Genomic DNA, 57,031 nt, shown 5'->3' on the forward strand with positions numbered 1-57,031 from the left:
ATGCTTGAACTTGACCCAGCTGCGGGATCGCTTTCCCGCAAGGTAGGTGCTGTCGCGTCGCTTGGCGACAACGCCCTCGAGGCGCAGCGCGAGGCTGCTGGAGATCGCCGCGACTTCATCTCCCTCGAAGGCCGGTGGCAATTGGATCGACCCTCGTGGAAACAGGTGTTGCTCGAGTGCGGTGCGCCGAGCATCGTAGGGCTGCTTCACGAGGGATCGGCCCGAGAGGGAGAGCAGGTCGAAGGCCATGAACTGAACGGGTACCGATCTGAGGACCGCGGCCACGTCGGCCGCCTTGGTCAGCCCCATCCGTCGCTGCAGTAGTCCGAAGTCGGGCCGGCCGGACGGCGAGATCGCGACGATCTCGCCGTCGACCACCGCGTCACCCTCCACCGCATCGGCAAGCGCAGCGAGCTCGGGATAGCTCGTGGTCAGATCGATGCCGTTGCGGCTGGTGATGGTGACGACGCCGTCACTGACGGAGGCGATGGCGCGGATGCCGTCCCATTTCATCTCGAAAGCCCACTCATCGTCTTCAGAAAGCTGTCCGGCTTTGCCCGGTGTCGCGAGCATCGGGCGAATCGTGTCGACTGCCCCGGGCGTGGCGCCGACCACTTTCCGGGAGCGAGCGGGCTTCGGGGCCGCGGACGTGGTGTCCGCCATCAGGTGGATGAGCCAGTCGTTTTCGGCCCGTCCGGCGCCGCCGGTATGGATCAGCGCGTAGCGGTGCGATCCGTGTTGCTCGCCGTGGAGGGTCGCGATCACCTCTTTGCCCTCCCGCCACTTCTCCAGCTCGACGGTTCCGCTGTCCCAGATCGTGACCTCGCCACCGCCATATTCTCCTGCGGGAATACGGCCTTCGAAGGTGCCGTATTCGAGCGGATGGTCCTCCGTCTGTACGGCGAGATGATTCTGCGCGGAGTCGGTGGGAACGCCCTTGGGGAGTGCCCAGCTCACGAGCACGCCGTCGTGCTCGAGCCGGAAGTCCCAGTGGAGCCGGCGGGCATGATGCTCCTGGATCACGAAGCTGTCGCCGGCAGTCGGTGCCGAATCTCCCGTGGGCACCGGCTCGGGGGTCTTTGCGGCATCTCGCTTGCGCCGGTACTCGGCCAAACGGTCCAGCCCTGCGGCGGAGGTCTCGAATCGCGACCGGTGCTCCGCAGTGGGCTCGAGCGACTCGAGGTGCCCCATGGCGAGAGCCGCGAGCGGATCGCCCATCGACTCGATCCGCGCCTCGACCTCCGAGTATTGGAGCTGCCGTAGGCCCTTCTCCTCCAGTTCGCTCCAGCTGCGCGGCGCGGCGACGGTGGGACTTTCCGCACCGCGAAGCGAGTAGGGGGTGATGGTGGTCTTCGCGCCGTTGTTCTGACTCCAGTCCACCAGCACCCGCCCAAGACGGGTGGACTTCTTCATGTCGCTGACGACAAGCTCGGGGTGGTCTGCCTCCAGGGCCCGGGCGAGTTCATGGGCCACCGCACTGACCGCGGAGGCATCCTGGGAACCATCGAGCGGGGCATAGAGATGGATGCCCTTGCTCCCGCTCGTGACAGGGATCGCGCGAAGCCCCATGCCGTCGAGAATCGCCTTCGCCAGCCGGGCGACTTCCGCGCATTCGGACAGCCCGACCCCCTCACCGGGATCGAGGTCGAGCACCAGGCGATCCGGGTTGAGCGGATGCCCGGTGCGACCGAAGCGCCACTGCGGCACGTGGATTTCGAGAGCGGCGATCTGACCGAGCCAGGTGAGCGTGGCGAGATCGTTCACGAGGGGATACTCGTTCGAGTGGCCGCTGTGCTCGATCGCGCGACGCTTCACCCAGCGGGGGGTCGCATCATCCAGGTTCTTCTGCAAGAACGCCGTCCCGGGATGGGCCTCAGTGCCGACCCCGTCGACCCACCGCTTTCTGGTGGCGGGGCGCTGAGCGGCATGAGCGATCAGCACGTCTGCTACTGCCGCGTAATACGACAGCACGTCGCCCTTGGTCGTCTGCGTGTGTGGGTAGAGCACCTTGTCGAGGTTGGTGAGGGTGATTCGATGGCCTCCGACCTCCACGACCGTCTTCTGCGGCACCGTGACCCTCTTCCTGCTGTTGCTGGGGTTCCATCGTGCATCCTGGCCACGCGGTCGGCCAGTGGTTGACATCGGAGGGGGCTTAACATCTCGAGTCCCGGCGGGGATCATGACGGTATGAGATCCATATGGAAGGGCGCGATCGCCTTCGGGCTGGTCAATGTGCCGGTGAAGGTCTACAGCGCAACCGAGGACCACGACGTTCACCTCCATCAGGTGCACGACAAGGACGGCGGGCGGATCAAGTACCAGCGCCGATGCGAGATCTGCGGAAAGATCGTGGACTTCGAACACATCGACAAGGCATTCGATGATGACGGCAAGACGGTGATCCTGACGGAGAAGGACCTGCAGGAGCTTCCGGAAGAGAAGAGCCGCGAGATCTCCGTGGTCGAGTTCGTGCCCTCCGAACAACTCGATCCGATCATGTTCGATCGCAGCTACTTCCTCGAGCCCGATGGCCCCTCGATCAAGGCATACGTGCTGCTGCGGCGAACGCTCGAGGCTACCGACCGCACGGCGATCGTGCATTTCGCCCTGCGCCAGAAGACGAGACTCGGAGCTCTTCGGGTGCGCGGCGACGTGCTCATGTTGCAATCACTGCTCTGGGACGACGAGGTGCGCGAAGCCAGTTTCCCGGCGCTCGAGAGCTCGGTGCGGGTGTCGTCGAAGGAGCTCGACATGTCCTCGGCCCTTGTCGATTCCTTCGCCACCGACTTCTCTCCGGAGAAGTTCACCGACGACTACCAGGAGCAGCTTCGGGATTTGATCGCCGCGAAGCTGGAGAAGGGCGATGCCATGAGCACCGAAGAGACCTTCGGGGAGACCGCCGAAGGTGAAGAGGGCGGTGAGGTGCTCGACCTGATGACCGCCCTCAAGCAGAGTGTGGCGAAGAATCGCAAGTCCTCCGCACGCTCGGAAGACAAGGAAGACGATCAAGACGAGCAAGGCAAGGCAGACAAGACGGTGGCTCGGAAGCCGCCGCGAAAGAAGAGCGCATAGGAGAAGGGGCGGCTCGACGTCGCGCCGCGCCGCCCCTTCTGTTTCACAGTGGATCCGATTCGGGCGATCGAAGCGGAGGCGGTGAACGCTCCGAAGCGAGCGGAGTCGGTGCCTCTTCGAAGCCTTTATCGTCGATCGCGGCCTCGGCAGAATGCGAACTCCCCGACCTGAGATGCCGCAGAAGGACATCCGTCTTCGCGGGGGGGGGGGGGGGGGGGGGAAATGCATCCTCGATGATCTGTTCGAACTCGATGTCGACCAGCTCCGGGTCCGCAAGCACGATGCGGAGAAATCGATCGTTCATCGGATCCGTGTGCGTCAGAACGATACTCGGCATGGTGTGTTCCCTGTGGTGTCCCTAGGCCGTGATCTGGCTCTCCACGCCGTTCGCTCCGGAGACGATCTGGATCTTGCGCGGCTTGGCCCTCTCGCTCACGGGCAGGATGACACTCAGCACACCGTTGTCATAGTGAGCGCTGATTTTCTCGGGATCGACGCCCTCGCCGAGGCTGAACTGGCGGAGGTACGATCCGGACGGTCGCTCGTGCGCCAACCATTTCGCACCCTCGGCTGAGCCGGCCGTGCGCTGTGCGCGGATGGCGAGGAGTTGCCCGTCGACATCCACATCGACGGAGCCCGGGTCGATTCCCGGCAGGTCCGCGCTCAGGATGTAACGGTCACCGTCTCGGTACAGATCGACGGGCATGAGCTTCGGGCCCGGTCGGCCACCGTGAAGCATTCCCGCGAGGTGATCCATATCGCTGAAAGGATCAAAAGACATTGCCATGATGAGGATTCCCCTTTCGTGAAGACGAGTCCGAGTGACCCGATAGAAATTTTTTAGCACCGAAGATCTCGGTGCTCAAGATCGCTCGGGCTCAGAATTTCCTGAGAAATCGGATGCACTCAGCCCGTGAGGTCGTCCGAGAGGGAAGCGCCAAGCAGGATCCCGTCGTGGAGGTAGGACGCGTATCCGCCCGGCACGCGGTTGGCCCGTCGCCCGGAGGTCTCGACGTCGATGTCGAGCGAGTTACACACCGCGGCGGAGATCGCGGTGAATCGCGCGACCAGGTTGACGTCTTCGTGCACCGCCTCCGGCCGGAATCCGCCCGAGCTGAGATAGCTGCTTCCGCGAAAGCCCAGATTTGCGCCGTGCACGTGACCCGCGGCGCTCCTTCGAGCGCGCAAGCGGGTCCACGCGGTGACGAGATCGTCGGACAGGTCGGTCAGCTCGGGGGAGACGGTGCCGACCACGACATCCGCTCCCGCGTCGGCGAGGCGCAACTGCTCGGCGAGCCACTGCGGGGGCACTGTGGAGTCGGCGTCGGTGTTCGCGACCCAGGTGCGCCGGGGATCCATACCCGAGCCCGTCAGCGCCGACGCAACGCCGACCGAACGCGCCACCCCCACCGACGCGGCATCGATCTCGATCACCTCGACGCCACCGAAGGATCTCACGAGCTCGGCGGTGTTGTCGCTGCAGCTGTCGAGCACGACCACGACGGAGACGCTCGGTGCCGGGGCTGGGGAATGGGCCCGAAGGTGATCGATCGCGCGCTGGACGGAGTGCAGGCACCGGGCGATCAGTGCCGATTCGTTGCGGGCCGGGATCACCACGGCGAGCGCCTCGATGGTCACGGTGCGAGCCCTTCGCGCTGGGCGACGGAGCCTGGGTCGGTGCCGTACACCTCCAGGATGAAGTCGCTCTCCTCGTGCCGGACTGTGCGGAAGAGGGCGGAGGTCGCCTGCATCACCTCGTGGACCTCGTCGCCGCGAAGTGGATAGTCCGCGACGGGATATCGCCAATGACACAGCACGATCACCCCTCCCGGGGCGAGGTGGGATGCGGCGGTGGAGAACAGCGCGACGAGGTCGCTTCGGGAAAGGTAGTAGCCCACTTCGCTCACGACGATGAGGTCGAACTGCCCCGGCGGGAAGTCGACGCTGACATCGAGCTCGGCGAAGGCGACCTGGGGGAAGTCACTGAGTCTCTCCCGCGCGAGTTCGAGCGCTCCGGACGCGATATCCACGGCGAGGAGGCTGTCGCAGCGTGGAGCGAGCTCCCGTGTGAGCATCCCGATCGAGCAACCGATCTCCAGACCGTGACGATAGCGGGGGGAGGGGAGCGAGGCGACGGTGACGGATCGCTTGCGCGTCTCGTACCATCGGCTCGCGAGACGCCAGGGGTCGGCGCGGCGGGCGTAGAGACCCTCGAAGTACGAGGCGTCGAGGGAGACTCTTCGACTGTCGATGTAGACCTCGGTGCGGTGACGGAAATGCTCCAGGAAGTCGGCCCGGAGCACTGGTGGCAGCCCGAAAGCGGGCTGGATCTGGGAATGGAATTCGGTGATCGCGTCGTTCTTGCGTCGGCGCACCTCCTCGGGAAGTTCGAGCCCGACCATCCGGTGCCAGGGGATCGTCGGGTCGCGGGGTGTGCCCCAGTGCCACATCCAGATCGGGTACTCCAGAAAGTCGAGTCCAGCGGCACCCGCGACCTCCACCGCGACCTCGCCGACGACCCGATGGTCCCGATGACCGTCGCCCCGCCAGGGCACCACCACCAGAGTTGCCGGCGGCATATCCGCCAGCTGAGCCCGAAGCAGCGATTCGAGTTCGTCGCGCCTCTCGCGGAGCCCTCCGTCGGGCAGGCCCAGTATCAGCGGTTGCGCGGCGGGATTGAGAATGTGCAGGGCGGATCTGAGTTCGCCGGCTCGTGCCTGCCGGAGGTCGACGGCGTGGTGCTCGGGCGCGCTGCTGTGGGAAGCCGATCCGTCTGTGGCGACGATCACCGTGACGGGGATACCGCGGTCCTCGGCGAGGGCGATGAGACCTCCCGCGCCGAGGGTCTCGTCGTCGGGGTGAGCGGCGACGATCACCAGGGCCGCGGCGCTGGAGAGATCGAGTGGGGCGAGCGATCGGAGGCGCGGGTCGTCGGCCCAGCTCTTCGCGGAGGTTCCCGTCTCCGCCGCATCGAAGGTCACCACGGAGCTTCCCCACCGGCGAGAATGGCGGATCCGAGTGAGGCCTGGTCGCGCTCGGCGTGATGCTGGCGGATGTAGAGCTGGAGGTCAGCCACCCGCTTGGCGTGGACCGGGTCGAGGGCGAGGGGAGCCGGTCCGAGAGCGTGCCCGGATCGCAGGATGATCTCTTCGCAGCATCGCGCGACCGTGGCGCGCACCCGCTTGGCCAGGATAGACGCGGCCTCGCGAGGCGGCACGGGTTCGGCATCCACGATCCTGGCGGCCTCGCACAACGAGAGGCGGGCGCTCTCGATCAGCTCATCCACGGCGCCCAGATGGACCAGTTGAAGCGCGCTCGCATCGGTGAGCGCCAGGGCCTCGAACAGGGAGCGGGCGATGCCGACCGCGCCCCCGAACCAGCAGGCCGCGACCCCGATGCCACCCCACGCGAAGCCGACCCGGCGCAGATACCATCCGGGTGGCCCGACCGGATCGGCCGGCACCCCCGTGAACCGCACCGGACCGCTCGGGATCTCCGTCAATCCGCGCGCATGCCAGACCCCGGCCTGCACCGTCACGCCCGCATCGCGGAGGTCGACGGCGAACAGGCGGCGAGTCCCGTCCGGACTCGACGCGGTCACGAGCGCCCGGTCGAGACGGTCGGCGAGGGAGCACCACGGCTTGGTGCCCCGCAGCATCCAACCCGACGCTGACAGGGTGGCCACGAGGGGATCCTGGCCACCCTCGGCCGCGAACACTCCCCAGGCCGCGGACGACTCGGCGGGGATCTCGACGCCGCCCGCTCTCGCCTCGCGGAGGATGGATTGCGCGTCGAGATGCGGTTCGATGGCCCGCGCTGCGCCGAGATCGGCACAGGCGAGGGTCGCCAACAGTTCCCAGGACTCTCGCGTGTCATCCATCCCGGGGGTGGACGTCGCTCGGAAGGATCGGGCGAACTCGAGGGCACCGACCACGGTCAGCGGCGCATCGAGGGGCAGGATGCGCCGGGTGCCATCCAGTTCGACCCACCGGGTGAGGGCGCGGTCGGTCACACTCACGGTTTCAGCACGACCTTGATGCAGCCGTCCTCTTTCTTCTGGAATGTCTCGTACATCTCCGGTGCGCGGTCGAGCGGCACGGTATGGGTGACGAGGTCGGCGACTCCGAGGGGATCCGCCGGATCCTCCACCAGAGGGATCAGGTCGTCGATCCAGCGCCGCACGTTGCACTGACCCATGCGCAGGGTGAGCCCCTTGTCGAACATCGACTTCATGGGCATGGGGTCGGCTTCGCCACCGTAGACGCCGCTGAGCGAGACGGTGCCGCCGCGGCGCACCAGGTCGAGGGCGGGGTGCAGGGCCGAGAGCCGATCGACTCCGACGGTGTTCATGGCGGCCCGCGCGATCGGCTTCGGGAGGATGCCGGTGGCGGCCTGTGCGAACGCCGTCAGTCCTGCCCCGTGAGCTTCCATCCCGACCGCATCGACCACGGAGTCGGGGCCGCGACCGAAGGTGCGCTCGCGCAGCTCCGCAAGCACGGTGTCGGTGAGGTCGAAGGTGGCGATGCCGTGTCGTTCCGCCATCGCGCGGCGTTCCGGAACCGGATCGATCGCCATCACGTCGTAACCGAGGTGCGTGCCGACCCGGCTGGCGAACTGGCCGACCGGGCCGAGCCCGAAGACGGCGAGGGTGCCGCCATCCGGCACATCCGCGAACTTCACCCCCTGCCAGGCGGTCGGCAGGATGTCGCTGAGGAACAGATACCGTTCGTCGGGAAGCTCGGTGCCCACCTTCACCGCGTTGTAATCGGCCAAAGGCACCCGAAGCAGTTCGGCCTGACCGCCGGGCACCTGGCCATAGAGCTTCGTGTAGCCGAACAGCGCTGCGCCGGAGCCCTGGTCCTTCACCTGGGTGGTCTCGCACTGCGACTGCAGGCCGCGTTGGCACATGAAGCACTGCCCGCAGGCGATATTGAACGTGACCACCACTCGATCGCCGACCTCGAGCGAGGTGACGGCACTTCCCACCTCCTCGACGATCCCCATCGACTCATGGCCCAGGATGTCTCCCTTGTCGAGGAAGGGGCCGAACAGTTCGTAGAGGTGAAGGTCCGATCCGCAGATCGCCGTCGAGGTGATGCGCACGATCGCATCTGTGGGCTGCTGGATTACGGGGTCGGGCACTTCCTCCACCGACACCGATCGCTTGCCCTGGTAGGTGAGTGCCTTCATGAGTAGTTCTCCCGGAGTCGACGGACTGTGACGTTCTGAAAAGTACGCGTCGATCTGCACACCAGTAGGGGGTTGACCTCGACGCCGTACCGGGGCGTACACCGCTCAGGGGCGCTGTCTATGGCTGGTGCGGGACGGGCGATGCCTTTACCGTGTGGAGGGAAGAAGGAGGTGATGGCATGACGACTCGCGCTGTGCTGTTCGATGTCGACGGCACCCTCGTTGACTCGAACTACCTGCATGTCCGGGCGTGGTCGCAAGCATTCGCGCAACTCGACCTGCCGATCGATTCGTGGCGGATCCACGCGGGAATCGGGATGGATTCGGCCCTGTTGCTGCGGACACTGCTGGCTGATCGGGAAGCGGAATGGGGCGACCGTGCCTCAGAACTCCACGGACGCTTCTATTCCGAGCTGAGTCCGGAGCTACGACCTCTCTCCGGTGCGCGTGAACTGATCGCGGAGGTGGCTCGTCGGGGGCACACCGCCGTGCTCGCGACCTCCGCGCCGGAACACGAGTTGGAGACCCTTCGCGAGGCCTTGCAGGTCGACGATTTCATCTCGGTGATGACGACGTCCGAAGACGTCGACGTTGCGAAGCCGGCGCCGGACATCGTGCAGATCGCTCTCGACCGTGCCGGAGTGAATGCGTGCGATGCGGTCTTCGTCGGCGACTCCCTCTGGGATGTCGAGGCCTCGGCGCGGGCAGGGGTCAAGTGTGTCGCCCTGCGATCGGGCGGAACGGGGGCGCTCGAGCTGTTCAACGCGGGGGCATTCTTCGTGTGGGATGACCCTGCCGAACTCCTCGCGCACTACAGCGAGACCTTCGAGTGGCGAGAGCACGAGGAGCGCGCGCGCAGCGAGCGGGCTGCGCAACGGGGCCAGAGCCCCGTTTAGGCCTCGAGCACGTAGGTCGTGAGGTCCCTCAGCGTCTGCGCCATGTGGCTGTCCATCGCCTGCCGAGACCGCTCGGGGTCATGCGAGGCGAGTGCCTCGACGATATGCCCGTGCTCGGCGATTGCGTTCACCTGGATCTGCGGCACCCGAGAGGTCTGGGTGCGGCGTGCTGCCAGAATTCGCGACAGCGGTTCGAACAGCACGGCGAGGAAGACATTTCCCGAGGCATGCAGGATCACGTCGTGAAAGGCCAGGTCGGCTTCGACGAAATTGCCGACATCCCGAGCCTCGTGAGCGGCGCGCATCGCGGCGAGATGTTCGCGCAGCGAGTCGAGCTCTTCATCGGAGATGCGCTCGGCCGCCAGTTCGGCGGCGCCGGTCTCGAGCATCCGCCTCAGCTCGATGAGTTGGATCGAGGCCGATGCATCGTTCTCGCCCGTTGACGTGGCACGCAGCACGGCCTCCATCGAGGTCCACCGGTTGAACGGGTTGACGAATGTGCCACGGCCGCGTTCGATACGGGCGACTCCCATGGCTTCGAGGGTCTTGACGGCCTCGCGCACGGTCATGCGGCTGACTTCGTGTCTCGCGACGAGGTCCTGTTCTCCCGGAAGGGTGGATCCCGGGGCGAACTCGCCGGACACGATGCGGGCGAGCAGGTCGTCGGAGATCATTGCAACCAGTGACTGACGAGCCAGCGTGTCCTCCAGAGGTCGATGTGAGAATACCTGAACGGAATTCTAGGGGGTTCATCGCACGCCGGCACGGGGAAATATAAGATGTCTGACGAGCTTCGAATCCTACTCGAAGTGTTCCGGAGTCGTCAGAACTCCCGATGCGAAAGTTGCCCACCATGTCGGAAACTCCTCCCGCCGCTTCGGCGGACACCATCGTCACCGTGCTCGGACTGGGGGCTATGGGGTTGCCGATGGCCGCCCGACTGTCATCCGAATTCACGGTCCGCGGATTCGACATCAACCAGGGACGCCGCGATCTCGCGGCGTCAGCGGGAGTCGAGCGGTTCGATTCGGCGCGGTCGGCCTGCAGCGGCAGCGGCATCGTGCTGTTGGCGGTGCGCAACGAGGAACAGCTCGTGGAGGTTCTCTTCGGCGTAGAGGGTGTCGCCGCCGCGATGGCTGCGGGTTCGGTGGTGATCCTCACGAGCACGGTCGGCACGGGTGCTATCCCCGTCACGGCGGAACGGCTCGCCGGGATGGGCATCGGGTTCGTTGATGCACCCCTCTCGGGTGGCCCGGTGCGGGCGCGGGAGGGCGACCTGCTGATCCTGGTGGGCGCCGAGCCTGCCGCGCTCGAAAGCGCGCGGCGGGTGCTCGAAGCACTGTCATCGACCCTCACGATCGTCGGCGACGCGCCCGGTGACGGCCAGGCGATGAAGACCGTGAACCAGCTCCTCTGCGGCGTGCACATCGCCGCAGCAGCCGAGGCCCTCGCGCTCGCCGACAGGCTCGGACTGGACCCGGACAAGGCTCTGCGCGCTCTCGAAGCGGGCGCGGCGGGATCGTTCATGCTCTCCAACCGCGGTCCGAGGATGCTCGAGGCCTACGACGACGGGGGCGCAGAGGTGCTGAGCCGCCTCGATATCTTCGTCAAAGACATGGGGATCGTCGGCAACGCGGTGCGCGCGGCCGGACTGCCCTCCCCGCTCGCGGCGGCGGCCGAGCAGCTGTACCTCATCGCCCAGGCACAGGGGCTCGGCACGGCGGACGATTCAGCGGTGATCCGTGTGCTCGCACCATCCCGCCTCACCGACTGAAGCGCGGCTGAACCCTACGACTGCGAGAAGTCGAAGGTGGCCGGATCGCCACTGGTGCGCAGCCCGGCTTCGAGACCGGAGATCTGCTGCATCTCGGCCGTGCTGAGTTCGAAGTCGAAGATGTCGATGTTCTCTGCGACGCGGTGCGGCGTGACGGTCTTCGGGATCACGATGAACCCTTGCTGCACATGCCAGCGCAGGATGGCCTGAGCCGGGGTCTTGCCGTGGGCTGTAGCGATGGCGCGCACCGTCGGGTCATCCACATCCTTCGCCTGGCCGAGGGGGCTGTAGGCCTCGACGGCGATACCGCGTTCGATCGAGGTCGCGGCGAGTGCCGACTGCTGGAAGCTCGGGTGGATCTCGAACTGGTTGACCGCCGGCACGACTGTGCCCTCGTCGCCCACCCGGTCGAGGTGCGGCTCGAGGAAGTTGGAGACGCCGATCGCGCGCACGGCGCCTTCCGCGTAGAGCTTCTCCAGTGCGCGCCAGGTGTCCACGTAGCGATCGTGGAGCACGTAAGGCCAGTGGATCAGGTAGAGGTCCACCACCTCGACCCCGAGAGCGCGACGGCTGGTTTCGAACGCGGCGAGACCGCTCTCGTATCCCTGGTCTGCATTGCGGAGCTTCGTCGTGATGAAGATCTCGTCGCGGGGCAGGCCGCTGCTTCGAACGGCCTCGCCGACGCCCACCTCATTGCCGTAGGCGGCCGCAGTGTCGATGTGTCGATAGCCGGCCTCGAACGCCGCGAGGGTCGCCCCTCGAACATCTTCCGGAGCGATCTGGTAGACCCCGTAGCCGAGCTGGGGGATCTCGATTCCGTTGTTCAGCACGACGGTGGGACTGGTGGTCACGGGTTCTCATTTCGTTCGAGGGACGGTGTTCGGCGATGGAGTTGACAAGTCTCGATCTGTATTGAATGATAAGTCATCTGACGTCTAGCGTCATACCTCAAAGGAGAGATCAACGTGCCTCAGAAGATCGCGGTTCTGCACACCAGCTTCGTTTTCGTCTCGGTGGAGCCCGTCATCAACGAGCTGATCGCCGAGCTCCTCCCCGGAGCCGAAGTGATGCATTTCGTGGATTCCGACGTCCTGGCCACGGTCGTGCGAGAGCAGGGGATCTCGGCAAGCAGCGAGCAGCGGATGGTGCACCTCGCCCAGGCCGCCGAAGCGGCCGGAGCCGACATCATCTTCTCCGCGTGCTCCTCCCTCGGCCCGGCACTCGACGTCGCGGCCCGCAATGTGCACACGCCGGTCGTCAAGATCGACGAGGCCATGGCGATTCTCGCGGCGAGCCGAGGCAGTCGAATCGGCGTGCTCGCGACAGTTCCCACCACGCTCGGCCCCACCTCCGACCTCATCCAGCTCAAGGCCGACGAGCTCGGCCGTGAGGTGCAGATCGAGCAGCGCCTCTGTGCCGGGGCGTTCGACGTCCTGATGTCCGGCGATCGTCCACAGCACGACTCGATGGTCATCGAGCAGGCCGTGGACCTCGCGAAAAACGTCGACACGATCGTGCTCGCGCAGGCATCGATGGGTCGACTCGCCGAGACGCTCCGGGAGAAGACCGGCCTGCCCGTGCTCTCCAGCCCGCGTATGGGAGTCGAGTACCTCGCCGAGCGAGTTGCGGAACTCGCCAAGTGACCCTGCCTGCCGAGACGGGCGCGCCGACGGAGATGTCGGCGTTGCGAACTCTTGCACCCGCTCCGCTGGTGATCGACGATGCCCGACTGAAGATCCGCGAGGCCAATCGCGCGTCGGGAACCCGGGTGATCTTCCTCGACGACGATCCCACGGGCAGCCAGTCGGTGCAGGGAGTGCCGGTGCTCACCCGCTGGACACCGGATGACCTGCGCTGGGCATTCGCGCAGCCGTCGAGTGGCTTCTTCATCCTCACCAACACGCGAGGACTGAACGACTCGGAGGCGGCCTCGACCATGCGCGAGGTCGCGGCCGTGATCGACAGTGTCGCAGTGGACCTCGACCTGCGGTACTCGCTCGTCACTCGCAGTGACTCGACCCTCCGGGGGCACTACCCCCTCGAAACCGATGTGCTGCTCGACATGGGCGGGAAGGAAGGCCGGCCTTACGACGCCCTGCTGATCGCGCCGGCCTACATCGCCGCGGGTCGGGTGACCGCTTCCGACGTGCACTACGTGCAAGAGGGTCACGCCTTCGTCCCCGTCGGCCAGACCAGCTACGCCCGTGACGCGACTTTCGGTTTTCACAGCTCGGACATCCGCGAATACGTGGAAGAGAAGACCGACGGACGCATTTCAGCGGGCGAGGTCAGGAGCCTCAGTCTCGAGGACATCCGCGTCGGCGGACCGGAACGGGTTCGGGACATCATCCTCTCCTGCTCGGGCGCCGTGCCGGTGATCATCAATGCACTCGACGACAGCGACCTCGACGTCGTCACCCTCGGCCTGCTGCTCGCCGAGCAGGCCGGATCCCGGGTGCTCTGCCGCACCGGTCCCTCTTTCGTGGCATCCCGGCTCGGAATGGCCGGACGCGAGCCGCTCTCCCACGCGGAGATCTTCGCGGTCGGGGAACGATCGGGCAACGGCCTGATCGTCGTCGGATCGCACGTGGAGCTCACATCGAGGCAGGTCGCCTGCCTCACCGAACGGCTCCCGGAGATCGAGACCGTGGAACTCGACGTGCCTCGACTGCTCGACCCGCTCCAGGCCGAAGCCGAGGTCGAGCGCTGCTCGGTCGCGCTCACGGCCGCCCTGCGCAGCACAGATGCGCTGCTGGTGTCGAGTCGTCGCCAGATCACCGGTGACAGTGGGCACTCGAGCCTCGTGATCGCCCAGACCGTGTCCCGCGCACTCGTGGACCTGACCCGTCGGGTGGAGAAGGACGTGCCGCTGAAGTGGGTGCTCGCCAAGGGCGGAATCACCTCGAGCGACATCGCCACCGAGGGCCTCGGCATCCGCCGGGCGCTCGTGGCAGGACAGCTTTTCGACGGGATCGTCTCGGTCTGGCTCAACGACGGAGAAGGCGAGCGCGGTCTGGAAGGGCTGCCCTACGTGGTCTTCGCCGGAAACGTGGGCGACGAAGGCACGCTCGCCGACGCCGTGTCGATCCTGCGGGGGAGTTCGCCTATACGCGCATAGCCCCCCGCATCCGAGAATCCATCACAGTCCGACCTTCCACACACACAGTTCCACCATCGTTTGCACTGATTACAAAGGAGTAGTAATGCGAAAAGTCCTTTTGGCTACGACCCTTCTGGCAGTTTCGACCCTCGCGCTCGCCGGATGCAGCACCGCGGCGACCACCGGGGGCACCGCGGCGAAGTCCGATTCCAAGCCCGTCTACGTCTTTCTGCCGAAGTCGCTCAACAACCCGTACTGGGTCGATGCGCGCAAGGGAATGGAAGACCAGGCGAAGAAGCTCGGTGTCACCGCGAAGTTCCTCGGCCCGGACACCGACGATGCTGCCGCACAGGTGGCAATCTTCGATTCCATCCTCGCCACCAACCCCGCGGGCATCGCGATCTCGCCCAACGACCCCGCCAGCGTCATCGACGACATCGCGAAGGCCCGCGCTGCCGGCATCCCGGTCATCGCCTGGGACGGCCCTGTGCCGAACAGCCAGGTGATGGGCTACATCGGCACCGACAACGTGGCCGCGGGAGAGCAGGCAGGAGAAGCCCTCGCCAAGAGCATCAACAAGAAGGGCAAGGTCGCCGTGGTCATCGGCAGCCTGAGCGCGGTCAATCTCAACCAGCGCCTCACCGGCGTCAAGAAGGCCCTGGCCAAGTACCCGGACATCAAGCTCGTTGCTACCGAGGTGTCGGGCGAATCCATCGCCACCGCCCAGTCGGCATCCGAGACGATCCTCCAGGCCAACCCCGATCTCGCGGGCATGGTGGGCATCGGTGGATCCGACCTCCCCGGAATCGCCGGCGCTCTCAAGTCGGGCAACAAGTGTGGTGCGGTCAAGGCCGTCGGATTCGATGTGGTGCCCCAGGGCATCGACGGCATGAAGGGCAAGTGCGTCGACGCACTCATCTCGCAGAAGCCTTTCGGCATGACCGCCCAGGCCCTGCAGATCCTCGCCGACTTCCACGCGAAGACCTCCAAGTTGAAGGACAACTTCACCGTGGACACCGGAGTCGTCACAGTCACACCGGACTCACTCGACGAGTTCCTGAAGACCGCGCACTAGCGCAGACTGGCGGGGCCGATCTCGGTCGGCCCCGCACCCCCTTTCAACAACGAAGTTTTAGGAGTGGCCATGACAGAGCCAGCGCTCATCTCGATGCGCGGTATCGTCAAGCGATATCCGGGCGTGACGGCCCTCCGCGACGTCGACCTTTCCGTGCAGCCCGGCGAAGTGATGGCCCTGGTCGGCGAGAACGGCGCCGGCAAGAGCACGCTGCTGAAGATCCTCGCCGGCGCCGCCCGCGCCGATGAAGGCACCATCGAGGTCTCCGGCGTGGTGCGCGACATCCAGGCGCCCCGCGACTCCCAGGCGTGCGGCATCGCCGTCATCTACCAGGAGCTGAACCTCGCCAACGACCTCAGTGTCGCCGAGAACATCTACGTCGGTCGCGAGATCAAAAACCGCTTCGGCCTCGTCGATTTCAGGGCGATGGAGCGCGGCGCTGCCGCCCTGCTGAACAGCCTCGGTGTCGCGATCTCGCCCCGTCAACTCGTCGGCGATCTGAACATCGCGCTGCGGCAGATGGTCGAGATCGCCAAGGCGCTTCTGGTCGATGCCCGCATCGTGGTAATGGACGAACCCACCTCATCTCTCACGGAGGAAGAGGTCGAGACGATCCTGGAGCTGGTGCGAAAGCTGCGCAGCAATGGGGTGAGCGTCATCTACGTCTCGCATCGCATGCGCGAGATCTACGAGATCGCCGACCGGATCACCGTCATGCGTGACGGCGCCGTCGTCGGAGTGTGCGAGGCCAGAGATACCACTCCGAACGACGTCGTGCAGATGATGGTCGGGCGTGAGCTCGTCGACCTCTACGGGGTCCGGTCCGCCCCGCTGGACAAATCCGCCCCTCCCGCGCTCGAGGTGAAGAGTCTGAGTTCCGGAGACCTCTTGCACGATGTGAGCTTCGCGGTGCGCCCGGGCGAGATCCTGGTGCTCGCCGGACTCATCGGGGCGGGTCGCAGCGATGCCGCCCTCGCCATCTTCGGAGCTGCGAAACGGCGTGGCGGCGAGATCCTGGTATCCCAGAAGGCCCTGGCGCTGCGCAGCCCGATCGAGGCGATGGATGCGGGGATCGGCTTCGTTCCCGAGGATCGCAAACACCAGGGGCTCTTTTTGGGACTTCCGGTTCGGGAGAACATCTCGTCGGCATCCCTTCGCGCGATCAGTCGACTGTCAATCGTGTCGCGCCGGAGCGACCGGGACCTCGCTACGCACCACTCGAGCCAACTCGGGCTCCGGCTGTCGGCCATAGACGTCGCCGCCGGCACGCTGAGTGGGGGAAACCAACAGAAGGTGGTGCTGGCCCGCTGGCTCGCACGCAAGCCGCGCATCCTGATCCTCGACGAACCGACGCGTGGCGTCGACGTCGGTGCGAAGGCAGAGATCTACCAACTGATCCGCACGATCGCAGCGGAGGGAGTCGCGGTGCTCGTGATCTCCTCTGAGCTCACTGAGGTACTCGGCATCGCCGACCGCATCGTTGTAATGCGTGAGGGGTACGGGGTAGGGGAATTGAACGCAGCGGACGCGACAGAGAAGCGCGTGATGGCGATGGCAACAGGAGTCGAAGGAGACGTTTCATGACTATCAACGAAGTGACCGCCAAGAAGGACCAGCCCGTGGCCGGCGCCGGTTCGGCAGTGCCGGAGCCGCCGCGCGCGACGCCGGGCCAGAGATTCCGCCTCGGAGTCCGCAAGATCGTCGGGGCACGCGAAGCGACCCTCGCCGGCGTAGTCGTGCTCCTCGTCGTCTACCTCTCCTTCGCGTCGCCGTACTTCCTCACGGCGGGCAACCTCACCGTCGTGGGGCGGCAGATCGCGCTCGCGCTGATCATCAGTGTGGGAAAGACCTTCGTCATCCTCATCGGCGGAATCGACCTCTCCGTGGGATCAACGGTCGCGCTGGTCAGTGTGCTCACCGGCGAGTTCATGGTCACCGTCGGCATCCCCCCGGCGCTCGCCGTCCTCCTCGCGCTGTTAGGAGGGGCTGTGGTGGGGCTGATCAACGGAGTCATCAATGCCTACGTCGGCATACCCTCGTTCGTCGTCACGCTCGGGATGCTCGCGGTTGCCCGCGGGCTGAGCCTCGGCATCACCAGCGGGTCCACGATCAGCGGTTTCCCGCCGGAGTTCCTCAACCTCGGTCAGGGTTCTGCGCTCGGCATTCCCATTCCGGTGTGGGTGGCAGTGGTGATCGCGGTCGTCGCACACCTGGTGCTGACCCGCACAACCTTCGGTCGACACATCTACTTCGTCGGCTCCAATGAGGAGGCGGCCAAGCTCTCGGGCATCCGCGTTCGCCGGGTCAAGATCGCGGTCTTCGTCATCTCGGCTTCGCTCGCCTCGGTGTCGGGAATCCTCGAGACCGCCCGTCTCAGCGTGGGACAGCCCGCGGCCGGAAACGGTTATGAGCTGCTCGCGATCGGCGCCGCGGTGATCGGTGGCGCCAGCCTCTTCGGCGGCGTCGGGGGTATCCTCGGCACCGCGCTCGGAACCTCACTTCTGCTCCTCATCCAGAACGCGCTGATCCTCCTCGGCATCTCGGCCTACTGGCAGCAGGTGTTCAGCGGAGTGATAATCGTCGCCGCTGTCGCCCTCAATATGTGGCGTCGTCAGCGCAAATAGCCCGCAACCCTCCCTCAAGAAAAGGATAGAAACATGAAGGTAGTCATCACCGGCGCACACGGCAAGGTCGGCCGCGCCGCCACCCAGGCGCTCCTCGACGCAGGTCACGACGTGCTCGCCACCGACCTCTCACGCCCCGGATTCGAAAGGCGCGAGGAGGGCTCGGCGCGCTACATGATGGCCGACCTCACCGATGCAGGCGAGGCCTTCGCCGTCGTGCGTGGCGCCGATGCGGTCGTGCATGTCGCCGCCATCCCCGAGCCGACCGGCAACCCGGCACACGTGGTCTTCCGCACCAACCTGATGGCGACCTTCAATGTGCTCGAGGCGGCGGTGCGTTTCGGCGTGAAGCGGTTCGTGAACATCTCGAGCGAGACCGTGCCCGGGTTCTTCTTCCCCGAGCGTCCCTTCCTCCCGGACTACGCGCCGGTGGACGAGCTGCACCCGGCCCACCCGCAGGATCCCTATGCGCTCACCAAGCACTTCGGCGAGCAATTGATGAACGCGGCGGTCGAGCGCAGTGACATCCGTGCCATCTCGATCCGCCCGAGCTGGGTGCAGAACGAGGGGAACTACGAGCAGAACCTCGGCCCGCAGGTTCGCGATGCCTCGGTGCTCAGCCCCAACCTGTGGAGCTACATCGACGCCTACGACCTCGCCGATGCCATCGTGCTCGCCACCGAGTCGGAGCTTCCGGGCCACGAGGTGTTCTACATCGCCTCGCCCGACAACGTCGGCGGCCACGACTTCGCCGAGGTATTGCACCAGTACTACGGCGACAAGATCGAACTGCGTGAGCTCGACCGGGTCGACGCCTCCGGCATCTCCAGCGCGAAGGCGCAGCGGATGCTCGGCTGGACGCCGAAGCGTTCCTGGCGTGACTACCTCGACGCCGACGGTCGGGCCATCGCCAAATGAAGCGCACCAGCGGGATCATCAATCCGCAACTGTCGCGAGTGATCGCGGAATGCGGCCACACGGATGCCCTCGTCGTCGCCGATGCCGGGTTGCCGATCCCCCTGGGAGTCGAACGCATCGATCTCGCGTACCGGGCCGGATCGCCGGCATTCCTCGACATCCTCGATTCGGTGCTCGCAGAGTTCATCGTCGAGCGAGCGGTGATCTCCGGCGAGATGGAGACGGAGAGCCCGGGGATGCTCGCTGCGGTGAAGGAACGCCTCGATCAATTCGGGGTCTCGGTCGAGGCGGTGCCTCACGGAGAGTTCAAGGCTCTCACCCGGGACGCCCGCGCGATCGTGCGCACCGGCGAGTACACGCCGTACTCGAATGTGATGCTCTTCTCCGGCGCTCCCTTCTAGCCGCACCACCGGAGTGTCACGCGCGGAGCAGAAGTCTGGTGCGCGTGGCACTTCGGTCAGCGGAGGGGCTTGATCCGCCGACTCAGGTGCCGGCGGGGGTGAACCGCACCGGCGGTGTGCCGCAACGTGCGGGACACCGGTCAGCGCAGCTCGACCATCCGTTCGAGCGCCGGGAGCGCCGCCTCGATCGCGGCGACCTCCTCGGCAGACAGCGGCTCGAGCAGTTCGGCGACGATCTGCTGGCGCACCCTCCGCGCCACCTGCACGGCCTCGAGCCCAGCATCCGTCACCTTGATCAGTGAGGCGCGACCGTCGGCCGGATCCGTCGTGCGCGAGACCAGTTCCTTGGCTTCGAGTTCGGCGACCAGACGGGTGATGCTCGGAGCGGAGACCAGCTCAACCTGCGCAAGCTCGGCGAGGCGGATCGGACCGTGTTTCGCCACCGACACCAGCGCAGACAGCAGGCTGTGGCTGAGCCCGCCCCGTGCCGACCGCAGTCGGCGGGTGAGCTGGCCGATCACGAAGGCGAAGCGCCCGGCAGAGTCGGTCAGTAGTCGATCGATGGTGCCACGCCCTCTCGAACCCGGCCGGCGAGCGCCGGTCTAGACGTTGCTCATCGTAGCGGCGGCGCCCCGCGGAAGCTCGTCGGCAATCGGCTCCTCCTCGTGGATGTACTTGCCTCCCGCGGTGAGGGACGCGATCGCGCCGATCACCGACATCACCGCGGCAGCGATGAAGACGATCACGAGGCCAGAGTGGAAGGGGTCCGCGATCAGCTGCGGGAAGAAGGTCTTGCCCGTGAGCGCGGCCGCGTTCGAGGACGACAGTGACTTCAGCACGCCGGTCGGTCCGAGAATCGATTCGATCGGGTTGTAGCCGAGGAAGGCGGCGAACAGGCTTCCGACCGGGGGAGTGGCCGCGACCTGGTTGGCCACGGTAGACGAGACCCCGTGGGCGGTGAGCCCGGAGCGCAGCGCGTTCGGCAGGGTGGTGGCGAGGCCGGCGATCATCAGCGAGAAGAAGATGCCGATCGACAGCGAGTTGCCGGCGTTCTGGAACGTGCCGGTCATTCCGGATGCCGCGCCACGCTGGTTCGCCGGCACGCTGTTCATGATGGCGGTGCGGTTGGGGGCCGCGAAGAGGCCGGATCCCACCCCGTTGAGGAAGGTGATGAGCGCGAACAGCCAGTAGGGGAAGTCCACCGGGATGAGCAGCAAAGCCACGAAAGTGGCGGCGACGAGCAGCAGTCCTCCGGTGGCGAAGCCGCGGGCGCCGAACCGGTCGGACAGCGATCCCGACACCGGTCCGGAGACCAGGAACCCGATGGTGAGGGGAAGCAGGTAGATACCCGCCCACAGGGGCGTGCTCTCGTAGGAGTAGCCGTGGAGGGGCAGCCAGATGCCCTGCAGCCAGATGATCAGCATGAACTGCAGACCACCCCGGCTGATCGAGGCGAGCAGGCCGGCGAAGTTGCCCCAGGCAAAAGCCCGGATGCGGAACAGTCGCATGTTGAACATGGGGTCCGTGGTGTGCAGCTCGAGGAACACGAATCCGATCAGGAACGCGATTCCGCCGATGATCCCGGTGAGCACCCACGGGTTGAGCCACCCGGTGGAGGAATCGCCGTAGGGCTGGATGCCGTAGGTAATGCCGGTGAGCAGCGCGACGAGTCCGATGGCGAAGACGATGTTGCCCGGCCAGTCCACTTTCCCCGTGGCCCGGGTACCCACTTCGCGCAGCGACTTGTACGACCAGATCGTGCCGAGGATGCCGAAGGGCACGCTCACGACGAAGACCGCGTGCCAGTCGATCTCGGCGAGCACCCCGCCGACGATGAGCCCGAGGAAGGTGCCAGCGATGCCGGCGACCTGGTTGATGCCGAGGGCGAAGCCGCGGCGTTCGATCGGGAATGCGTCGGTGAGGATCGCGGTGGAGTTGGCGAACAGCATCGATCCGCCGACGGCCTGCACCACGCGCCATCCGATCAGCCACAGGGCGCCCTGCCCACCGGTGAAGGGGTCGAACACGAGGAAGATCGCGGAGATCGTGAAGATGACGAAGCCGAGGTTGTAGATCTTCACGCGGCCGTAGAGGTCACCGAGCCGGCCGAAGCTCACGACGAGCACTGCCGTGACGAGGATGTACCCGGTCAGCATCCAGAGCAGGTAGCTGACGTTGCCGGGCTCGAGCGGGTTCAGCTTGATCCCGGTGAAGATGGCCGGGAGCGAGATCAGCACGATCGACCCGTTGATGGTGGCCATCAGGATGCCGAGGGTGGTGTTGCTCAGTGCAATCCACCGGTAGTTCGGGTGGTCTTTGTTGAACATCCCGGTTCTCGTCTTCACGGTCTTCTGCCCCACGATTTCCTCCGTCTCCAGGTCTCGTCGTTGAGCGCCCACGCCAGTGACTGGCATTTAGTTACTTGTTGTAAACTAAGTATAACCGACCACCGTGCCCGATTCCCTAACATGGAGCCATGACCCTCCCCACCGACTTCACCGCCCTGGGCGATGAGCACTTCGTTTCGTTGACGACCTTCCGCAAGTCGGGGGATGCGGTCTCCACCCCGGTGTGGATCGCCCGCGACGGCGCCGACCTCATCGTCACGACTCCCGCGATGAGCGGCAAGGTCAAGCGGCTGCGCAACAGTCCGCGTGTGGAGCTGCGTGTCTGTGATCGCCTCGGCCGCGTGAAGGACGGCGTGCCGGTGATAAGGGGAAGCGCCGCCATCGAGTCCGGTGACGACGTCACGGCGAGACTCGACAGGATCTTCGCCGCCAAGTTCAAACTCGAATACAAGATCTTCATGTTCATCGAGAGCCGCGGCAAGCAGGGCACGAAGGATCGCGTGCTTCTGCGGATCACGCCGGCCTGACCGAACCGCAGCTCGGCTCGTCGGCTGCGTGATTGTGCCCCGGACAGGGGGAGAAACACGCATTCTGTCCCCTCCCTGTGACGGAATGTAAGCAGCGAAACGCCCCCACTTCGGGGGCGACTTTCGGCTCCTCCTCCCGTATTTGCTTGTGATGCCCCTGCGCGGGGCCTACCGTTGGCCGTAGGCGCGGCGAAGATCTGTCGGTCTCACAGGGGTTCGGGGGAATCTGGCATGAAGCGGTTCGCACTACTCACGACGGTTCTCACCGCCGTTCTGACGCTCGTTCTGCCGTTCATCGGCGGAAGCGGCCCGTCGCTCACCGGCTCTGTGTCGGCCGCGTCTGCGGCCGGTTCTGCGATCCCCCGCTATGCCTCGTCTCTCGCCGCTCCGGCGGCGACCACCGCGGTCGCACCGGTCACGGTCGTCACCAATGAGGTGCTCGTCGCGAAGGCCCAGGCAGCCACGGCGGCCTACCTGAAGTCCGATTCCGAGCACCTGGGTCAGAAGCCCGTGCCGATCCCGGTCGTCGTCGCCCCGCCGGCCGCACAGCCCTCTGCGAGCGGTCACCGCGCCAGCCGGGGTGGCTCGAGCGGCGCTGCGAGCGCTGGGGGAAGCACCGCCGACCGTCGGGCCGCGGCAGCAGCGGCCGGCACATCATGCCCGGGCAGCGCGGGCGGCGGCGGCAGCGCACCGGGCGGAAGCGAGTCGGGCATCGGCGGAACCACCAGCGGCGACATCCAGTCCTTCTCGGCCACGCTGAATGCCATTCGCGCTGCCAACTGTCTCCAGTCGATCGCCCCCAGCAACTTCCGTTATGACTCCTGCATGGAGCAGCGCCTGTACTGGATGGCCGAAGACCCGAGCACCAACCCGGGCAACACCTGGGGACACTCCGGTGTGCGGAGCCTCGCCCCCGACGCCAACGGGGTCTACTACTCGGACGCTGTGCCGGCCAAGGGCTGCGACGGCAACCTCGCGGGCGGATCGGGCAACAGTGGAGCGACAGTGGCCCAGAAGTGGTGGGACTCCCTCGCCCACCGCGCGTCCCTCTATCGCCCCGGAGTGGCGAGCACGAGCGGCGTCTGCATCTACTTCGCGATGACCCACGGGGGCGTGCCCGGCGAGAGCAGCGGCTTCACCCGCGCCGCCGCGCGCTGGGGTGGCTGCTGAGCCCCTGCTAGATTCTGGTCTCATGACTACGGACGAGACGTCGAACCCACCCGCACCGATTCGCTGGGGCATCCTCGGCACCGGGTTCATCGCCCATACCCAGACTGCGGATCTCGTCGGATGCGGCTTCACCGTCGCGGCGGTGGGATCGCGCTCGCAGGAGTCGGCCGACGCGTTCGCGGCCGAGTTCGGCATCCCCGTTGCACACGGAAGCTATGAAGACCTCGTCTCCGACCCCGGGGTCGACGCGATCTACATCTCGACGCCGCATCCGTTCCATGCCGAGAATGCGCTGCTCGCGCTGCGGGCCGGCAAGCATGTGCTGGTAGAGAAGTCCTTCACTGTCACTGCTGAGCAGGCCCGTGACGTGGTCGAGGCCGGCGACGCCGCCGGGCTCGTGGTGATGGAGGCGATGTGGACCCGTTTTCTGCCCCATATGTTGCGAATTCGAGAGATCATCGCCGCCGGAACCCTCGGCGACGTGCGAACCCTGATCGCCGATCACAACCAGAACCTGCCGAAGGATCCGCTGCACCGCCTCAACAACCCCGAGCTCGGGGGCGGCGCCCTGCTCGATCTGGGTATCTACCCCGTGTCCTTCGCCTTCGACCTCTTCGGCACACCCACGCAGGTGAGGGCGCTGGCGGCGATGACCGCGACCGGTGTCGACCGGCAGACCGCCATCCTGCTCGCATTCGAGGATGACCGGCAGGCCGTGCTGCACTGTGCCCTCGACACCAAGGGCCCGAACACCGCGTCGATACTCGGAACGGATGGCCGGATCGATATCGACACCGTGTGGTATTCGCCCACGAGTTTCACGGTCTTCGATGCCGAGGGTGTGGTGATCGAGCGCTTCGAGAGCGATGTCTCCCATCGTGGCATGCAGTATCAGGCGTGGGAGTTCGAGCGGCGTATCCGGGAGGGCGACCACGCTCCGGCCATCCTTCCGGCGATCGAGAGTGTGCGCATCATGGAGACCCTCGATGCCGTCCGAGCGCAGATCGGCCTCTCCTACCCCGGCGAATAGGCCCGGTTATCATAGGGAGGTGAGTGACCCGAAGGATCCGCAGCTCCCCCAGCCGCCGATCGATCCCCAGACAGAGGCGCCGGTGCAGCCGCCGACGGCGCCTCCCTCGGTGCCGCTGACCAGACGCGAAGCGCGGGAGCTCGAACAGTCCGGCCAGTTGCCCGTCGCCGCGTCAGTCCCTCCGGCTGCCGAGCCTCCGGCTGCCGAGCCTCACGCTGCCGAGCCTCCCGCCGCCGAGCCTCACGCTGCCGAGCCTCCCACCGCCGAGCCTCCGGCCGCCGAGCCCACCGTGCTTCTCCCCTCCTCCGGCACCGCGCTCTTCTTTCCGTCCCCGCCCATCGAGCAACCGACGCAGTTGCTTGCCGCCACCCCTGCGCCGCAGGCCGCCGCTGGGGCAGCTCCCCCCGGCGCTCGCGGCGGCATCTTCGCGCTCATCGCGAAGCATCCGAATGCCTGGCTGTTCTCGGCTCTGGGCGTCGTCTTCGTCCTCCTGGCCACCGGATCCGTGCTGACCGGCATGGCCGTCGGCTCTGGCTCGGCGGATGCTTCGGCTCCCGGTGCCGCCGCGGGTCCGAGCACGACGCCGGCCCCCACGCCGACCCGGGACGTCCCCGCCGCGATCGCCGCTGCCACCCGGCTGCGCACCTGCTCGGTCGTCGCGCCTGCTTCCGACCCGAACCTCCTCACCTTCCAGGCCTCGGTGATCAACGCCACGACCGGCGAGGTGCTCTTCGATCGTGGGGGCGCCACGCCCTCGCGCACCGCGAGCGTTCTCAAGACCCTCACCGCGGCCGCGGCGCTCAACGTGCTCGGGCCCGACTACCAGATCTCGACCAAGGTGTACGCGGGAGCAACGCCCGGCACGGTAGTGCTCGTCGGTGGCGGCGATCCCACACTGAGCGCGCTACCGGCCGGCCAGGAGAGCGTCTACCGCGGCGCCCCCAAGCTGAGCGATCTGGCCGCCCAGGCTCAGGCGAAGAGCGCGGTGCCGATCACCGACATCGTGCTGGATTCGAGCTTCTGGGATCCGAACGACAACTGGGATCCGAGTTGGGAGCGCAGCGAGCAGTCCGAGGGGTACCAGCCGGAGGTCACCGCGCTCACCGTCGATGGTGGCCGCCAGAATCCCCAGAAGCAGGACAGCCCGCGCAGCAGTGAACCGATCGCGGACGCGGGCGCCGCCTTCGCCGCCGACCTCGGCATCTCGGGAGCCGAACACATCACCACCGGCACGGCACCGGCCGGCGCGGCACTGCTCGGTGAGGTGAAATCTCAACCCGTGCGCTCGCTCGTGGCCTACATGCTGCCGGTCTCCGACAACACCCTCGGCGAATACCTCGCACGCCAGACCTCGAAGGTTGCGGGCAACGACGGATCCTCCGGCTCTCTCGCGCAGGTGATCCCCGCCGCCCTCACCAAGTACGGCCTCACCACCACCGGAGTGGCCATTCGCGACGGATCGGGGCTCAGCAACAACAACGCGGTGCCCGCCGCGTTCGTCGCGCAACTGATGGCCAAGGTGTCCGCGGGCCAGCAGAATCTCAACATCATCTACGACGCGCTGCCCATCTCTGGCAAGACCGGCACCCTCGCCAGTCGGTTCACCGGAGCCAATGCCGTGGCAAGAGGAGCAGTCAACGCGAAGACCGGCTGGATCAAGACCGAGTACGCGCTCGCCGGCGTCGTGCACGCCACCGACGGCACGACCCTCGCGTTCGCGTTCTATGCCCTCGGCGCCATCAACAGTCGCACCATCCCGGCGCTCGACACGATCACCACCGCCGTCTTCAAGTGCGGTAACAACCTGTCGAACAACTGATCCCATGACCCGTGCCCTCTTCATCATCGACGTGCAGAACGACTTCACCGAGGGCGGCGCGCTCGGCGTCGAGGGCGGCGCGGCCGTCGCCGCGGCGATCTCGCGGTATCTGGTGCGGCATCCGCATCGCTATGACCAGGTCTTCGCCTCCCGAGACTGGCACGACGCCGAAGGCGACAACGGCGGCCACTTCGCGAGGGGGCACTCCGGCGAACCGGATGCCCCGGACTTCGTGACCACCTGGCCGGTGCACTGCGTGGCCGGCACGACCGGCGCCGACTACCACCCGGCATTGGACACCTCCGTGGTGACGGTCGGCGTGCGCAAGGGGCAGGGCCGGCCGGCGTACTCGATCTTCGAGGGCGTGACCGACTCCGGGCTCTCCGTGGCTCAGAAGCTCGACGAACTGGGCGTCGACGAGGTGGACGTGGTGGGCATCGCCACCGACTACTGCGTGCTGGCCAGCGCGCTCGATGCCGTGGCCGAGGGGCTGACGGTGCGGGTGTTCGACGACCTCGTCGCCGGGGTCGACCCGAGCTCGAGCGCCCTCGCCCTCGAGCGCCTGGCGGCCGCCGGCGTGCGGGTCGAAGGTGCCTCGCAAAACTAGACTGGTCGCATGAGTGCGATCTCCGAATCCGAGCTTCTGTCCCGCGTGCCCGACCGGCTTTTCATCGGGGGGGAGTGGGTGGAATCCACCTCCGGACGATCGATCGAGGTGGTCGATCCGTCGACCGGACTGGTGATCAAGACCATCGCCGACGCGTCGGTCGCCGACGGAGCCCTGGCGATGGATGCCGCCGCGGCTGCACAGGCCTCCTGGGCGGCAACCGCGCCCCGGGTGCGCGGCGAGATCCTGCGCCGGGCCTTCGACCTGCTGCAGGAGCGCGCCGATGAATTCGCGCTGCTGATGACTCTCGAAATGGGCAAGCCCCTCGCCGAGGCGCGGGGTGAGGTCACCTATGGTGGCGAGTTCCTGCGCTGGTTCAGCGAGGAAGCCGTGCGCATCGGCGGTCACTACGGGGTGAACCCCGAGGGCACGGGTCGCATGTTCGTCACCCGCTTCCCGGTCGGACCGTCTTTTCTCATCACGCCGTGGAACTTTCCCCTGGCGATGGCGACCCGCAAGATCGCGCCGGCGCTCGCCGCAGGGTGCACGGCCGTGGTGAAGCCCGCCGAGCTGACCCCGCTCACCACCCTCTATTTCGCGAAGCTCCTCGAGGAGTGCGGCCTGCCGAAGGGAGTGCTCAACATCATCACGACCTCCACTTCTGGCGAGGTCTCAGCACCGATCATCGCCGATCCCCGCTTGCGCAAGCTCAGCTTCACCGGGTCCACTCCGGTGGGCGTCCGCCTGCTCAAGCAGGCCGCCGACAACGTGCTTCGCACGTCTATGGAGCTGGGGGGCAACGCCCCGTTCCTGGTGTTCGAGGACGCCGATCTCGACGCCGCGATCGACGGCGCGATGATCGCGAAGTTCCGCAACATCGGCCAGGCCTGCACGGCTGCGAACCGGTTCATCGTGCACGAGTCGGTGGCCGAGGAGTTCGCCGCGCGAGTGACCGAGCGTGTCAAGTCACTGACAATCGGGAGGGGCACCGAGAACGGCGTCTCGATCGGGCCGCTCATCAACGCCGCCGCGGTCGCCAAGGCCGACGAGCTGGTGACGGATGCGGTCTCCCGCGGCGCGACGGTTCTCACCGGCGGAAACCCGGTCGACCGCGACGGCACCTTCTACGCGCCCACCGTGGTGACGGGGGTGACGCCCGGCAGCGACATCCTGCGCGAAGAGATCTTCGGACCGGTGCTGTCGATCACGACCTTCACCGATGAGGCGGATGCGGTGGCCAAGGCCAACGACACCCAGTACGGCCTCGTCAGCTACGCCTTCACGCGCGACCTCGCCCGTGGACTCCGACTGATCGACAGCATCCAGACCGGCATGATGGGGCTCAACGTGGGAGTCGTCTCGAATGCGGCGGCGCCCTTCGGCGGGGTCAAGCAATCCGGCCTCGGACGCGAGGGCGGCGACGTCGGTATCGACGAGTACCTCGAGACGAAGTACGTGCTCGCGCCGGCCACCGTCGCCCCCGCGGGTGCTGCATAACTCCTGCAGTCTGCCCGGGCGGGGAACGGGAGCCCGGGAATTCGGGGCCCGGCCAGCTCCCGGCTGCAGAGTGCAGGAGTTATGCCGGAGGGACAGTGGGGAGGGTGTCGCGTGACCGTCGTTGAGATCACGGACCTCTCCGACCCGCGACTGGCCGACTACTCCCACCAGACGGATGTCGCGCTCAAGAAGGCGCGCGGCACTGAGCACGGCCTCTACATCGCCGAGTCGGCACTCGTGTTGCAGCGGGCGCTCGCGGCCGGCCATCGGCCGCGTTCGGTGCTGGCGCTCGGCAACACTGTCGACGAGGCGAGAGCGCTGGTGGGCGAGGATGTGCCGATCTTCTCCGGGCCGAGCGAGCTCCTCGAAGAGCTGACCGGCTATCTGCTGCATCGCGGTCTGATCGCGGCGATGCACCGCCCGGCACTGCCTTCGGCACCGGCGCTGCTCGAGCACGCCCGGCGGGTGATCATCCTCGAGAACGTCGCGGACCCCACCAATGTGGGAGCCATCTTCCGCTCCGTCGCCGCGATCGGTGCCGACGCGGTGTTCGTCACTCCCCGCTGCTCAGATCCGTTCTACCGTCGCGCGATCCGCGTGTCGATGGGCACGGTGCTGCAGGTGCCCTGGACGCGGCTCGGCGACTGGCCGTCGACCCGGAAGCTGCTCGCGACTGCCGGGTTCCAGGTCGCGGCGCTGGCTTTGAGTGCGGATGCCGTGAGCCTGCGCGACTTCGCGGCTCCCGAGCGACTGGCGCTCGTGCTCGGCGCCGAGGGGGAAGGACTCACCGCGGACGCGCTTGCCAGCGCCGACACCGTGGTGCAGATTCCCATGGCGCATGGGATCGACTCGCTCAATGTCGCCGCGACCGCAGCCGTGGCGATGTGGGCCCTCGCCTGATCCGTCAGAGCGCCCGCATGCGGTTGTTCCGCGGGTCGTGGGTGAGTTCGGCGCGCCCGAGCTCTTCGAGCAGTGGCGGCAGGTACATCCCGAACCGGCCGCGATAGCCCTTGCGCAAGCCGTACCATCCGCCGACCGGATTGGTCTCGGCCCGCCCCCAGGCCTCGACCGTTCCCTCGGCTGGACTCTTCGACTCGTCGGCGGCACCCAGGTCGACCCAGTCGCCCTGCTCGGTGAGCCAGACGTGCAGGTCGTCGATCGCCCGAGACTGGTATTTCAGTGTGGTGGAGCCCACCTTGCAGACCAGTTCCTCGTCCTCGACGAACATCGTGTATGCGGATGATCCGGGCGCCGTGACCAGCTCCCAGGGGTCGTCCTTCGTTCCTGCGCCCATCGGGGCTCCTCTGCTCAGCAGAAATCTAGCGCATTCGACACGTCATCATTCAGGAATATGTGGGGCTGGTGAGACGGATGCTGCTGGAGCCGACCTCGGCCGCCTCATCCGTCGCAGAGGTTCCTGATTGACGAGGAGCGCGGGAGAGGTCAGACGAGCAGCTGGTGTTTCGCGAGTTCGCGGTACAGCGGGGTGCTCTTCACGAGTTCGGAGTGAGTCCCGACACCGACGACGCGTCCGTGGTCGAGCACCACGATCTGGTCGGAGTCGACCACGGTGGAGAGGCGGTGTGCGATCACGATCAGGGTGCGGTTCTCGGCGACGGCATCGATCGCCTCTCGGAGCAGCTGCTCGTTGAGCCCATCGAGAGACGACGTCGACTCGTCAAGCAGCAGGATGGGAGGAGCCGCGAGCAGTGTGCGTGCGATGGCGAGGCGCTGGCGCTCGCCGCCGGAGAGCATCACGCCCTCCTCGCCGACCGCCGCATCCAGGCCCGTGTCGCTGCGCTCGAGCACCGCGGTGAGATTCACGTCGTGGAGCACTCTGATGCACTCCTCGTCGGTGGCGTCCGGGGCGCCGAGGGTGAGGTTGTCGCGCAGGGATCCTGCGAGCACCGGGGCATCCTGTTCCACATACCCGATCTGGGCACGCAGGGCTTCACGATCGAGCCCACGGATGTCGATGCCTCCCAATCGCACCAATCCGGAAGTCGGATCGTAGAAACGCTCGATGAGCGCGAGGATCGTGCTCTTACCGGCGCCGGACGGACCGACCAGCGCGGTGCGTTGCCCTCGCGGGGCGTCGAAGGAGACCCCGTGGAGCACCGTGAGGTCTTTGGGCGCAGACTCCTCGACGAGCTCGGACTGCGCGACGTGGTCGGTGACGGATCCGGGCTGCGGGGGGACGACCGGAGCCGCCGGGTAGGTGAAGGTCACGTCGTGGAAGCTGATCGCGGAATCCGAGGGCATCGGCGCAGCGGGTTCGATCGCCCCGTCGAGCTCTGCCTCACTCGGAAGCGTCACGATCTCCTGGATGCGCCCGAGCGCACCGAGCGCCTGGTTCACCGAGGTGATCGCGCCGAAGGCCTGCCCGAGCGGCATGATCAGCATGAAGAGGAAGAAGATGAAGGCCACCAGGTTGGCGATGGTGATGGCACCGCTAGCGACCCGGAAACCTCCGACACCGAGCACCACGAGCAGAGAGACCTGCAGGGCGATTCCGGCGATCGGCACGACGAGAGCCGAGATCTTCGCGACCTGGATGCCCATCTCCCAGGCGCCCTTGGCGTCCTTCTCGATCGCCGCGGTCTCGCGATCGGTGGCATTGGACGCACGCACGGTGCGGATGGCTCCGAGCGCGCGCTCGACGGAGGCGGCGAGATCACCCACCTTCTCCTGCTGCTTGCGACTCGCGACCCGCACCCGGCCGGACAGCAGCACGACCGTGACCACCGAGACGGCGATGACCAGCACGGTCAGACCGAGAAGCACGGGATCGATGACGAGCATCGCGATGAGGGCGCCGAGGAAGATGAGGGCGCCACCGATCGCGTCTACGAGGCCCTGGGTCAGGACCGCGTAGAGCAGAGTGGTGTCGGATCCGACGCGGGAGACGAGATCGCCGGTGCGCCGCGTGTCGAACTCGCTGATCGGAAGCCGGAGCATGCGCCGCACGAGCTGTCGGCGCGCGGAGAGCACGACGCTCGTGCCGGTGCGCTGCAGGAGGTAGTGCTGCACCCCGGAGAGGATCGCGGAGATCACGACCAGTGCGACGAGCAGGTACACGAGGGCGCCGAGGGGATCGTTCTTCTGCACCCGCGCGATCACCTGGCTCACCAGCAGCGGCTGCCCGAGGGAGGTCGCGGCCCCGAGCACGCTCAGGGCGATGACGATGCCGAGCACCTTCTTGTGTTCGAGCAGGTAGGGCAGAAGCTGGCTGAAGCTCGCGCGCGGCCCGTCGTCCTTCTTCGGGCGGGAGAAGGGAGAGCGGGAGGGGCGGGATGGCGTGCTTGTGCTCATGATGTCGTTTCCGTTGGGCGAGGCGAACAATCAAGCTTAGGCACGGCAGTGCTGGGAGATCGTACTCCGCAGGGAGCATGAGCGAGGCTCGCACTATGTCCCGGGGAGTGGTTATGGTGGATCATCGTGCCTATCCCTGTCATCGCCGCCAGTCTCCTCACCAAGAAATACAAGGACTTCGCCGCCGTCGACGGCCTCTCCTTCGAGGTCGCGCCGGGGGAGTCCTTCGGGCTGCTCGGTCCGAACGGCGCGGGGAAGTCCACCACCATGCGGATGGTGGGAGCCGTCTCCACCCGCACGAGCGGTGACCTCAGCATCCTCGGCCTCGATCCGGATGCGAACGGGCCAGAGATCCGCTCCCAACTCGGCGTAGTGCCCCAGCAGGACAACCTCGACACCGAACTCCGGGTGCGCGACAACCTCATCGTCTACGGGCGCTACTTCGGCATCAGCATCGCGGAGTGCGGGCGTCGCGCCGATGAGCTGCTCGAGTTCGCCCAACTCTCGGACCGCAAGAAGTCCAAGGTCGACGACCTCTCGGGCGGCATGAAGCGCCGGCTCACCATCGCGCGCTCGCTCATGAACGAGCCGCGCATCCTGCTGCTCGACGAGCCGACCACCGGTCTCGACCCCCAGGCCCGCCACATCCTCTGGGATCGACTGTTCCGGCTCAAGGAGCAGGGCACCACGCTGGTGCTCACCACCCACTACATGGATGAGGCCGAGCAGCTCTGCGATCGCCTGATCGTGGTGGACAAGGGCACGATCATGGCCGAGGGCGCTCCGGCCGAGCTCATCCGCCAGTACTCCACCAGGGAGGTCGCCGAGCTGCGCTTCGGGTCAGAGCGGAATGCGGAGGTGGCGCAGCAGATCGCCGGGGTCGGGGAGCGCATCGAGGTACTGCCCGACCGCATCCTCGTCTACAGCGAAGACGGTGACGCTGTGCTCGCCGAGATCACACGACGGGGGCTGCACCCGATCACGAGCCTGGTGCGTCGCTCCAGCCTCGAAGACGTGTTCCTGCGACTCACCGGACGGAGCCTGATCGAATGAGCGGCGATCGGATGAGCACCGATCGGACGAGCACCGATCGGATGGGCACCGTGAAGTCGGCCTCCCCGGTTGACGCGCGCGACACCGCCCTCGCCGGCGGGGTCAAGCCCCGGAGATGGGGATCCTGGTATGTCGCGGAGCACCGCATCCGTGGCATCAACTCGTATTACAAGACGCTGCTCGCGACGGCGATCGGCAGTCCGGTCATCTACCTCTTCGCCCTCGGAGTGGGGCTCGCAACCCTCGTCGACAAGAACCAGGGCGACGCGTTCGGGGGAGTGGGCTACCTCGCGTTCGTGGCGCCCGCGTTGATCGCCTCGGCCGCGGTGGAGGCGGCGTCGGAGGAGTGCACCTACCCGATCCTGATGGGCTTCAAGTGGAATCCGATCTTCTTCGGCATGAACGCGGCGCCGATCTCCGGCAACCAGATCGTGAACGGCATCTTCATCTCCGTGATCGCCCGGGTGCTCCCCACCGGCATCATCTACTACCTGATCATGCTCGCGTTCGGGGCTGTGCCCGACTTCTGGGGCTTCCTCACCGTGCCGATCTCGCTGCTCACCGGCATGGCATTCGGGCTCGTGATCGCCAGTTACATGGCCACTGTCGAGACGGATGCGGGCCAGCCCGCCTTCATCCGCCGGTTCATCATCGCGCCGCTCCTGCTGTTCTCCGGCACCTTCTTCCCGCTCACCCAGATGCCCATCTACCTGCAGTGGATCGGCTGGATCTCGCCGCTCTGGCACGGCACGCAGCTCGGACGGGACGTGAGCTACGGCAATGTCGAGCCGGGCTGGCTCGTGGCCGTGCACATCCTGTTCCCCCTCGCCCTCTGCGTCTACGGATGGTTGCGCACCCAGCGGGTCGTCACGAGGAGGCTCGACAAGTGACTGCGACACCGACCTTCGCCCCGGTTCGGCCGGAGCCGCGACCGCGCCGCAGAGGCCTCGGCGCACTGTACGCCGGCAACTCCCGCTCGGTGATCGAGCGCGGGCTCCTCGCCACCCGAAGCACCAACTGGCTGATCGTGGTCAGCGGGTTCTTCGAGCCGATCTTCTACCTGCTCTCGTTGGGCATCGGGCTCGGGGCTCTCGTGGGCGCGGTCACCACGTCGACGGGCCAGCAGGTGCCGTACGCGGCATTCATCGCTCCCGCGCTGCTCGCCGTCTCGGCCATGAACGGGGCGATCTTCGACTCCACGTGGAACGTCTTCTTCAAGATGCAGTTCGCGCGACTCTACGAGGGCATGCTCGCGACCTCCCTCGGGCCGCTGGATGTCGCGCTCGGGGAGATCTTCCTCGCCCTGCTGCGCGGCGTCGTCTACGCCGCCGGCTTCCTGCTGGTGATGCAGGCGCTGGGGCTCAACCTGGCCTGGACCGCGATCCTGGCGCTTCCGGCCGTGGTGCTCGTCGCCTTCGGCTTCGCGAGCCTCGGCATGGCGATCACCAGCTACATGAAGAGCTTCCAGCAGATGGACTGGATCAACTTCGCCCTGCTGCCGATGTTCCTGTTCTCAGCCACCTTCTACCCGCTGAGCGTCTATCCGCAGGTCATCCAGTGGGTGATCCAGGCGCTTCCGCTGTGGCATGGTGTCGAGCTCATCCGGGGCCTCACCACCGGTGCGCTCAGCTTTGCGATGCTCGGGCACGTGCTCTACTTCGTGGTCATGATCGGGGTCGGCCTGATCTTCATGACCCGGCGCCTTCGCGCGCTGTTCCTCGACTGAGTCCCTTCGGATTCGCCTGGCCACCGCCCGGAGTCGATCGCTGCGCCCCGCATCGCGGCGCCGCGCAGAGAGGACTATTCCACGATCGTCGTGAAGTCGCTGTCGCGGGTCTCCCGGGTCAACCGCAACGCCACCAGGGTGATCACAGCAGCCAACGAGAGGTAGAGGCCGACGAGGATCGTGCTGCCGCCGGCGAGTGCCCACAGCGCAAGCGCGATGTACGGCGCGACCGCGGCACCGATGATGCTGGACAGGTTGTAGCTCATCCCCGAGCCGGTATAGCGCACGTTGGTGGCGAAGAGCTCCGGCAGTTGCGCACCCATCGGTCCGAATGTGAGTCCCATGAGCGAGAAGCCGAGGATCAGCCACGCCATGACCCCCACGATGCCGCCGCCCGAGAGCGGCACGAACAGCAGCCCGAAGACGATGATGCCGATCGTGACGAGGCTGAGCATCCGTCGCCGACCGAAGCGTTCGGCAAGCGGGCCTGAGACCAGGGTGAAGATGCCGAAGAACACGACCCCGATGATCAGCATGATCAGGAACTCATTGCGCGTGTACCCGAGCCCCGGCACGAAAGCGGAGGGGTCGAACGGTTTGCCCGCGGCCTTGGCGGCGGCCGCGGCGACATCCACGGTCTTCGCGGAGGTGCCGAAGGCCAGCATGAAGGTCGTCATCAGGTAGAAGAGCACGTAGGTGGCCAGCATGATGAAGGTGCCGAGGATCAGCTGGCGCCAGCTGCTGCGGAATACCAGCGCGAGCGGCACCCGAGCGACAGCACCCTTCTTGATCACCTGGGTGAAGGCCGGAGCCTCGACCAGGCGGAACCGCACGTAGAGGCCGACGATCACGAGCAGCGCGCTGGCGAGGAAGGGGATCCGCCAGCCCCAGGCGGCAAAGGCGGCGGGACTCATCGAGAGATTGAGCACGAGGAAGAGCGCATTGGCCACGATGAAGCCGATCGGCGCGCCCAGCTGCGGGAACGTGCCATAGATCGCGCGCTTTCCGGCCGGGGCGTTCTCGGTGGCCAGCAGGGCCGCCCCGCTCCACTCCCCGCCGAGGCCGATGCCCTGCGCGAAACGGAAGATCACGAGCAGCAGCGGGGCGAGCACGGTCCAGCCGGGGGTGGAGGCCGACGGCAGGCAGCCGATGAGGAAGGTCGCGATGCCCATGGTCAGGAGGGAGGCGATGAGGGTGCCCTTGCGCCCGATGCGGTCGCCGAAATGACCGAACAGGATTGATCCGAGCGGACGACCTACGAATGCGGCCCCGAACACGGCGAAGGAGCTGAGAAGGGCGGTCGCCGGGGATTGTGTGGGGAAGAACAGGGCCGGGAACACCAGCACCGCCGCGGTGGCATAGACGTAGAAGTCGTAGAACTCGATCGACGTTCCGATGAGGCTCGCAAGAATCACTCGAGAGCGAGGATTCGCGGGGGCGGCGACGGTGGCGGCGGATGATGACATGAGCGACTGCTCCCTAGAGACGTGGATGACCGCCTCCGACCCTACCCCGCGTTCGGGGGTAGGCCGTGATGTCCACTCTGCCCCGCGGAGCGCGTGTCGACGGGGAAGAAGGGCTCGGCGCAGTGCGGGGAGGCGCTACCGCACGCCCTTGATCGGCAGGATGGCGAGACCGCCGAGCGCCGCCGCGATGGCCGAGCAGATGAAGAGGGCGGTGAACCCGCCGAGGGCGGCCACCACGAACGCGCCGAGGAGCGGAGCGAAGGCCTGGGGCACCGCGGTGGCGATGTTCATGATGCCGAGGTCCTTGCCCCGGCTGTGGGAGTCGGGCAGCACCTGGGTCGCGAGGGCCTGGTCGACGGCCATGAAGCATCCGTATCCGAGGCCGAGGAGACCCGCAGCGGCCATGGCGACGGGGAGGGCGGGCACGAAGGCGAGAAGCAGGGCGGCGAGCGCCTGCAGGTAGGCGGCGGCGTAGACGAACACCTTGCGCTGGCCGATGCGGTCGCTGAGCTTGCCGAAGCCGAGGGCCGCCGCGATGAAGAAGACCAGGTAGATCATGGTGAGCAGAAGCAGGTCGTCTTCTGCCGACTTGCCCCTCCCCAGGCCGTACATGAGGAAGTAGAGCAGCAGCGTGGTGCCGAGGGCGTTCCCGAGATTCACGAGGATGCGGCCGAGCAGTGTCCACCCGAAGTCGGGGAAGCGGATCGGGTTGATCCAGAACCCGCGGACCAGGCTCCCGAAGGTGAAGGGCGCGCGGAGTACCCGAGGCAGCACCTCATCCGGGATGAGCAGCAGGAACGGCATCACCAAGACGATCAGCAGCACCGCCATGAGGGCGTAACCGACGAAAGTGCTGAGCACGAGAGTGAGCACGAGCACGATACCGAGGACCGTGCCGACCGCCTGGGGCGCCGACACCCACCCGGAGACGAAGCCGCGTTGGTTCACCGGCACCTGGTCGGAGATCGTGGCAGTGATGGCGGCCGAGACGATGCAGAATCCGCTGAGGGCCAGCGACCAGAAGACCCCGACTCCCGCGATCGTGGTCTGGATGCCGAGCAGGAACAGGGAGATCGCGAAGACGAGAGTGCCGATGAAGATCCACGGTCGCCGCCGGCCGAAGCGCGAAGTCGTGCGGTCGGAGAGCGCCCCGGTGACCGGGTAGACGATGAGCGCGCAGGCCCCCGCGATGCCGGAGATGATTCCGAAGGCGACGACTGTCGACACCCAATCGGTGGTGGTGAAGAGCTCGCCGATCTGTTTCGGCAGCAGAAGTTGAATGGGGGTGAGCTGCGCCATCCAGATGCCGAGCCAGGCCGTGGCGAAGAGGGTGATCCAGCGCGCCGGCACCTTCCGTCGCGGCTCGGCGAAGGGAGTGAACGCGGCGGGTAGTGCGGGTGCAGTCATACGTCAGGCTCCTCCGACGCCAGAATAGTCGCCAGTGTGCCGACGCGATGGCCCGTGGATGCCCCCAGTTCGGGAGCTAGCCGTCGTCCTCTGCCCGCCACCCGGTGAACAACGCGGAAGCGTCGCTCACGAAGGTGCCGCGTGGCACGGTGCGCCCGCAGTCGTAGACGCGCAGCTTCGCCGGCTTCGAGTCGGCGAAGCGCAGCGTGATGTCGGTCGCGAGCCCCCCGGTGCACACGTCATTCAGGGTCTGGTCGAAGTTCAGGACATCGATCGAATACTTCGTGACGAGTGCGGTGAACGCGGCGATGCGTGCCGCGTCCGTCGTCTCGTGCGAGGAGGCGGTGAATCCCTCGACCGCCTTGGACTGGCTGTACTGGATGCTCGTGATCGGCGTCAGGGCGGGCCGGGATCCCGAATTGAGGCTCACGATGAGAATGACCAACGCCACGGTGACCACCGCCGCGACGACCGCGATGAGCCGCACCTGAAGCCGCGATTGCGGCTGCACGTCAGGCCGGTTCGATGACGGAATGGCTGCTGAGACTGCGCGAGACCTTGCCGGGATCCTTCAGGAACACGATATAGGTGAACCCCGCTGCGAGCACCACCGCGATCACGATGGCGAGGACGATCAGGATCTTGAAGGGGTTGCTCACGCAGCCAGCCTACCTTTCAGCGAGTCCGACGAAATCAGCGGGACAGGCCACGGATGATGACGGCGGTGGCGAGGGCGGCCTCGGCGGCCTCCGCGCCCTTGTCCTCCTTCGACCCGGCCAGTCCGGCGCGGTCGAGTCCCTGTTGCTCGTCTTCCAGGGTGAGCACACCGAAACCGACGGGCTTGCCGGTGAGGATCGCCACCTGGGTGAGGCCGCTCGTCGCGGCATCCGACACGAACTCGAAGTGCGGGGTGCCGCCACGGATGATCACACCGAGGGCGACCACCGCATCCGCTCCTGCGTCAAGAGCTGCTTTGCTGACCACAGGAAGCTCGAAGCTGCCGGGCACGCGCAGCTCGGTCACCTCGGCGCCGGATGCCGCGAGCACTCGCCGCGCGCCTTCAAGCAGTCCGTCCGTGATTGCTTCGTGCCAGCGCCCGGCCACGATGGTGACTTTGAGGCCGGTGCCGTCGGTGATGATCTCTGGTGCTCCGTCGCCGCTCATGCGAGGTGTCCTTTCGGGGTTTCGAGGATGCGCTGGTGTGCCCGCGCAGACCGTTCGAGTTCGGTGTCGCCACGCAATTCTGTGGTGCTGGGAAGGATGTGGCCCATGCGGTCGCGCTTCGCCTCCAGGTACTGCTCGTTGAAGTCGCCGACGCCGACCACGAGAGGCACCTGCTCGGTGACCGTGATTCCGCGGTCGCGCAGCTGGCGCAGTTTCTCCGGGTTGTTGGTGATCGCCCGTACCTCGCTGAGGCCGAGGTCCTCGAGGATCGCCACGGCCGCGCTGTAGTCGCGACCGTCGGCGGGGAAGCCGAGCGCGATGTTCGCGTCGAGGGTGTCGAGCCCGTCTTCCTGCAGGCGGTAGGCCTTCAGCTTGTTGATGAGACCGATGCCGCGCCCCTCGTGGCCGCGCATGTAGATGACGACTCCGCCTTCGGCCTGGATCTGGTCGAGGGCGGCATCCAGCTGCGGTCCGCACTCGCATTTCAGCGAGCCGAACACCTCACCGGTGAGGCACTCGGAGTGCACGCGGATCAGCGCGCCGTTCTGCGGGGTTCCGCTGATGATGGCGAGGTGGTCCGCTCCGGTCATCCGGTCCCGGTAGGCGCGGAAGCGGAACGAGCCGTGGCGCGTGGGGATGCTCGTCTCGACCTCGAAGGTCACCCTCGACGTCTCGGGAATCGGCACCGCCAGCGGCACCGCGGTATCGCAGTGCTCGGCCTGGAGGAATTCGATGAGCGATTCGATCGTGATGACCGCGATTCCCTCGCGAAGTCCGAGCTGGATGAGCTCGGGAAGGCGCATCATCTCGCCGTCTTCGGCGACGATCTCCGAGATGGCTCCGACCGGGGTGAGACCGGCCAGCTTGAGCAGATCGACGGTCGCCTCGGTGTGCCCGTCGCGTTCCCGCACTCCGCCGTCCCGGGCCCGCAGCGGCATGATGTGGCCCGGGCGGTGCACGCTCGACGGCGTCGAGTCGAGGTTGGCGAGCACCCGCAGTGTGTGGGCGCGGTCGGCGGCGCTGATTCCGGTGCTGATGCGATCCGCGGCGTCCACCGAGACCGTGTAGTTGGTGCCGCGCGGGTCCTCGTTGTTGACGACCATCATCGGCAGCTCGAGGCGGTCGGCGATCTCGTTCGTCATCGGGGCGCAGATGAATCCAGAGCTGTTGCGGACCAGCCACGCGAGCCATTCCTGGCTGGCGAATTCGGCCGCGAGCACGACGTCGCCTTCGTTCTCCCGGCCTTCGTCGTCCACGACGATGATCGGTTTGCCCGCCCGGAGTTCTTCGAGGGCGGTGGGGATGTCAGCGAGACTCATGACTCGCTCCTTCCGGTTGTGGCTGATGTCTCGGCGAGGCGTGCCACGTGCCGCGCCAGGATGTCGGTCTCGATGTTGACAGTGTCGCCGACGGTCTTGAGGCCGAGGGTCGTCACGGCGAGGGTCTCCGGGATGAGGGAGACCTCGAACCAGTCCGCGCCGACGGCGCTCACGGTGAGGGAGACGCCGTCGACCGCTATCGAGCCCTTGCGGGCGACGAGGGGAGCGACGTCCGGTGCGAGCGAGAACCGCAGCACCCGCCAGGCGCTTCCCTCGGTGATGCTGAGCAGGCTGCTCGTGCCGTCGATGTGGCCCTGCACGATGTGGCCGCCGAGCCGGTCGCCCACCTGGGCGGCGCGCTCGAGGTTGACACGGGATCCGGCCGTGACGCCCGAGAGGGTCGACATCGCGATGGTCTCGGCCATGACGTCGGCGGTGAACCAGTCCTCGCCCCTGTCCACGACGGTGAGGCAGACCCCGCTCACCGAGATCGAATCGCCGTGGCCCGCGTCCGAGACCGCGAGCGGGCCGCGGATCGTGAGTCGCGCCGCATCCGGGGTCGGCTGCCACTCGACGACCTCGCCGAGTTCTTCGATGATTCCGGTGAACATCAGGTGCCTTTCTTGGTGGAGACGTTGGCTGGTCGGGCGACGACGAGCAGGTCGTCACCCAGTGATTCGATCCGGTCGATCGAGAGACGCCGGGCGTCGCCGATCGTGCCGACACCGATGTCGGTGAGGGCGAGGCGCTCGCCGCCGAGCAGCACCGGGGCGAGGTAGACGAGGTATTCGTCGACGAGCCCCGCGGCGACGAAGGCGCTCGCCAGCGTCGGCCCGCCCTCGACGAAGACGTGACGGATGCCCCGGGCGAACAGCTGGTCGAGAATCGTCGGCAGATCCCGGCTGCCCGTGATGATCGGGGTGCGGGGGTGTGCCATCACCCGAGAGGCCGCGGGGATCGCGCGCTCTCCGACCACCACCGGGATGGGCTGGTGCGGCATGAGTTCCCCGCCGTCTCCGCGGGCGGTGAGGCTCGGGTCGTCGGCCAGCACCGTTCCCGTGCCGACCAGGATGGCGTCGGACTGTTCCCGCTGCTCATGCACTCTCTGGCGTGCGGCGGTGCCAGTGATCCACTTGCTCGAGCCATCCGCCGCAGCGGCGCGGCCATCGAGGCTCGATGCCCACTTCACGGTGACGAACGGACGGTGCAGGCGTTCGGCGGTGAGCCATCCGCGGAGGGCTTCCGATGCCTCCTCGACGAGGACTCCGCCCTCGACCTGCACACCGGCCTCACGCAGTCGCTCTGCCCCGCCCCCGGAACGTTCTCCCGGGTCGGAAACGGCGAAGACGACACTGTCGACTCCGGCGGAGATCAATGCCTCAGAGCACGGACCCGTGAGCCCCTGGTGGTTGCAGGGCTCGAGCGTGACGATGGCGGTGAGACCCTTGGCGCTCGTCACCTGAGAGAGCGCGTCCACCTCGGCGTGGGGCGTGCCGGCTCCGCGGTGCCAGCCCTCGGCGACGATGACGCCGGAGGCATCCACCAGCACGCAGCCGACCTGCGGATTCACACCCGTCGACGGCCCGTTCGCGGCGAGAGACAGCGCATGGCGCATCAGCATCTCGTGCGCTGTGCCTGCCGATGGGGCCGTCATCCGGAATCTCGAATCTTCGTATCGAAGACGGACTCCGGGAACGGTGTCGACGGTCGCCGACATCGTTCGTGCGCACCCGAAGGCGAACACGCGTGCTTCCTCTCATCCGGACTGAGAGGCTCTTTCGAGCCTCATTACCGTCGGTCTCGGAATTCCACCGAGTCAACCGCCCCTCCGATGTTCTGGAGAAGCGGGTCGCGGACTGTCACCGCCGGTTCGGAATTCCACCGACCCCGGAGCACGTACTTCTTTGGTTCAGTCTATCCAACGTGGAGGACGCGGGGATATTCCCGGGTGCTCACTCCATGGCCGCGAGCTGGGTCGCCGTGACCTCGTCGACCACGAGGTCGGTGATGGCTCTGGTCGCGACCGCACCGCGGAGGGCGGGGAGCTTCGCCTGGCCGGAGACCACCGCGATTCGGCGGGGCGCCCTCATCAGCACTTCGAAAGAGGGGCCGCTCGAGCGGTCGTTGAGGGGGATGTCGTCGTGCGTGCCGTCGGCGCGGAAGAACATCGTGGCGATGTCTCCGACGACCTGCGAGCGCGAGAGCTCGTCGTAGTCGGCCCGGTCCAGATAGCCGCCGGCGTAGACATGGCTCGGCACGTCGGCGTTGGGTGATCCGATGCCGAAGACCGCGACATCCATCCGTCGCTGCACCGCGAGCACCCGTGCGGTGCTCCGCTCCCGCCAGAGGGCGTCCTTGGTGGCCGGGTCGTCGAAGAAGGCGGGCACCGGGAACTGCTGGACGGTCGCCCCGAAGGCGGAACCGAACCTGCCGATGATCTCGCTCGCATAGACCAGACCGGTGGTGTGCGCATTCCCGGCGCCGTTGAGCTGCACGACCTGGGTGTTGCGCACCGGTTTGCGTACGAGATGCCGGCTCACCGATGCGATGGTCGACCCCCAGGCGACACCGAGGATCATGTTCGAATCGACGAAATCGGTGAGAATCCGTGCAGCGGAGAGGGCGACACGATCGAGGCGGTCCACTTCGGTGGCGGCATCCCCCGCGGGCACGATGTGAGCGGTGAGCCCGTAGCGCTCGTGCAACTGGTGTTGCAACTGGGTGAGTTGGTCGATCGGCGAGTGCAGGCGGATCTCCACAAGCCCGGAATCTCGGGCGAAAGCGATGAGACGGCTCACGGATGATCGCGAGATCTGCAGCTCGGAGGCGATGGCATCCATCGTCAGGTTCTGGATGTAGTAGAGATGAGCCGCCCGCAGCGCGTCGGCGGTGCGGCTGTCGCCGTCGCTGTCGGTGAAGTTCATCTGCACATCCGTTCACGGGCCATGAAAAGTCTCTCTATGCGGCGCACTATGAGTGTATGACCACTTCAACCCCTCGAACCGATGTCGTTTCCCTCACCGAGCACCCGCATTCGCAGGTGCTCGTGATCGGGGGTGGCATCAACGGTGCCGCCACCTTCCGTGAACTCGCTCTCCAAGGCGTCGACGTGACGCTCATCGAGCGCTCCGACTACATCTCCGGAGCCTCCGCCGCCTCATCGCACATGATCCACGGCGGCATCCGGTATCTCGAGAATGGTGAGTTCCGACTCGTGCGCGAGGCCGTGCAGGAGCGCAACCGGCTGCTCAAGACCGCCCCGCACTACGTGAAGCCCCTCCAGACCACCATCCCGATCTTCTCGACCTTCTCCGGTGTGGCCGCGGCTCCGCTGCGCTTCCTCACCCACAAGCAGAGCAGCACCACCGAGCGCGGTGCGCTGCTCATCAAGGTGGGGCTCATCCTCTACGACTCCTTCTCGCGAGACGGGGGCAGCGTTCCGCGTCACCAGTTCCACGGCCGCCGCAAGTCGCTCGCCGACCAGCCGGCCCTCAATCCCGACCTCAAGTACACTGCGACCTACTACGACGCTGCGATGGTCAATCCCGAGCGCCTCGGCCTCGATGTGCTGCTCGATGGCGTCGCTGCGGGCGGGCGAAGCGCGAACTACGTGGAAGCCGTCGGCTCCGTCGATGGTGGAGTGCTCGTGCGCGACCGGGTCACCGGTGACGAGTTCGTGCTCACCGCAGATGTCATCGTCAACACCTCCGGCCCCTGGACCGACCTCACCAACGACGCCCTCGGTGCTCCGACCAAGTTCATGGGCGGCACCAAGGGCTCGCACATCGTGCTCGACAACCCCGAGCTGTTCGCGGCCACCAAGGGTCGCGAGCTGTTCTTCGAGAACGACGACGGCCGCATCGTGCTGATCTACCCGATCAAGGGACGCGTGCTCGTCGGCACCACCGACATGGATGCCGACCCGCGCGACCCGATGATCGAAACCGATGACGACACCGAGTACTTCTTCAACCTCGTCTCTCACGTGTTCCCGGATGTCGCGGTCGATCGCTCGCAGATCGTCTTCACCTATGCGGGCATCCGCCCTCTTCCCCGCCACGACGACGAGGCTCCCGGCTTCGTGTCTCGCGACTATCGCATCGAGAAGGGCAGCTTCGGCGGTTCGCCGCTGCTCAGCCTCGTCGGCGGTAAGTGGACCACATTCCGCGCGCTGGGCGAGCACATGACGAACGAGGTGCTCGCCATCCTCAAGCGGGAGCGCACGGCATCCACCACCACGCTCTCCATCGGCGGAGGAGCGGGCTTCCCCACCACCGAACCCACGCGCAACGCCTGGATCCACGCCAACGCCGTCGGCGTCTCCCGCTCCTGTGTGGCCGAGCTGTTGACGCGGTACGGCACGCGGGCGACGAAGTTCATCTCGGCGATCGCCGGCACGGAGGACGCAGCACTGAAGACGACCGCGCTGTACACCACCGCCGAGCTCGACCACCTCGTTCGCACCGAGAGCGTCGTGCATCTCGACGACGTGCTTCTCCGTCGCACCGATCTCGCCTTCACCGGCGCGGTGACCGCTGCGATGATCGAAGAGCTGGCGGATGTCGTCGGCGCGAGTCTCGGCTGGACCGGCGAGCAGCGCGCCGCGGAGGTCGCCGCGACCCGTGAGACCCTCACGACGCTTCACGGTCAGGTCTTCGCCGACGAACCTTCGGTGGTCACCCAGTAGCCGCGGTTGCTTCCGCCCCCTACGCCTCCTGCCGCATAACTCCTGCAGTTTGTGCCACTCTGCTCTGCTGGGCCCGTATCGACGGCGTTTTCGCAAGAAAGCCGAAGACTGGCGAGCAGATTGCAGGAGTTATGCAACGGGGCGGTGGGGATTCCGGCCGGAACCGACACCCTGGGGTGGCGCCCGGCGGTCGAACGGACCAGAGCCCTCTCGCGAATCGCCCCTCGGCATAACTCCTGCTTTTCGCGAACTGGGAGTTTGCGATGCTTGCGGCCTCGGCACGGACTGACCCGCGCAGTGCGCCGAGCCGGAGTTATGCACCGGGCTGGTGAGCGCCAAGCTGTACACAGATCTGGGAGGCTCTCCCCCCAAGCCGACCGCATCGGTCACGATCCCACAATGACGTGGAACGAGGTCTTCGCCCAATTGAACCTGACGGTGGCGGATCGGCGCACGCTGCTCGCGTACGGTGCCACCGGCGCGGGGCTCACGAGTGCGGTACGCGGCGGCTCGCTCGTGCGACCACGCCGGGATCACTATGTGCTTCCGGGCGCACCGACTCCTGTTGTTCAGGCGGTGCGGGTGGGCGGCCGCCTCGGCTGTGTCTCCGCTCTGCATCTGCTCGGTGCCTTCGCCATGGACTCTGCGACGCCGCATATCCATCTCCCGCGCTCGGCATCGCGACTGCGCTCGCCGCATTCACGGTCGATCACCCTCTCCGATAGCGCGCGAGACGACTCTGTGTTGCACTGGTGGCCCCTCCTCGACGGCACCGACGTCTCGCACCATGCCGTCGGGGTGCGCGAGGCGGTGGCGCAGGTGGTCCGGTGCCAAAAGCCGTGGCATGCCATTGCCACGCTCGACAGCGTCCTCCATCAGGGACTCTTCTCGCTCGACGAGCTCAGGGCGCTCTTCCGCCATGTGCCCGAACGGTGCGGGTCGCTGATTGGCCAGCTCGACGGCCGATCAGAGGCCGGCCAGGAGTCGATCCTGCGGTTGCTGATGAGGCGACTCGGCCTGCACTGCGACATCCAGGTGGAGGTGGCGGGAGTCGGGCGTGTCGACATGATCGTGGAGGGCATCCTCATCCTCGAAGCCGACAGCAGACTCGCCCATGACGGCTGGGAGATGCACGTGCGTGATCGCAATCGGGATATCGACTCGGCACGTCAGGGGTATATGAGCCTTCGACCGGCGTATCAGCGCACGATGTTCGACCCGACCGCTGTGCAGGAGGCTGTCCTCGCGCTCCTGGCGGCGTGGAACCACCATCGGGTCCACATTCTGTAGCTTCGGCGCACTCCCTCCACCGCTGGGCCGGGCGCATAACTCCTGCAGATTTTCTCCGAGGGTCTCCTTCTCGCCGGGGTTTCGCATGAACTCGGCAGTCCGCTGCCGGTCTGCAGGAGTTATGCAAACTGAACGGCGGGCGGCTTGTCAGCCCGCAGCCGCGGCAGCTCCCCGAGGGAGCGGATGCGCCCCGCTTCGGCTTCCTCGCGCCGATCGTCCCGCTCCGAGGGAGGTCGATGGACCCTGATGGCACGCGTCACCGCCCGCCGGTGCGCGAACAGAGTGTCATCGGGGTCGACGAGCACCGCGGACGGGAGACTCCCCTTCCCTCGAGCTCACCGCTCATCCACGACGACCCGCGGCGTGACTGCCGGGCAGGCGTCGCGCAAGTGGGCTTCGAGTCCGGCACTCGAGGTATGCACGGTCGGCGTCGATTCCATCAGGGTCACGATCCGGCAGAGCGGCGCGATGTCGGAATCGTCGAATGTTCCCGTCGCGCGGTATTCGCGGTAGGCCACGAAGGCGATGGCCCTCAGTTCCTGGTCGCCGAGAAGATCCCCTCCCCGCGTGACGAGCACCCAGAAGTCGATCATCGCCTCATCCGGATCCCCGGACTGCCAGAGGATGCCCGGGTCGCGCGGGTCGGAGAGTCGCAGGATCTTCGAGACCGCGCGGTCGCCGGTGTGCCAGATCGACCCGGTGAGGATCCGTGTCAACGGCTGTCGCACGACCGTCTCCGCGGGGCCCTCCGCAGGGAGGGCGGCGCAGGCCAAGAGGACTGCGGCGCTGACCGCCGCGACACCCACCGTCACCCACCGACCATCCGAGACGAGTGCCCGGACGGCGGCCAGGGCGAGCGAGAGCACGATGATGACCAGAAAGACGGAGAGTATCCACGCGAGCTTCGTGGGGTAGTACGCGGTCCACGGGTCGCCCTGCCCGTGGTCGAGGTAGATCAACGCTCCTGATGCTGCGACGCTGGAGCCGACGACGGCGATCATGCCGGGCAGCACAGGAAACGGGGTCTTCCGAGCGGTGAGCAGTGCGAGCCCGACGAGAGCGACTAGCAGCACCGGCACGATCGGCCAGGCGGAGGGGAATCCGTGGCCGGCGATCTCGAGGGCATCCCCCTGAGCCAGGAATGTCGGCACCGTGACGATCGCCACCCAGGCCATCACCTGCGCCGCCGCGATCACGATAATCACCGCGGAGCGCCCCTGAAGCGAGCGGATGAGCTTCCAGTCCCGCGCCAGGATCACGATTGCGAGGGCACCGGGAACGAGCACGAGCGGAGCCCAGGTGGCCAGCACGAGCGTGGTGAGGCCGGAGATGGTGACGAGTGCGGCGATCGGGAAGCGGCGGGACGCCAGAAACACCAGCCAGGTCGAAAGCAGGAGGGGGAGTACCACGTTCGCGTTGAAATACCCCCACTGCATGGGAAGGCCCGCGACGTACCAGGTGAGCGGCAGGAGCGATCCGAGTGCGCTCGCGACGCCGACGAGAACGGGATATCTCTTCGGGATGAGCGAGGCGACCACCGCGCCGGTGAGGATGCAGACCGCCGCGAAGATCAGCGTCCAGATGATGGTGAAAGAGGCGAGATCATGGGCTAGAAGGTCACGGTTCGCGATCGAGGATCGGCCGGGTGCCATCGCCAGCGCGAGAAGTGACGCCGGCAACGGCACAGGATTCTCGGACTGGCCCAGCGCCAGGCCGCGGGCCGACAGGATCACGTTGCCGTAGAAGAGGTTGTTGAAACCGTCGCCGTTCATGGCCCAGCTGAGCCGCGCGGCACCGGGGACGAACTGCGACGCGACCAGGGTTCCGATCCACCCGAGAGCACCGAGCATCGGCGCTACCCAGAGGGCGACCGCGTGCCGTCCCGGCTTGCGGAGCGCCCCGGGTGTGCGCCGCAACAGCAGCGCGCCGACGGCGGCGAAAATGAGCGCTCCTCCCACCTGGGTCGCGACGATATCCCACCGGGTGGCGTGGCTCACCAGCAGCATCGTGAGAGCCACGAGGATCGCGGCTGCAGCGGTGCCGGGCACCGCGATCGCGAGCCCGAAGCGTTTGCTCAGCGCAAGAAGCCATGGCACAGCGGCGAGCGCGAGTGCAGCGAAGAGGATGATCATCGGCGGCTCGAGACCGCGCACCGGCGAGCGCCCCCGGTCATACCGGCCACCCGGGCCGCTCCGCCCGGGGCTCGGCCGTCTTCAATCGGCCATGCCAGGCGAGGGGGTGCGTGCCGTCACGGAACGTCAGCTGGGTGGGGCGCTCACCGGTGTACTCGAATCCCGCTTTGCGGGCGACGGAGACGGATGCCGCGTTGCCGACGACGCACTCCCACGCGATCTCGGCGAGGCGCAACTCCTCGGCGAGCCAGTCGGTCACGGCGACCACGGCCTCGGTCATCAGGCCGCGACCGCGATGCGGTGCACCGAGCCAGAACCCGATGTCGCCCAGCTCACGGCGCCAGCCGATGATCCCGAGAAGTGGCCCATGCTCAGTGTCACGCACCGCCCAGGTGAGTTCGTCTCCGGAGAGCCAACCGCCGGGAACCACCCGGTACAGAAAGTGATCGGCATGCCGCTGCTCATAGGGCCACGGAAGGGTCATCAGCGTCTCGAACAGCGGGTCGCGACAGTATTCCGCAACGGCATAACGGTCGGAGAGCACTGGAGAATCGAGCCACAGCCGCTCCGTGCGAAGCACCGGCGCCGTCACCGTCATCTCTTCGGCAACAGGCCGATGCGGTCATAGACCGTCGCGAGCGTGACATCGGCGATGGCGGCCGCTCGATCGGCATTGCCGGCGAGCACCCGATCCAGCTCGGCGGGATCGTCGAGGAGTTCGAGGGTGCGAGCTCGAATCGGCGCGAAGGTCTCGACGACGACATCGGCGAGATCCTTCTTGAAATCACCGTAGCCCCGGCCCTCGTAGTCGACCTCCAGAGAGGCGATCGACCGGTCGCTCATCACCGAGAAGATGGTGAGCAGGTTGGAGACGCCGGGCTTCTCGGCGACGTCGTAGCGAACCTCACGGCCGGCATCCGTCAAAGCGGATTTGATCTTCTTCGCCGTGACGGAGGGCTCATCGAGCAGCCACACCACGCCCGACGCGCTCTCTGCGGATTTGCTCATCTTCGAGCCCGGGTTCTGCAGGTCGTAGATGCGGGCGGTCTCTTTCAGGATCATCGGCTCCGGCATGGCGAAGGTCGTGCCGAAGCGCGTGTTGAAACGGTTCGCGAGGTCGCGGGTGAGCTCAACGTGCTGTTTCTGGTCGTCACCCACCGGCACCGCCACCGCGTTGTAGAGCAGGATGTCGGCGGCCATGAGAGTGGGGTAGGCGAACAGGCCGACCGAGGCGGCATCCGCCCCCTGCTTCGCCGCCTTGTCCTTGAACTGGGTCATTCGGCTCGCCTCACCGAACCCGGTGATGGTGTTGAGAACCCAGGCGAGCTGTGGATGGGCGGCCACGTGCGACTGCACGAAGAGGGTGGAGACCTCGGGGTCTATCCCCGCGGCGATGTATTGAGCGGCGGTACGCCGGGTGTTCTCGCGCAGCAGGAGCGGATCCTGCGCCACCGTGATCGCGTGCAGATCCACGATGCAGAAGATCGCGTCGTGAGTGATCTGCAGCTCCTTCCACTGCAGCAGTGCTCCGATGTAATTGCCGATATGGAGGGACTCTGCCGAGGGCTGCATGCCGGAGAACAGGCGTGGTTTGGAACTCATGGAGACAGTCTTTCAGACGGGCGTGCGGCTAGAGGGCGTAGTCGACGACAACCGGAGAGTGGTCCGACCAGCGGGTGTCCCAGGCGGAGGCGCGATCCACCACATAATCGGTGACGGATGCCGCGAGCTCGGGCGACGCGACCTGGTAGTCGAGGCGCCAGCCGGTGTCGGTGTCGAAGGCCTGCCCCCGCTGGGACCACCAGGTGTACGGTCCGTCCACCTCGCCGGCCCAGGTGCGCCCGACATCCACCCAACCGAGTCCGCGCCGGGTCTTTCCGTCCACACACGCGACGTTCTTGCCTGCCGGCCCGAAGAACTTGTCGAAGTAGGCACGCTCCTTCACCAGGAACCCGGCGCTCTTGCGATTTCCGCGCCAGTTCTTGAGGTCGAGTTCGCGATGCGCCACGTTGAGGTCACCGACGATGACGGCGAGCGGAGTGTGCGCGGAGAGCTCGGGCAGACGCTTCGTCATCGCGTCGAGGAACTTGTACTTCTCGATCATCTTCTTGGGGTCCTCGACGTTGCCGGAGTGCACATAGGTGCTCACCACGGTGACGATCGAGTCACCGACACGGTAGTCGGCCTCGAGCCACCGACCGGCGCTGTCGAACTTCTCATCACCGAGGTCGACGCGGTGGATCTCTGCGCTTCCGCGACTGGCCAGGGCTACGCCGGCGCGCCCCTTGGCGGTCGCCGCGTCGTGCAGGATGTTCCACTCCGGGCCGAGCAGCTCTTCGAGATCGGAGGTGGCGGCCCGCACCTCCTGAAGGGCGAGAATATCGACATCCCTGGCCTGCAGCCAGTCACCCATGCCCTTGCGGAATGCCGCCCGCACCCCGTTGACGTTGACGCTGGCGATACGCAGGGGGGTGCTCATGATGCGAGCCTAACGAACACCGGTGACGTCACTTGAGCCGGGCGATCGGACGCACGCGCGGGCGCGGGTGGCGACCGGGAGGCACGATGCCCTTCTGCCGCGGGGTGGTCGACGCGGTCTGACCATGGTCGGCCATGTCGACGGAGATCCAGGTGGCCGAGAGCAGGATCACCTGGCAGATCAGCCCGAACCAGACGAGCAGCCCGAGGATCACCGCGAAGGAGGCCAGGAGCGGATTCTTGCCTGCGCCGCCTACGATCGTCGCGCCGAGCACCTTGAGGATTCCGAGGGCGAGTCCGCCGAGAAGCGCGCCGGTGAGGAGCCGTTGCCACGGTATGCGTACCGCGAGGAGCACGCGGAAGAGCACGGCGAGGGTGAGCGTATCGAGCGCGAGGACGACGAGCAGACCGATGATCCTGGCGACGGTGATGGCGAAGGTGGACCGGTTGTCGATGCCGAGAAGGCCGAAGAGCCAATTGAGCGCACTCGTGGAGAAGACGGAGAGCGCCGCTGACAGGATCGTGACGGCGGCGAAGGCGACGACGAGGGCGAGATCCCGCAGCTTGAGGAGCAGGAAGAAGGTGGTGTCCGGGGCCAGGTCGAACATCGCGCGTACCGCGGAACGAGCGGAGGCGAACCAACTGAGCGCGGTCACCAGCAGGGCTGCCGCGGCGATGATGCTGCTCCAGCCGAGCACGCGGGACTTGAAGAGGGCCTCGAGGTCGATCGCACCGCCTCCGCTGCCCGTGTCGATGAGGCCAGGGACGGAGGTCGACAGGGTGTTGACAACCGCGTCTTTCAGATCGGGGTTGGACTCGATCGACAGCCCGAGGACGGCGAATCCCACGTACAGCCCGGCGAAGACACTGTAGAGCGCGGTGAGGCTGAGGCCCCCGGCGAGGATCGGCCCATTCTTCTCGGAATAGCGCTGGAACACCCGCACCGGCCTGAGCTTCATGACCCGAGCGATGACCGCTTGCAGCGAGCTGAGCATCCATTCCCTTTCGACCGCTCAAGCCTAACCAGAGCGCCGGTAGAGTTTTGTTGAAACGGCAGGGCTCGAGGAAGAGGAACGCATGGATCTGCAGGGTATCGGCGTGGGGCGCGGAGTCGCAGTTGGCCCGATCCTGAGGATGCCGGATCCCCTCCCCGAACCGGCCGATGGGCCGCGCTCGACGGATGCGGCGGACGAGCTCGCCACGGTGAACTCGGCGTTGTCCACCGTCGCGGCCGAGCTCCTGGCGCGCGGCGAGAAGGCGGGCGGTGCAGCGAGAGACGTGCTGGAAGCGGCCTCACTCATGGCCCAGGATCCGACCCTCGTCGACGACGTGACCGCGCGCATCGATTCCGGCAAGTCCGGCGAGCGGGCGGTGTTCGAGGCCTTTGGGGCATTCCAGGACATGCTCACCGGCATGGGAGGTCTCATGGCCGAGCGGGTCACCGACCTCGGGGACGTCTCCCAGCGCATCATCGCCCACCTCCGCGGGGTCCCCGCACCGGGCGTGCCCAGCTCCGACAGCCCCTTCATCCTCGTCGCGCCCGACCTCGCCCCAGCCGACACCGCACTCCTCGACCTCGACAAGGTGCTCGGTCTCATCACCCGCGACGGTGGACCCACCAGCCACACGGCGATCCTCGCCCGGTCCAAGTCGATCCCCGCGATCGTCGGGGTGACCGGTGCGCTCGACCTCACGGACGGAACAGTGGTCATCGCGGATGCCGCCTCCGGCAGCGTGCGCGTCTCGCCCACAGACGACGAGGTCGCCATGGCGCGGCAGCGCATCGCGGATCGGGCCGCGGCCGCCTCCGCCCCGATCACCGACGGCGCGCTCGCCGACGGCACGAAGGTGCCGCTTCTCGCCAACCTCGGATCACCCCGGGACGCCGCCGCCGCCGTCGCCCTCGGTGCCGAGGGCGTCGGCCTGTTCCGCACCGAATTCCTTTTCCTCGACTCGAAGTCCGCCCCGACGGCGGAGGAGCAGCGGGTGCAGTACACGGAACTCCTCTCGCACTTCCCCGGCAAGAAGGTCGTGGTGCGGGCGCTCGATGCCGGGGCGGACAAGCCGCTCAGCTTCCTGAACGATGCCCACGAGGAGAACCCGGCCCTCGGGCTCCGTGGCCTGCGCGCGCTCCGCGCGAGCGAGCCGATCCTGCGCGACCAGCTGACGGCTCTCGCGCTCGCGGCGGCAGAGACGGAGGCGGAGCTGTGGGTGATGGCACCGATGGTGTCGGATTCCGAGGAGACGGAGTACTTCGTCTCCATCGGCAGGGAGCTCGGTCTGAAGATCGTCGGCGTCATGGCAGAGGTCCCGTCGCTCGCGGTGCTCGCCGACCAGGTTCTCGAGAGCGCGGATTTCGTGAGCATCGGTACCAACGACCTCACCCAGTACACGCTGGCGGCCGACCGGATGCTCGGGTCGGTGGCACATTTCCAGGACCCGTGGCACCCCGCGGTGTTGCGTCTCGTGAAACTCATCGGCGATGCCGGTGCCGCGAGCGGCAAGTCGGTGGGGATCTGCGGAGAGGCTGCGGCCGATCCGCAGCTGGCGGTGGTGCTCGTCGGCCTCGGCGCGACGACACTGAGCATGACTCCGGCGGCCCTCGCCGACGTACGAGCGGAGCTGGCGACTGTCACGATCGAGCAGGCTCGCCAGAAGGCTGCGGCGGCTCTGGGCGCTCGGACCGCGGCTGGCGCACGGGCCGCGGCATCCGCCTGATCGCTGTAAGAGCGCCGGGATCATTCGCCGCTGGAGGCCCCGGAGGTCATACTGGAATGGCCCTCACTGCGCGTCGATGACACCATCGGATGCCCGGTCGGGTCCGAAAGGCAGCACCGCGAGCGGGGGATCGCACCATGGAGCACGAGGAAGCCGAAGGTCGAGGAGTCCCGGGCACGACGGCCTCGGATGAATCGCTCGTCGCGCTCGCGCGAGCGGGAGACCGCAGCGCTTTCGCCCAGCTGTGGCAGCGGCACGCCCGCTCCGGACTGCGCGTTGCTCGCCAGTTCACCTCCTCCATCGATGCCGACGATCTGGTGTCCGAGGCCTACGCGCGCATCTACCAGCGGGTGCTGGCCGGTGGTGGACCCGATGGCGCCTTCCGCCCCTACCTCTATACGACCATCCGCAACCTCGCGAGCCGGTGGGGCGGCGATCGTCATGATGTCAACGTCGACGACATCGGAGATTTCGAGGATCCGCGGGCCGTCGAAGATCCCGCCGCCATCGCCCTCGACCGCACGCTCACGGTGCGCGCCTTCCGAGCGCTGCCCGAGCGGTGGCGATCGGTGCTCTGGTACACCGAGGTGGAAGGGATGGATCCGCACGAGGTCGCCCCGATCCTCGGACTCACCGCGAACGGGGTCGCGGCCCTCTCGTATCGGGCTCGCGAAGGGCTGCGCAAGGCCTGGTTGCAGGCGCACGTCTCCGACGCCACGGCCTCCGGCGAGTGCCAGTGGGCGATCGCGCGGCTCGGCGACTTCGCGCGAAACGGACTGACGGCCCGCGAACGCACCAGGGTCAGCGACCACCTCGAGACCTGTGCTCGCTGTTCGATCATCAGCGAGGAGGTGGAGGAGGTGGGCTCGCACCTGGCGCTCGTGCTGCTCCCGCTCCTGCTCGGCGGTATCGCCGGCGGCGGTCTGCTCGCCTCCCTCAGCACCCCCGCTACCGCCGTCGCGGCGACTCTCACTCCGGCCCTCCCCCCGGCATTCGTCGTCGGCTCTGGGGCGGTGGCCGCGCCGACGGTGGCCGCGGGGCTCACGGCCAGCGCGATCGCCGCGCCCCTGATCGGCACTCTCGCGGTGGCGATGGTGGTGTCGGGAGGGCTCGCGGCGAGCAACGCGTCCCCGGTAACCCCCGCGCCGGTATCGACCTCGATCTCGCAGCCCGCCGACACCTCGACGGCACCCTCGTCGACGGCATCCTCGTCGACAGCATCATCGTGGACAGTGGCCCACTGGCCCGCGATCTCCACCACCGCCGCGGATGCTCGGGGCTTGGCCGACGGTTTCAGCGACGGTCTCCCCCCACTCTTGAGGCCGATCGGAACAACCCTCGACGGCACCGTCTCACAGGTGGGGATGACGGTCGACGGGCTCGTCACCGACCTGACGAATCCCGTCAACTCGCTGATCCCCGGCGTCGCTCTCGCACCGGGGGAGGAGCCGGCGCACTCGGCTCCCGCCGGAGTCGTCGGGGTCGCCAGCGCACTCGATCTGTCGGGCACCGGGGTTCCCGGCGCGACCGTCTCTCTTCAGGCGGCCGGGATCGTCTATGCGACCACGAAGGTCACCCCCGCGGGGACCTGGGCGATCCACCTGACCGCGCTTCCCGCGGCGACGGTGGGTCTCCAGCTGAAGCAGAGCGTCCTCGGCCTGCTCGGCATCGACCTCGACATGCCGTTGAGGGTGCTGTCGAACAGCCTCGGCGTGGGCATCGACATCCTCGGTCTCTGATTCGTTCGGCATTCTGCGTCATAACCGGCGGTGCGCGCGCTCTCTCCGGATAGGAGGGGAAGTCATTCCCCTCTCCCTCCCGAAAACAGAGGAACAGGGAGGGCCTACGGGGGTAGGTGAGCAATACCACCCGAAAATGAAAATCGCCGGCTGCCCTTCGGGTGGGCAGTCGGCGATTTCGTTTGGTGCTTCGCGTTACGGCTTTCCGCGCAGAACGGCGGCTTTGACCTCGGCGATGGCCTGGGTCACCTGAATGCCGCGCGGGCAGGCCTCGGTGCAGTTGAAGGTCGTGCGGCAGCGCCACACGCCCTCCTTGTCGTTGAGGATGTCGAGGCGCACCTGCGATCCCTCGTCGCGTGAGTCGAAGATGAAGCGGTGGGCGTTCACGATCGCCGCCGGTCCGAAGTACTGGCCATCCGTCCAGAAGACCGGGCAGCTCGAAGTGCAGGCCGCGCAGAGGATGCACTTGGTCGTGTCGTCGAAGCGGGCCCGCTCGGCGGGGCTCTGAAGGCGTTCCTTCTCGGGCTTCGAGGAGGCGATGAGGAAGGGCTGCACTTCCTTGAAGCTCTCGAAGAACGGATCCATGTTCACGATCAGGTCCTTCTCGAGCGGAAGTCCCTTGATCGCCTCGATGTAGATCGGCTTCGAGAGGTCGAGGTCTTTCAGCAGGGTCTTGCAGGCCAGCCGGTTGCGACCGTTGATGCGCATCGCGTCGGAGCCGCAGACACCATGGGCGCACGAGCGGCGGAACGTCAGCGAAGCATCCTGCTCCCACTTGATCTTGTGCAGGGCGTCGAGCACTCGGTCGGTGCCGCCCATGACCACGTCGAAGTCTTCCCAGCGTGGCTCGAGGTCCACCTCCGGGTCGAAGCGACGGATGATGAGGGTCGCCGTGAAGGTCGGAATCTCTTCCGGAACGGAGGGACGATTCTCCAGGACTGCGTTACTCATGGATCAGTTCGCCTCTTTCATTAGTATTTTCTCTCCATCGGCGGGTAGTTGGTGATCACGACGGGCTTCCAGCCGAGCTTGATGTGCTCGCCGGCATCCGCGGACTCCGGGTCGCCCACCAGGTAGGCCATCGTGTGCACGAGGAAGTTCTCGTCGTCGCGGTCGGGATAGTCCTCGCGCATGTGACCGCCCCGGCTCTCCTTGCGTGAGCGTGCGGAGTAGACGACGACCTCGGCGAGGTCGAGCAGGAAGCCGAGCTCGACGGCTTCGAGCAGGTCGGTGTTGAACCGCTTGCCCTTGTCGCGGAGCGCGATGTTCTTGTAGCGGGCGCGCAGCCGTTCGATGAGTTCCGTGACCTCGGCCAGCGACTCGTCGGTGCGGAAGATCTGCGCGTTGCGATCCATGGAGTCCTGCAGTTCCTTGCGGATCGCTGCGATGTTCTCCGACCCGTTTCCGCTGCGCACCATGTCGAGGATCTTGCGCACCCCGGCTGCCGGATCATCCGGAAGCGGTACGAACTCTGCGGTCTTCACGTACTCGACCGCATTCTGGCCACTGCGCTTGCCGAACACGTTGATGTCGAGCAGCGAGTTTGTGCCGAGACGGTTGGACCCGTGCACACTCACGCAGGCGCACTCTCCGGCCGCGTAGAGGCCCGGCACGACCTCGGTGTTGCTGCGCAGCACCTCGGCCTTGACGTTCGTGGGGATGCCGCCCATCGCGTAATGCGCGGTGGGGAGCACGGGAACGGGCTCGGTGTAGGGCTCGACACCGAGGTACGTGCGAGCGAACTCCGTGATATCCGGGAGCTTCTCGTCGATGACCGCCGGCTCGAGGTGGGTGATGTCGAGGTAGAGGTAGTCCTTGTTGGGGCCGGCTCCGCGTCCCTCACGGATCTCCGTCGCCATCGAGCGTGCCACGATGTCGCGCGGCGCGAGGTCCTTCAGGGTCGGCGTGTACCGCTCCATGAACCGCTCACCGGTGGAGTTGCGCAGGATCGCGCCCTCGCCGCGGGCCGCTTCGGAGAGCAGGATGCCGAGTCCGGCGAGGCCGGTCGGGTGGAACTGGTAGAACTCCATGTCCTCGAGCGGAAGTCCCTTGCGCCAGATGATGCCGACGCCGTCGCCGGTGAGGGTGTGGGCGTTCGAGGTGGTCTTGTAGATCTTGCCGAATCCACCCGTGGCGAAGATGATCGCCTTGGCCTGGAACACGTGCAGCTCCCCGGTGGCGAGCTCGTAGGCGACGACTCCGGACGGCTGCTCCTTGGTCACACCGAAGGCATCCGTCACCTCGGTCATGACCAGATCGAGCACGTAGTACTCGTTGAAGAAGTTGATGCCGAGTTTGACGCAGTTCTGGAACAGCGTCTGGAGGATCATGTGACCGGTGCGGTCAGCGGCGTAGCAGGCGCGACGCACGGGAGCCTTGCCGTGCTCGCGGGTGTGGCCTCCGAAGCGGCGCTGGTCGATCTTGCCGTCGGGGGTGCGGTTGAACGGCAGCCCCATGTTCTCGAGGTCGAGGACGGCATCGATCGCTTCCTT

At 66.8% G+C, this 57,031-nt stretch carries 52 protein-coding genes and 1 riboswitch (2 of these 53 running past the window's edge); of the genes, 24 read left to right on the top strand and 28 right to left on the bottom strand.

Annotated elements, in window-relative coordinates:
* Positions 1-2,142, bottom strand: the 5' portion of a protein-coding gene (locus tag F1C58_RS02515; protein WP_185202456.1) for an ATP-dependent DNA ligase. 366 nt of this gene lie to the left of the window's left edge; the window shows 2,142 of its 2,508 coding nt (coding positions 1-2,142); the start codon lies at positions 2,140-2,142; its stop codon lies beyond the left edge, outside the window.
* A 45-nt stretch (positions 2,143-2,187) separates the two neighbouring features.
* On the opposite strand from F1C58_RS02515, the gene F1C58_RS02520 reads away from it, so the two are divergent.
* Positions 2,188-3,072 (top strand): Ku protein, encoded by an 885-nt coding sequence (locus F1C58_RS02520; protein ID WP_185202457.1) that lies wholly within the window; start codon positions 2,188-2,190, stop codon positions 3,070-3,072.
* Positions 3,073-3,430: 358 nt separating this feature from the next.
* Here F1C58_RS02520 and F1C58_RS02525 read toward each other — a convergent pair whose 3' ends face one another.
* The 5 genes from F1C58_RS02525 to F1C58_RS02545 form a co-directional block, all read right to left on the bottom strand.
* Complete coding sequence (locus F1C58_RS02525) at positions 3,431-3,859, bottom strand: Hsp20/alpha crystallin family protein (RefSeq protein WP_185202458.1); 429 nt, start codon at positions 3,857-3,859, stop codon at positions 3,431-3,433.
* Positions 3,860-3,978: 119 nt separating this feature from the next.
* Positions 3,979-4,710 (bottom strand): glycosyltransferase family 2 protein, encoded by a 732-nt coding sequence (locus tag F1C58_RS02530; RefSeq protein WP_185202459.1) that lies wholly within the window; start codon positions 4,708-4,710, stop codon positions 3,979-3,981.
* Positions 4,707-6,056: a bifunctional PIG-L family deacetylase/class I SAM-dependent methyltransferase gene (locus F1C58_RS02535; protein WP_185202460.1), complete on the bottom strand. Its 1,350-nt coding sequence runs from the start codon at positions 6,054-6,056 to the stop codon at positions 4,707-4,709. The genes F1C58_RS02530 and F1C58_RS02535 overlap by 4 nt, the downstream gene beginning before the upstream one ends.
* A complete protein-coding gene (locus F1C58_RS02540) occupies positions 6,050-7,084 on the bottom strand; it encodes an acyl-CoA dehydrogenase (protein WP_219732020.1) in 1,035 nt (344 codons plus the stop codon). The genes F1C58_RS02535 and F1C58_RS02540 overlap by 7 nt, the downstream gene beginning before the upstream one ends.
* A gap of 2 nt (positions 7,085-7,086) precedes the next feature.
* Entirely contained in the window at positions 7,087-8,262 is a 1,176-nt protein-coding gene (locus F1C58_RS02545) for a zinc-dependent alcohol dehydrogenase (RefSeq protein WP_185202462.1), read from the bottom strand.
* 179 nt (positions 8,263-8,441) lie between these two features.
* Here F1C58_RS02545 and F1C58_RS02550 point away from each other — a divergent pair, with 179 nt between their 5' ends.
* On the top strand, positions 8,442-9,158 hold the full coding sequence (locus F1C58_RS02550; protein ID WP_185202463.1) for an HAD family hydrolase: 717 nt from the start codon (positions 8,442-8,444) through the stop codon (positions 9,156-9,158).
* Here the strand turns inward: F1C58_RS02550 and F1C58_RS02555 are convergent.
* Positions 9,155-9,856 carry a FadR/GntR family transcriptional regulator gene (locus F1C58_RS02555; RefSeq protein ID WP_185203951.1) on the bottom strand — a complete coding sequence of 234 codons (702 nt, stop codon included), beginning with the start codon at positions 9,854-9,856 and terminating at the stop codon, positions 9,155-9,157. The two genes, F1C58_RS02550 and F1C58_RS02555, sit on opposite strands and share 4 nt — an antisense overlap.
* 155 nt (positions 9,857-10,011) lie before the next feature.
* Here F1C58_RS02555 and F1C58_RS02560 point away from each other — a divergent pair, with 155 nt between their 5' ends.
* Positions 10,012-10,932 carry an NAD(P)-dependent oxidoreductase gene (locus F1C58_RS02560; RefSeq protein ID WP_185202464.1) on the top strand — a complete coding sequence of 307 codons (921 nt, stop codon included), beginning with the start codon at positions 10,012-10,014 and terminating at the stop codon, positions 10,930-10,932.
* A gap of 14 nt (positions 10,933-10,946) precedes the next feature.
* On the opposite strand, the gene F1C58_RS02565 is transcribed toward F1C58_RS02560, so the two are convergent.
* Positions 10,947-11,783, bottom strand: a complete 837-nt coding sequence (locus tag F1C58_RS02565) for an aldo/keto reductase (RefSeq protein ID WP_185202465.1) — start codon at positions 11,781-11,783, stop codon at positions 10,947-10,949.
* Between the two features lie 114 nt (positions 11,784-11,897).
* Between F1C58_RS02565 and F1C58_RS02570 the strand changes: the two genes are divergently transcribed.
* From F1C58_RS02570 to rbsD, 7 genes are all read left to right on the top strand, one after another.
* Positions 11,898-12,575 (top strand): aspartate/glutamate racemase family protein, encoded by a 678-nt coding sequence (locus tag F1C58_RS02570; protein WP_185202466.1) that lies wholly within the window; start codon positions 11,898-11,900, stop codon positions 12,573-12,575.
* Complete coding sequence (locus F1C58_RS02575; RefSeq protein ID WP_185202467.1) at positions 12,572-14,050, top strand: four-carbon acid sugar kinase family protein; 1,479 nt, start codon at positions 12,572-12,574, stop codon at positions 14,048-14,050. Before F1C58_RS02570 ends, F1C58_RS02575 begins: the two co-directional genes overlap by 4 nt.
* A gap of 85 nt (positions 14,051-14,135) precedes the next feature.
* Entirely contained in the window at positions 14,136-15,107 is a 972-nt protein-coding gene (locus F1C58_RS02580) for a sugar-binding protein (RefSeq protein WP_185202468.1), read from the top strand.
* Between the two features lie 69 nt (positions 15,108-15,176).
* Positions 15,177-16,691: a sugar ABC transporter ATP-binding protein gene (locus F1C58_RS02585; protein WP_185202469.1), complete on the top strand. Its 1,515-nt coding sequence runs from the start codon at positions 15,177-15,179 to the stop codon at positions 16,689-16,691.
* Positions 16,688-17,731, top strand: coding sequence for an ABC transporter permease (locus F1C58_RS02590; protein ID WP_185202470.1), 1,044 nt, complete (start codon positions 16,688-16,690; stop codon positions 17,729-17,731). The genes F1C58_RS02585 and F1C58_RS02590 overlap by 4 nt, the downstream gene beginning before the upstream one ends.
* 33 nt (positions 17,732-17,764) lie before the next feature.
* A complete protein-coding gene (locus F1C58_RS02595) occupies positions 17,765-18,649 on the top strand; it encodes an NAD(P)-dependent oxidoreductase (protein WP_185202471.1) in 885 nt (294 codons plus the stop codon).
* On the top strand, positions 18,646-19,050 hold the full coding sequence (gene rbsD, locus F1C58_RS02600; RefSeq protein WP_185202472.1) for a D-ribose pyranase: 405 nt from the start codon (positions 18,646-18,648) through the stop codon (positions 19,048-19,050). Before F1C58_RS02595 ends, rbsD begins: the two co-directional genes overlap by 4 nt.
* A 140-nt stretch (positions 19,051-19,190) precedes the next feature.
* Here rbsD and F1C58_RS02605 read toward each other — a convergent pair whose 3' ends face one another.
* Together F1C58_RS02605 and F1C58_RS02610 are read right to left on the bottom strand one after the other, a co-directional pair.
* Positions 19,191-19,571, bottom strand: coding sequence for a MarR family winged helix-turn-helix transcriptional regulator (locus tag F1C58_RS02605; protein ID WP_185202473.1), 381 nt, complete (start codon positions 19,569-19,571; stop codon positions 19,191-19,193).
* Between the two features lie 81 nt (positions 19,572-19,652).
* Positions 19,653-21,464, bottom strand: coding sequence for an MFS transporter (locus F1C58_RS02610; RefSeq protein WP_219732021.1), 1,812 nt, complete (start codon positions 21,462-21,464; stop codon positions 19,653-19,655).
* Positions 21,465-21,526: 62 nt separating this feature from the next.
* On the opposite strand from F1C58_RS02610, the gene F1C58_RS02615 reads away from it, so the two are divergent.
* The 7 genes from F1C58_RS02615 (at position 21,527) to F1C58_RS02645 (ending at position 28,948) form a co-directional block, all read left to right on the top strand.
* Positions 21,527-21,925 carry a PPOX class F420-dependent oxidoreductase gene (locus tag F1C58_RS02615; RefSeq protein ID WP_185202474.1) on the top strand — a complete coding sequence of 133 codons (399 nt, stop codon included), beginning with the start codon at positions 21,527-21,529 and terminating at the stop codon, positions 21,923-21,925.
* Between the two features lie 231 nt (positions 21,926-22,156).
* Positions 22,157-23,095 carry a hypothetical protein gene (locus tag F1C58_RS02620; RefSeq protein WP_185202475.1) on the top strand — a complete coding sequence of 313 codons (939 nt, stop codon included), beginning with the start codon at positions 22,157-22,159 and terminating at the stop codon, positions 23,093-23,095.
* A 22-nt stretch (positions 23,096-23,117) separates the two neighbouring features.
* The gene (locus tag F1C58_RS02625; protein WP_185202476.1) at positions 23,118-24,125 is read left to right on the top strand and encodes a Gfo/Idh/MocA family protein; all 1,008 of its coding nucleotides are present in this window, start codon (positions 23,118-23,120) and stop codon (positions 24,123-24,125) included.
* 19 nt (positions 24,126-24,144) lie between these two features.
* Positions 24,145-25,944: a D-alanyl-D-alanine carboxypeptidase/D-alanyl-D-alanine-endopeptidase gene (gene dacB / locus F1C58_RS02630; protein WP_185202477.1), complete on the top strand. Its 1,800-nt coding sequence runs from the start codon at positions 24,145-24,147 to the stop codon at positions 25,942-25,944.
* A 4-nt stretch (positions 25,945-25,948) separates the two neighbouring features.
* Positions 25,949-26,551: an isochorismatase family protein gene (locus F1C58_RS02635; protein WP_185202478.1), complete on the top strand. Its 603-nt coding sequence runs from the start codon at positions 25,949-25,951 to the stop codon at positions 26,549-26,551.
* A 9-nt stretch (positions 26,552-26,560) separates the two neighbouring features.
* Positions 26,561-28,048 carry an NAD-dependent succinate-semialdehyde dehydrogenase gene (locus F1C58_RS02640; RefSeq protein WP_185202479.1) on the top strand — a complete coding sequence of 496 codons (1,488 nt, stop codon included), beginning with the start codon at positions 26,561-26,563 and terminating at the stop codon, positions 28,046-28,048.
* A gap of 111 nt (positions 28,049-28,159) precedes the next feature.
* Positions 28,160-28,948 carry an RNA methyltransferase gene (locus F1C58_RS02645; protein WP_185202480.1) on the top strand — a complete coding sequence of 263 codons (789 nt, stop codon included), beginning with the start codon at positions 28,160-28,162 and terminating at the stop codon, positions 28,946-28,948.
* 4 nt (positions 28,949-28,952) lie between these two features.
* On the opposite strand, the gene F1C58_RS02650 is transcribed toward F1C58_RS02645, so the two are convergent.
* Both F1C58_RS02650 and F1C58_RS02655 read right to left on the bottom strand, forming a co-directional pair.
* Entirely contained in the window at positions 28,953-29,342 is a 390-nt protein-coding gene (locus tag F1C58_RS02650) for a DUF6855 family protein (RefSeq protein WP_185202481.1), read from the bottom strand.
* A gap of 149 nt (positions 29,343-29,491) precedes the next feature.
* The gene (locus tag F1C58_RS02655) at positions 29,492-31,360 is read right to left on the bottom strand and encodes an ABC transporter ATP-binding protein (protein ID WP_185202482.1); all 1,869 of its coding nucleotides are present in this window, start codon (positions 31,358-31,360) and stop codon (positions 29,492-29,494) included.
* Between the two features lie 126 nt (positions 31,361-31,486).
* On the opposite strand from F1C58_RS02655, the gene F1C58_RS02660 reads away from it, so the two are divergent.
* Genes F1C58_RS02660 through F1C58_RS02670 form a run of 3 tightly spaced genes read left to right on the top strand, consistent with a single transcriptional unit; the run spans position 31,487 to position 34,139 of the window.
* Positions 31,487-32,413 carry an ABC transporter ATP-binding protein gene (locus tag F1C58_RS02660; RefSeq protein WP_185202483.1) on the top strand — a complete coding sequence of 309 codons (927 nt, stop codon included), beginning with the start codon at positions 31,487-31,489 and terminating at the stop codon, positions 32,411-32,413.
* A gap of 11 nt (positions 32,414-32,424) precedes the next feature.
* Entirely contained in the window at positions 32,425-33,303 is an 879-nt protein-coding gene (locus F1C58_RS02665) for an ABC transporter permease (RefSeq protein WP_255461224.1), read from the top strand.
* Complete coding sequence (locus F1C58_RS02670; RefSeq protein ID WP_185202484.1) at positions 33,258-34,139, top strand: ABC transporter permease; 882 nt, start codon at positions 33,258-33,260, stop codon at positions 34,137-34,139. Before F1C58_RS02665 ends, F1C58_RS02670 begins: the two co-directional genes overlap by 46 nt.
* 74 nt (positions 34,140-34,213) lie before the next feature.
* Here the strand turns inward: F1C58_RS02670 and F1C58_RS02675 are convergent, their stop codons facing one another.
* The 9 genes from F1C58_RS02675 to F1C58_RS02715 all read right to left on the bottom strand — a co-directional run bounded on the left by F1C58_RS02675 (position 34,214) and on the right by F1C58_RS02715 (position 42,419).
* Complete coding sequence (locus F1C58_RS02675; protein WP_185202485.1) at positions 34,214-35,605, bottom strand: MFS transporter; 1,392 nt, start codon at positions 35,603-35,605, stop codon at positions 34,214-34,216.
* A 135-nt stretch (positions 35,606-35,740) separates the two neighbouring features.
* Positions 35,741-37,012: an MFS transporter gene (locus F1C58_RS02680; RefSeq protein ID WP_185202486.1), complete on the bottom strand. Its 1,272-nt coding sequence runs from the start codon at positions 37,010-37,012 to the stop codon at positions 35,741-35,743.
* A 76-nt stretch (positions 37,013-37,088) separates the two neighbouring features.
* The gene (locus F1C58_RS02685; RefSeq protein ID WP_185202487.1) at positions 37,089-37,523 is read right to left on the bottom strand and encodes a hypothetical protein; all 435 of its coding nucleotides are present in this window, start codon (positions 37,521-37,523) and stop codon (positions 37,089-37,091) included.
* A 1-nt stretch (position 37,524) separates the two neighbouring features.
* A complete protein-coding gene (locus F1C58_RS02690; protein ID WP_185202488.1) occupies positions 37,525-37,671 on the bottom strand; it encodes a hypothetical protein in 147 nt (48 codons plus the stop codon).
* 34 nt (positions 37,672-37,705) lie between these two features.
* Complete coding sequence (gene ribH / locus F1C58_RS02695) at positions 37,706-38,176, bottom strand: 6,7-dimethyl-8-ribityllumazine synthase (RefSeq protein WP_185202489.1); 471 nt, start codon at positions 38,174-38,176, stop codon at positions 37,706-37,708.
* Positions 38,173-39,495 carry a 3,4-dihydroxy-2-butanone-4-phosphate synthase gene (ribB, locus tag F1C58_RS02700; protein WP_185202490.1) on the bottom strand — a complete coding sequence of 441 codons (1,323 nt, stop codon included), beginning with the start codon at positions 39,493-39,495 and terminating at the stop codon, positions 38,173-38,175. The genes ribH and ribB overlap by 4 nt, the downstream gene beginning before the upstream one ends.
* Positions 39,492-40,106: a riboflavin synthase gene (locus tag F1C58_RS02705; RefSeq protein ID WP_185202491.1), complete on the bottom strand. Its 615-nt coding sequence runs from the start codon at positions 40,104-40,106 to the stop codon at positions 39,492-39,494. The genes ribB and F1C58_RS02705 overlap by 4 nt, the downstream gene beginning before the upstream one ends.
* Entirely contained in the window at positions 40,106-41,149 is a 1,044-nt protein-coding gene (ribD, locus tag F1C58_RS02710) for a bifunctional diaminohydroxyphosphoribosylaminopyrimidine deaminase/5-amino-6-(5-phosphoribosylamino)uracil reductase RibD (RefSeq protein ID WP_255461225.1), read from the bottom strand. The genes F1C58_RS02705 and ribD overlap by 1 nt, the downstream gene beginning before the upstream one ends.
* 89 nt (positions 41,150-41,238) lie before the next feature.
* A riboswitch (FMN riboswitch) is annotated at positions 41,239-41,394 on the bottom strand.
* 53 nt (positions 41,395-41,447) lie between these two features.
* A complete protein-coding gene (locus F1C58_RS02715; RefSeq protein ID WP_185202492.1) occupies positions 41,448-42,419 on the bottom strand; it encodes a sugar-binding transcriptional regulator in 972 nt (323 codons plus the stop codon).
* A 56-nt stretch (positions 42,420-42,475) separates the two neighbouring features.
* On the opposite strand from F1C58_RS02715, the gene F1C58_RS02720 reads away from it, so the two are divergent.
* Both F1C58_RS02720 and F1C58_RS02725 read left to right on the top strand, forming a co-directional pair.
* A complete protein-coding gene (locus F1C58_RS02720) occupies positions 42,476-44,182 on the top strand; it encodes a glycerol-3-phosphate dehydrogenase/oxidase (protein ID WP_185202493.1) in 1,707 nt (568 codons plus the stop codon).
* A gap of 399 nt (positions 44,183-44,581) precedes the next feature.
* Positions 44,582-45,472: a hypothetical protein gene (locus F1C58_RS02725; RefSeq protein WP_185202494.1), complete on the top strand. Its 891-nt coding sequence runs from the start codon at positions 44,582-44,584 to the stop codon at positions 45,470-45,472.
* A gap of 335 nt (positions 45,473-45,807) precedes the next feature.
* On the opposite strand, the gene F1C58_RS02730 is transcribed toward F1C58_RS02725, so the two are convergent.
* Genes F1C58_RS02730 through F1C58_RS02750 form a run of 5 tightly spaced genes read right to left on the bottom strand, consistent with a single transcriptional unit; the run spans position 45,808 to position 51,077 of the window.
* A complete protein-coding gene (locus tag F1C58_RS02730; protein ID WP_185202495.1) occupies positions 45,808-47,625 on the bottom strand; it encodes a hypothetical protein in 1,818 nt (605 codons plus the stop codon).
* A gap of 16 nt (positions 47,626-47,641) precedes the next feature.
* Positions 47,642-48,196 (bottom strand): GNAT family N-acetyltransferase, encoded by a 555-nt coding sequence (locus tag F1C58_RS02735; protein ID WP_185202496.1) that lies wholly within the window; start codon positions 48,194-48,196, stop codon positions 47,642-47,644.
* Between the two features lie 2 nt (positions 48,197-48,198).
* Positions 48,199-49,206, bottom strand: a complete 1,008-nt coding sequence (gene trpS, locus F1C58_RS02740) for a tryptophan--tRNA ligase (protein ID WP_185202497.1) — start codon at positions 49,204-49,206, stop codon at positions 48,199-48,201.
* Positions 49,207-49,234: 28 nt separating this feature from the next.
* Entirely contained in the window at positions 49,235-50,083 is an 849-nt protein-coding gene (locus F1C58_RS02745; protein ID WP_185202498.1) for an exodeoxyribonuclease III, read from the bottom strand.
* 28 nt (positions 50,084-50,111) lie between these two features.
* Entirely contained in the window at positions 50,112-51,077 is a 966-nt protein-coding gene (locus F1C58_RS02750; protein WP_185202499.1) for a YihY/virulence factor BrkB family protein, read from the bottom strand.
* Positions 51,078-51,159: 82 nt separating this feature from the next.
* Between F1C58_RS02750 and ptsP the strand changes: the two genes are divergently transcribed.
* Positions 51,160-52,800 (top strand): phosphoenolpyruvate--protein phosphotransferase, encoded by a 1,641-nt coding sequence (gene ptsP / locus F1C58_RS02755; protein ID WP_185202500.1) that lies wholly within the window; start codon positions 51,160-51,162, stop codon positions 52,798-52,800.
* Positions 52,801-52,937: 137 nt separating this feature from the next.
* Positions 52,938-54,539, top strand: coding sequence for a sigma-70 family RNA polymerase sigma factor (locus F1C58_RS02760; RefSeq protein ID WP_185202501.1), 1,602 nt, complete (start codon positions 52,938-52,940; stop codon positions 54,537-54,539).
* Positions 54,540-54,734: 195 nt separating this feature from the next.
* Here the strand turns inward: F1C58_RS02760 and F1C58_RS02765 are convergent, their stop codons facing one another.
* Together F1C58_RS02765 and sdhA are read right to left on the bottom strand one after the other, a co-directional pair.
* The gene (locus F1C58_RS02765) at positions 54,735-55,490 is read right to left on the bottom strand and encodes a succinate dehydrogenase iron-sulfur subunit (RefSeq protein WP_185202502.1); all 756 of its coding nucleotides are present in this window, start codon (positions 55,488-55,490) and stop codon (positions 54,735-54,737) included.
* A gap of 20 nt (positions 55,491-55,510) precedes the next feature.
* Positions 55,511-57,031, bottom strand: partial view of a succinate dehydrogenase flavoprotein subunit gene (sdhA, locus tag F1C58_RS02770; protein ID WP_185202503.1) — the 3' portion only. The gene runs 300 nt beyond the window's last position; the window shows 1,521 of its 1,821 coding nt (coding positions 301-1,821); its start codon lies off the right edge, out of view; it ends in the stop codon at positions 55,511-55,513.

Origin of the sequence: Glaciihabitans sp. INWT7 (assembly GCF_014217685.1) — a bacterium.
Classification (GTDB): domain Bacteria; phylum Actinomycetota; class Actinomycetes; order Actinomycetales; family Microbacteriaceae; genus Lacisediminihabitans.

Coding starts and splice junctions, on each gene's coding strand:
- F1C58_RS02520 (WP_185202457.1), top strand. CDS start 2,188: ATGAGATCCATATGGAAGGGCGCGATCGCCTTCGGGCTGGTCAATGTG.
- F1C58_RS02525 (WP_185202458.1), bottom strand. CDS start 3,859: ATGGCAATGTCTTTTGATCCTTTCAGCGATATGGATCACCTCGCGGGA.
- F1C58_RS02545 (WP_185202462.1), bottom strand. CDS start 8,262: ATGAAGGCACTCACCTACCAGGGCAAGCGATCGGTGTCGGTGGAGGAA.
- F1C58_RS02550 (WP_185202463.1), top strand. CDS start 8,442: ATGACGACTCGCGCTGTGCTGTTCGATGTCGACGGCACCCTCGTTGAC.
- F1C58_RS02560 (WP_185202464.1), top strand. CDS start 10,012: ATGTCGGAAACTCCTCCCGCCGCTTCGGCGGACACCATCGTCACCGTG.
- F1C58_RS02580 (WP_185202468.1), top strand. CDS start 14,136: ATGCGAAAAGTCCTTTTGGCTACGACCCTTCTGGCAGTTTCGACCCTC.
- F1C58_RS02585 (WP_185202469.1), top strand. CDS start 15,177: ATGACAGAGCCAGCGCTCATCTCGATGCGCGGTATCGTCAAGCGATAT.
- F1C58_RS02590 (WP_185202470.1), top strand. CDS start 16,688: ATGACTATCAACGAAGTGACCGCCAAGAAGGACCAGCCCGTGGCCGGC.
- F1C58_RS02595 (WP_185202471.1), top strand. CDS start 17,765: ATGAAGGTAGTCATCACCGGCGCACACGGCAAGGTCGGCCGCGCCGCC.
- rbsD (WP_185202472.1), top strand. CDS start 18,646: ATGAAGCGCACCAGCGGGATCATCAATCCGCAACTGTCGCGAGTGATC.
- F1C58_RS02610 (WP_219732021.1), bottom strand. CDS start 21,464: ATGCCAGTCACTGGCGTGGGCGCTCAACGACGAGACCTGGAGACGGAG.
- F1C58_RS02615 (WP_185202474.1), top strand. CDS start 21,527: ATGACCCTCCCCACCGACTTCACCGCCCTGGGCGATGAGCACTTCGTT.
- F1C58_RS02620 (WP_185202475.1), top strand. CDS start 22,157: ATGAAGCGGTTCGCACTACTCACGACGGTTCTCACCGCCGTTCTGACG.
- F1C58_RS02625 (WP_185202476.1), top strand. CDS start 23,118: ATGACTACGGACGAGACGTCGAACCCACCCGCACCGATTCGCTGGGGC.
- F1C58_RS02635 (WP_185202478.1), top strand. CDS start 25,949: ATGACCCGTGCCCTCTTCATCATCGACGTGCAGAACGACTTCACCGAG.
- F1C58_RS02640 (WP_185202479.1), top strand. CDS start 26,561: ATGAGTGCGATCTCCGAATCCGAGCTTCTGTCCCGCGTGCCCGACCGG.
- F1C58_RS02650 (WP_185202481.1), bottom strand. CDS start 29,342: ATGGGCGCAGGAACGAAGGACGACCCCTGGGAGCTGGTCACGGCGCCC.
- F1C58_RS02655 (WP_185202482.1), bottom strand. CDS start 31,360: ATGAGCACAAGCACGCCATCCCGCCCCTCCCGCTCTCCCTTCTCCCGC.
- F1C58_RS02665 (WP_255461224.1), top strand. CDS start 32,425: ATGAGCACCGATCGGACGAGCACCGATCGGATGGGCACCGTGAAGTCG.
- F1C58_RS02670 (WP_185202484.1), top strand. CDS start 33,258: ATGGTTGCGCACCCAGCGGGTCGTCACGAGGAGGCTCGACAAGTGACT.
- F1C58_RS02675 (WP_185202485.1), bottom strand. CDS start 35,605: ATGTCATCATCCGCCGCCACCGTCGCCGCCCCCGCGAATCCTCGCTCT.
- F1C58_RS02680 (WP_185202486.1), bottom strand. CDS start 37,012: ATGACTGCACCCGCACTACCCGCCGCGTTCACTCCCTTCGCCGAGCCG.
- ribH (WP_185202489.1), bottom strand. CDS start 38,176: ATGAGCGGCGACGGAGCACCAGAGATCATCACCGACGGCACCGGCCTC.
- ribB (WP_185202490.1), bottom strand. CDS start 39,495: ATGAGTCTCGCTGACATCCCCACCGCCCTCGAAGAACTCCGGGCGGGC.
- F1C58_RS02705 (WP_185202491.1), bottom strand. CDS start 40,106: ATGTTCACCGGAATCATCGAAGAACTCGGCGAGGTCGTCGAGTGGCAG.
- ribD (WP_255461225.1), bottom strand. CDS start 41,149: ATGACGGCCCCATCGGCAGGCACAGCGCACGAGATGCTGATGCGCCAT.
- F1C58_RS02715 (WP_185202492.1), bottom strand. CDS start 42,419: ATGAACTTCACCGACAGCGACGGCGACAGCCGCACCGCCGACGCGCTG.
- F1C58_RS02720 (WP_185202493.1), top strand. CDS start 42,476: ATGACCACTTCAACCCCTCGAACCGATGTCGTTTCCCTCACCGAGCAC.
- F1C58_RS02725 (WP_185202494.1), top strand. CDS start 44,582: ATGACGTGGAACGAGGTCTTCGCCCAATTGAACCTGACGGTGGCGGAT.
- trpS (WP_185202497.1), bottom strand. CDS start 49,206: ATGAGTTCCAAACCACGCCTGTTCTCCGGCATGCAGCCCTCGGCAGAG.
- F1C58_RS02745 (WP_185202498.1), bottom strand. CDS start 50,083: ATGAGCACCCCCCTGCGTATCGCCAGCGTCAACGTCAACGGGGTGCGG.
- F1C58_RS02750 (WP_185202499.1), bottom strand. CDS start 51,077: ATGCTCAGCTCGCTGCAAGCGGTCATCGCTCGGGTCATGAAGCTCAGG.
- ptsP (WP_185202500.1), top strand. CDS start 51,160: ATGGATCTGCAGGGTATCGGCGTGGGGCGCGGAGTCGCAGTTGGCCCG.
- F1C58_RS02760 (WP_185202501.1), top strand. CDS start 52,938: ATGGAGCACGAGGAAGCCGAAGGTCGAGGAGTCCCGGGCACGACGGCC.
- F1C58_RS02765 (WP_185202502.1), bottom strand. CDS start 55,490: ATGAGTAACGCAGTCCTGGAGAATCGTCCCTCCGTTCCGGAAGAGATT.